The sequence below is a fragment of the Pseudonocardia nantongensis genome, assembly GCF_046546495.1.
In the GTDB taxonomy this organism is placed as follows: Bacteria; Actinomycetota; Actinomycetes; order Mycobacteriales; family Pseudonocardiaceae; genus Pseudonocardia; species Pseudonocardia nantongensis.
Map to the genome: position 1 here is coordinate 169,686 of NZ_JBKGXT010000003.1, position 54,886 is coordinate 224,571.

Sequence of the window (54,886 nt, forward strand, 5' to 3'; positions counted from 1 at the left end):
CCAGCCCGGCGACTTCGCCTCGCCGGCCCAGTCCATGACCTGCCGGCGGACGTCGTCGGTGGCGCGGTAGGTCTCGAGCAGGTCGCGGACGTCGCGCAGCTTCGGCTCGACCTGTCCGGTCTCGATCCGGGACAGCTTGGACGGCGACACCTCCAGCTGCCTCGCCACCTGCGACAGCTGGAGATCGCGGCCGACGCGGAGCTGCTTGAGCACGTGGCCGAGCCGCCTGCGGATGACGACGGGGCCGTGCGCCACGGTCATGCCACCGACCTCCTCGCGTGCCGTCCCGTGGCGAGCCTACTCACGCCGGTCCCCGTGCAATTGCACAACGACATCGCATTCCTCCGCGACGCCCGCGGCGGGCCGGCCGACTCCGTGCCGACTGCCCGCTGCGCGAGCAGGCCGGCTGCTCGCCGAGTGAGCAGGGCCGACTGGCCGCCGCGCGAGCGGTCAGCCGGTCCAGGAGAACAGCGGGTCGCCCGGCGCGACGGCGCCGTCCGCCCCCCGCACCGTGCTGCCCGGTTCGGCCTCCATCAGCACGACCGGCGTGATCGGCGACAGCCCGCGGGAGCGGACCCGGTCGGAGTCCATCGCGGCGACCGGGTCACCGGCGGCGACCTCGTCGCCCTCGGACACCCGCACGGTGAACACGTCGTCGAGCCCGACGGTGTCGATGCCCAGGTGCACGAGCACCCCCGCGCCGTCGGCCGTGACCACCACGAACGCGTGCGGGTGCAGTTTCGCCAGCCTCCCCGCGACCGGCGCAACGACGTCGACGACGCCCGCGCCCGGCTCGATCGCGAGCCCGGCGCCGAGCATCTGCTCGGCGAACACCGCGTCCGGCACCTCGGTCAGCGGCAGCACCCGCCCGGCCAGCGGGGCGGTGACGCGCACGGTCACAGCAGGTCCCCGATGTCGTCGGCGAGCATGTCCGCCTCCGGACCGACGACGACCTGCACCACCGTCCCGGACAGCACCACGCCGTGCGCCAGCTTCTTCAGTGCGGCCTCGTCGACCCGCGCCGGATCGCGGACCTCGGTCCGCAACCGGGTGATGCAGCCCTCGATGTCGGCGACGTTCGCCGCCCCGCCGAGCCCGGCGAGGATCGCCGCGGCCTTGTCGTCCGCCATCGTTACTCCTCCGTACGGCTGATTCGTTGACACCGTTCGGTGCACTGCGAAAGGTTTCAATGCCCCAGCGCCGCACCGAACGTGAGGTTAGCCATGACCGCCTCGACCGCCGAGCCCCGGCGAGGACTCGCCGGGCTGCAACGCCTCGGCCGCAGCCTGATGCTCCCCATCGCTGCGCTACCGGCGGCGGGTCTGCTCAACCGTCTCGGACAGGACGACCTGCTGGGCCGGTTCGAGGCGCTCTCCGGGGTCGCGACGGTGATCGGCGCGGCCGGGGGAGCCCTGTTCGACAACCTCGGGCTGATCTTCGCGGTCGGCATCGCGATCGGCTGGGCGAAGCGGGCGGACGGCTCGACCGCGCTGGCCGCGGTCGTCGGGTACCTGGTGCTGCAGGGCGTGTTCGAGGCGATGAGCCCACTGGTGCTGCCCGGGCGGGTCGACTCCGACGGCGCCCAGGAACTGATCGACTACGGGGTGCTCGGCGGAATCCTGGTCGGCCTGATCGCCGCCGTGCTGTGGCAGCGTTACCACCGGATCAAGCTCCCGACCTACCTGGCGTTCTTCGGTGGACGGCGGTTCGTGCCGATCCTCACCGCGGTCGTCGTGATGGTGCTCGCCGCGGTGCTCGGCGTCATCTACCCGCTGTTCGACGCCGGGCTCACCGGTCTCGGCCAGGCGATCACCGCGAACGCCGTGATCGGCGGCGGGATCTACGGCTTCGCCAACCGGATGCTGATCCCGCTCGGCCTGCACCACATCCTGAACTCGGTCGTCTGGTTCGTGATCGGCGACTTCGACGGCGCCCGCGGCGACCTCGACCGGTTCTTCGCCGGCGACCCGGAGGCCGGGATCTTCATGACCGGGTTCTTCCCGATCATGATGTTCGCGCTGCCCGCCGCGGCGCTGGCGATCTGGCACGAGGCGCACCCGACGCAGCGCAAGGTCACCGGCGGGATCATGCTGTCGGTGGCGCTGACCGCGTTCGTCACCGGGATCACCGAGCCGCTGGAGTTCGCGTTCCTGTTCGTCGCGTGGCCGCTGTACGTGATCCACGCGGTCCTCACCGGGACCTCGCACATGCTGGTCAACGCTCTGGGGATCCGGGACGGCTTCAGCTTCAGCGCGGGTGCCATCGACTACTTGATCAACTTCGGCCAGGCGACGCGGCCGCTGTGGTTGATCCCGATCGGGCTGGGCTACGCCGTCGTCTACTACCTGCTGTTCCGGTTCGTGATCCGGCGCTGGAACCTGCGCACGCCGGGCCGGGAGGAACCGGAGGCCGGCGACGCCGTGCCGGCCGGGGGGACGGCGGTCGACCCGGGCGCCACCGACGCCGGTGGGGCCGGTACCGGCGGCCCGGAGCCCGGGGGTGGACCGGGACCCGGGTCGGGCTCGGCGGGGCGGGAGGACCGGTCGTGAGCGCCGCGGAGCGCACCGCGGTCGTCGCGTCCGAGGTGGGGCTGCACGCCCGCCCGGCCGCCGTCTTCGCCCGCGCGGCCAAGGCGACCGGGATGCCGGTGACCATCGCCCTCGACGGTGGCGACCCGGTCGACGCGGCCAGCGTGCTGTCCGTGCTGACCCTCGGCGTCGAATCGGGGCAGCGGGTCGTGCTGCGCGCCGAGGGCGACGGCGCCGAGGCCGCCCTGGACCGGCTGGCGTCGTTGCTCGAATCGGCCGAGTAGCGGCCGGCCGGGCGTCAGCCGGCGGCGCGGACGGCGCCGGTGAGGGCGTCCGGGGTGGGCTGGTCGATCTGCTGCCCGTTCACCTTCACCGTCGGCGTCCCGGACAGCCCGTCCTTCGACGCCTGGCTGGTCAGCTCCCCGGCCCAGCCGGCGTAGCGCTGGTCGGCGACGCACGACGCGAAGTCCGGCCCGCCCCCTGCCTGCTGACCGAGCTCGGCCAGCCGGTCGTTCGTCAGCCCGGGCGACCCCTCGGCCGGCTGGTTGTCGTAGAGCAGCTTCGCGAACTGCGGGAACATCCCGTCGGCGGCGGCACAGCCGGAGGCGGCCGAGGCCCGGGTCGAGTACCGGTCCGGCGAGGTCCGGTCCAGGATCGCGACCGGGTGGTAGACCACCCGCGCCTGCCCGGAGTCGCGCAGCTGGTCGACGGTCTGCCCGGAGAGCTGCTCGAACTGGCGGCAGGCCGGGCACTGGAAGTCCAGGTAGACGTCGATGGTGGCCTCGGCGTCCGCGGATCCCACCGCTACGCCCTCGGCCGAGGCGTTCGGCGGAATGACGACGTCGGCGGGCCGGGTCTTCGCGTACACGCCGGCGCCGACCAGTACCGCGAACACCGCCACGACGACGACGCCGATCACCGTCGCCTGGGACGGGCCCTGCCGGGCGGTGAGCGGGTTCTTCCTGCCGGTGCCCATCGGCCGTCCTTCCTGTCGATCCTTCCATCCCTGTTGTACGCCGCAACGAAGGTGGCTCCGCGAGCGGCCCGCCGCCGGCCGGTTCCGCAAGTCACGGAGACCGGGTTCGAAATCTCCGACGACGTGTAGAACCATTGTCGGTGTGAGTACCGGTACCGAGCGGGCCGCCGCAGCGGATGCGGACGTCCGCACCGTCGAACTGCGGGTCGAGGGCATGACCTGCGCCGCCTGCGTCGGCCGGGTGGAGCGCAAGCTCGGCAAGCTGGACGGGGTCCGGGCCGCGGTCAACCTGGCTACCGAGCGGGCACTCGTCGAGTACCCGGCGGGCACCGAGGTGTCCACGCTGGTCGAGACGGTGCAGAAGGCCGGCTACGACGCCGGGGAAGTCCGGCCCGACGCCGCCGACACCGGCGACCGGGCGACCGAGGACGACACCGCGCTGCGCCGGCTGCGGACGCGGATGGCGGTCGCGCTGATCCTGTTCATCCCGCTCGCCGACCTGTCGCTGGCGATGTCGCTGGTGCCCTCGCTGCGCTTCCCGTTCTGGCAGTGGGTGGTCGTCGCGCTGGCCCTGCCGGTGGTGGTGTGGGCGGCCTGGCCGTTCCACCGCACGGCGTTCGTGAACCTGCGGCACGGCACCACCTCGATGGACACGCTGGTCTCGCTCGGGGTGATCGCGGCGTCCGCGTGGTCGTTGGGCGGGCTGGCATTCGTCGACGACGCCCGTGCGCTGACCGGGTGGGACGCGGTGCTGCACCCGACCGGCCCGCTGTACCTGGAGGTCGCGGCCGGTGTGACGACGTTCGTGCTGGCCGGGCGGTACTTCGAGGCCCGCGCCCGGCGCACCGCGGGTCGGGTGATGCGCTCGCTGGCGGCGCTGGAGACCGACGAGGTCACCGTTCTCGTCGGCGACACGGGAAGCGACACGGGAAGTGACACGGGAAGGGACACGGAGAGGACCGTCCCGGTCGGACGCCTGCGGGTCGGTGACCGGTTCCTGGTCCGGCCGGGCGAGCGGATCGCGGCCGACGGCGTCGTCGAGACCGGGCGCGCGGCAGTGGACACCAGCGCGATGACCGGCGAGCCGGTGCCGGTCGAGGTCGGCCCGGACGACCGGGTCACCGGCGGCACGATCGCCTCCGGCGGACGCCTGGTGGTGGTCGCGGAGCAGGTCGGCGCGGACACCCGGCTGGCCCGGATGATCGCCGCCGTCGAGCGGGCGCAGACCGGCAAGTCCGCGACCCAGCGTTTGGCGGACCGGGTGTCGGCGGTGTTCGTGCCGATCGTGCTGGGCTGCGCGCTGCTGACCCTGCTCGGCTGGCTGCTCGCCGGCGCCGGCTGGACAGGGGCGATCGCGCCCGCGATCGCCGTCGTGATCATCGCCTGCCCGTGCGCGCTGGGCCTGGCGACGCCGACCGCGCTGATGGTGGCCACCGGTCGCGGCGCCGAGCTGGGCATCTTCGTGAAGGGCTACCGGGCGCTGGAGACCACCCGCGCCGTGGACACCGTGGTGCTGGACAAGACCGGGACGCTGACGACCGGGACGATGACCGTCGCCGACGTCGCGGTCACCGCCGGGACCGACCGGGACCTGCTGCTGGCCCGTGCGGCCGCCGTCGAGGCCGGGTCCGAGCACGCGATCGCCGCCGCGGTCCGCGCGCACGCCTCCGCCGCCGGGCTCGCGGTGCCGGAGGTGGACGACTTCGTCGCGCTGCCCGGGCTGGGCGCCCGCGGGGTGGTGGGCGGGACGACCGTCACCGTCGGCCGGCCGCCGGACGACCCGGGGGAGCTGGGCGAGCGGATCGCGGCGTGGGAGGCCGGCGGGCACACGGTCGTCGTGGTGCACACCGGTGACGATCTCGCCGCCGCGATCGCGCTGACCGACCCGGTGAAGGAGTCCGCGCCGGTCGCGGTCGCCGAGCTGGTCGCCGCGGGCCTGCGACCGGTGCTGCTGACCGGCGACCGCCCGGCGGCCGCGCACGCCGTCGCCGCGACCTGCGGGATCACCGAGGTCGTCGCCGGGACGCTGCCGGACGGCAAGGTCGACCACGTCCGGGCGCTGCAGGAGCAGGGGCGCACGGTGGCGATGGTCGGGGACGGCGTGAACGACGCCGCCGCGCTCGCCACCGCGGACCTCGGCGTCGCGGTCGGGTCGGGGACCGATGTCGCGCTGGAGGCCGCCGACGTCGTCCTGGTCCGGGACGACCTGCGGGTGCTCCCGGCGACCGTCGAGCTGGCCCGGGCGACGATGAGCACCATCCGCGGCAACCTGTGGTGGGCGTTCGGTTACAACGTCGCGGCGATCCCGGTCGCGATGGCCGGGCTGCTCAACCCGCTGCTGGCCGGCGCCGCGATGGCGCTCTCGTCGTTCCTGGTGGTGACCAACAGCCTGCGCCTGCGCAAGGCCGCGAGCTGGGCCGACGCGACCCTCGGCCCGGTCCGCGCGACCCCGTCCGAGGACGAGCACGCGGCCGCCTGACGGAGCCGCGGACCGTGTCCGTGCTCAGCCGCCCTGGCGGAGCTTGGCCAGCATCTCGTTGTAGGCGCGCAGGTCGGCGTCGTCGTCCCGCTCGGCCTTCCGGTCCGTGCGGGCGGCCTCCCGGGAGTCGTCCCGGGACCACTGCACGACCAGCACGATCACCACCAGCAGCATCGGCAGCTCACCGGTGGCCCAGGCGATCCCGCCACCGACCTTCTGGTCGTCGAGCAGGTCCACCCAGGGCAGGCCGACCTGGCGGTAGAAGTTCTCCCCGAGCACGGTCGACGAGCTCATCACCGCGATCCCGAAGAACGCGTGGAACGGCATCGTCGCCATCAGCACCGCGAGCCGGCCCAGGTGCGGCAGCTTGTGCGGGGCCGTGTCCACCCCGATCAGCGGCCAGAAGAACAGGTACCCGACCAGCACGAAGTGCAGGTTCATCAGCTGGTGCGACCAGTGGAACCGCAGGGCACCGTCGAACAGCGGGGTGAAGTACAGGACGTAGAACGAGCCGACGAACAGCACCGCGGCCACGGCGGGGTGGGTCAGCGCCTTCGCCACCGGCGAGTGCACCGCGGCCAGCAGCCACTCCCGCGGGCCGGGCGGGTTGCCGCGACCGGCGGGGCGCAGCACCCGCAGCGCCAGCGTCACGACGCCGCCCAGCGCGAACAGGATCGGCGTGAGCATGTTCAGTGTCATGTGACTGATCATGTGAACGCTGAACATCGAGGGGGAGTAGAAGCCCAGGCCGGACGACGTCGCCAGCAGCAGCGCCGCGCAGGCCAGGAGCCAGGCGATCGTCCGCCCGACCGGCCAGGACACGCCGCGGGCGGCGAGCCGCCGCACGCCGAGCAGGTACAGCCCGGCGAGCACCAGCGCGCCGGTGCCGAACAGCAGGTTCCATCGCCACTCGGTGAGCATCGTGATGGCGGAGAACGGGCGTTCCACGTCCCAGCCGATCAGGGTCTCCTGCGCGGAGTCGTCGGCGGCCAGGAACCGTGGCGGGACCAGCCGGAACGACGCGACGCCGAGCGCCCCGACCACGCCGCCGATCAGCGTCAGGACGGCGGCGAGCCACCCGCCGCGGGCGCCGTCGGGGTCGTCGCGCAGGGTCCGCGCGAGCAGGGCGGTCCCCGCGGTGAGCACGGCCAGCAGCACGGCCGCGGTCGTCGCCGTGCGCACGTAGGGCGATCCGGCGGCCGGCCCGGCCGTCACCACCAGCTGGAACAGCAGGTCCCCGAACAGGTACAGCGCCCCGGCGCCGAGCAGCAGCCGCAGCCCGCGCCGCCCGACCGTCCCGGCCACCGGCCCGCCGTGCGCCCGGTGGGCGGCGAGCGCGGCCGCGGTCCCGAGCCACACCACCCCGGCGACGGCGCGGAGCGCGTTCGCATCACCGCCCCAGTCGTGCCCGGCGCCGGTCGCGGCCGGATGCACCGCGGCCGGGAGCGCCGCGGCGGCCGCCGCGAGCAGGCCCAGCGCGGCCGCGGCCCGCCAGCTGAGGAAGAACGCCGCACCGGCCGCGACCAGCAGGAGCAGCACCCCGGCCAGCACCCAGCCGAGCGGCTCCTCCAGCGTCGCGGCGGCGCCCAGCCAGCCGAACGGTCCGGCCGAGACCAGGTCACCGGGATCGGTACCGGTCATGTCCGCGACCGACAACCAGCCGGCGAGGATCCCGGCCACACCGGCGACGGTCGCGGCGAGCGTCCCGCGACGCAACGCCCGGTAACCGTGCACCCCGACGGTGCCGGAGGTCTGGGGCGCGGCCACGAACCCGGCGAACAGCAGCGACCCCGCGGCCAGCGCGGTGCCGGCCACCGCGACCGTCTTCACCGCGACCGCCGTCGCGATCAGGCCGGCGGACGGCGCCGGCAGCCCGCTCTGCTGCCAGAACCCGGTGTCGCCCGCCGTCGCCGCGACCGCGACGCCGGCCCAGGCGAGCACCGCGAGCAGGGTCAGCGCGGTCGTCAGCGGGCGCCGGTCGCGGCCCCGCCCTCCGGCCGGCGCGCCGCCGTCCGGACCGGCCGGGGACCTACCGGCCGCGGCAGCCGGTACGGCCGGCTCCGTGCTCGCGCTCACCGAGGTTCCTCCGCAGGTAGTGCCGGGCGGGCCGCCGGTGGACGGCGGTCCCGTGCTCTCCCCACGATGGTCCCCGATCCGGGCCGGTGCGCGCCGCCCCGGGTAGCGGGCGCCACGTCCGGGACGGCCGGTCAGCTGCCGGTGAGGTTCTCCCACCAGCGGCTGACCGTGTTCCAGAAGCCCTGCGCGTCCTGCCCGATCTGGCCCGGGTCGGGCAGGTTGGACGGCAGCGAGGGCAGCTCGGTCGGCAGGTTCGACGGGAGCTCGGTCGGGATGTCCGAGGGCAGCCCGGGGATCCCGGTCGGGATCTGGAAGCCGCCGCTCTCGCTGGTCGGGGCCTCGGAGCTGGTCGTCTGCTCCGACGTCGGCGACTCGGACGACTCCGACGTCGCCGGGGCCGACGACGAGGACTCGGTGCCCGGCGGCGCCTGGGTCGACGAGTCGTCGTTGCCGAGCAGCAGGTAACCGATCAGCAGTACCAGCAGCGCGACGACGAACGCCCCGACCGCGATCCACTTGCCGGTGCCCGACGAGCCCTGGCCGCCGCGCTCGGGCTCCGGTTCCGGTTCCGCGGCGACCGGGGCCGGTGCGGGCGCCTGTCGGCCCAGCATCTCGGCGACCCGGCGGGCGTCCGGCCGGCGGGAGGGGTCGGTCGCCGTCGCCTCGGAGATCGTCGAGCGCAGCGGTTCGGGGACGTCGGCCGGGACCACCGGCGCGCGGTGCACCCGCTCCGCGGCGCCCTGCAGTCCCTCGCCCTGGTACTCCTGACGCCCGGTCCAGGCCTCCAGCAGCACCAGGCCCAGCGCGTAGACGTCGGTGGGCGGGCCCGATCCGGTCCCGCGGACCTGCTCGGGAGACAGGTAGGCGGGGGTGCCGATGATCTCGCCGGCGGCGGTGTGCCCGTCCGCCCCGAGCAGCGAGGCGATGCCGAAGTCGGCGAGCCGGGCACGGCCCTCGGCGTCGATCAGGATGTTCGACGGCTTCACGTCCCGGTGCGTGACGCCCTGGCCGTGCACGTAGGACAGGGTCTGGGCGATCTCGTTCCCGATCCGCCGGATGTCGTCGGGCGGCAGGTCCTCGACCGCGATGACGTCCTTCAGGGACGGGCCGTCGACCAGCTCCATCACCAGGTACGCGCGGTCCGGCTCGACGGCGAAGTCGTGCACCGCCACCAGCCCGGGGTGGCGCAGGTTCGCCATGACCTGCGCCTCCTGCTCGAAGCGCTGGTCGGCGGTCGGGTCGTTGCCCGGGCCGAAGATCTTCACCGCGACCGGGCGGTTCAGCCGGGTGTCGGTGGCGCGGTGCACGTCCGCCATCCCGCCCTGGCCGAGGAGGCCCTCGAGCCGGTACCGGCCGCCGAGCAGCTCGGGCTCGGTGACCGGTGCCGGCATCATCCGGGTCGCGTCCGGGCGCGGCGCGCGGGCGCCGTACGCGGCGGGCGGCGGAGGTCCGACCCGCCGGGTCGGGCCGTTCCCGGGGCCCATCCGCCGGGTCCCGTCCGGCGGCGGGGGCCCGACGCGCCGGGTGGCGTCCGGGTTCTGCGGCGGCGGGCCGGGCGGTTGCGGACCGGGCTGTTGCGGTGGCGGCATCCGGCGGGTGCCGTCCGGCGGTCCGCCACCGCGCCGGTGGTTGCCGGTCTGCCACCCGCCAGGCGTCCCCCGGCGGGTGCGGTCCGGATCGTCACCGCGCTGCACTGGCCCTCCCGGTGTCCGGCGTCGCAGGCCGGGCCGCCCGGCCGGCGGCCCGGAATCGACGTGACGGTACCGGCCCGCACCCGGCGGGGAACCGGTCGGCGCGCGGACCCGGCACCCCGATCCGGGTGATCACCGGTCATGGAGTGCGACGTTCGCGAGACGGACGCTGCGCTCCACCACCGGTGATCAGGCGGTGGCGATCGGCTCCGGAGGTGGACCCGCACCGGCTTCCGGTGATCAGCGCAGGGCGGGTGTGCGCAGGTCGGCGGCCGGGAACGGCGGCCGGTCGTCGAGCCGCACCGAGAGCCTGCCGGCGGCCCGCCAGGCGCGCGCGGTCAGGTCCCGGTCGGCGTCGGTGACCAGGTTGCCCATCACCCGCAGCGCGACCGTCATCAGTGCCCGGGACCGCATGCCGACCGGCCCGGCCAGTGGCAGCAGCCGCGGGACCGTGATCAGCCCGGCCAGCCGGCGGGCGATCGAGAACGCCAGGCCGTAGTGCCCGCGCAGGGTGGCCGGCCACGCCGTCGCCAGGTCGGACTCGGACGACAGCAGCTCGGCGACCAACCGTCCGGTCTCCAGGCCGTAGTCGATGCCCTCGCCGTTGAGCGGGTTCACGCAGCCCGCGGCGTCGCCGATCAGCGCCCAGTTCGGGCCGGCGACGCCGGACACCGCCCCGCCCATCGGCAGCAGCGCCGAGCGGACCAGCTCGACCTTCCCGTCGAGGGCCCAGTCCCGCCGGCGGGCGTTCGCGTAGTGCTCGATCAGCCCGCGCAGCTTGAGGTTCGCCGGCCGCTTGTCGGTGGCCAGCGTCCCGACGCCGATGTTGACCCGCCCGTCGTTGAGCGGGAACAGCCAGCCGTACCCGGCCAGCACCTCGTCGGACTCGCCGCGCAGCTCCAGGTGCGAGCTGATCCACGGGTCGGCGCTGCGCCCGGAGGTGATGTAACCGCGGGCCGCGACGCCGTAGGCGGTCTCCTGGTGCCACTCCCGGCCCAGCACCCGGCCGAGCGTGGAGCGCGCCCCGTCGGCGACGACGAGTCGCCGGCACCGCACGGACCGTCCGTCGGCGAAGGTCACCGCGTCGACCCGGCCGCCGGACCACGTCACGTCGACGGCCTTGGCCCCGACCAGCCCGACCGCACCGGAGTCCAGCGCGACCTCGCGGATCCGGGCGTCCAGCTCGGTCCGCGGGATCGCCGAGCCGTGCGCGGGCAGTGACCCGCCCGGCCACGGCAGCTCCAGCACCTGCCCGAATCCGTGCGCGCGCAGGCCACGGTTGGTCCCGTGCCCGTCCACCCACTCGCCGAGCCCGAGCCGGTTCAGCTCGGCGATCGCCCGCGGAGTCAGCCCGTCCCCGCACGCCTTGTCCCGGGGGAACTCGGCGGAGTCGGCCAGCACCACGTCCAGGCCGTGCCGGGCCGCCCACGCCGCGGCTGCCGCCCCGGCCGGTCCCGCGCCGACGACCAGCACGTCGGTGCGCTCCGGCGCGGAACCGGCGGCGTCCGCGTCAGGGGTGGCCGGCGATGAGGCGGAGGTGGTCATGCCGCCAGTGTCGCAACCGGGTGCCGTACCCCGCCGCCCCGCGTGCCACCGGTCACGGCCGGTGCCGGCGGGCACGTCCGCCGCGCCGGGGCGTCCCGGTCGTTACGGTGTCGCCATGGCCGCACCGCACCGGGATGACGTCGCGCGGGTCGACGCCGTCCGGTTCTGGTGCGACGCAGGCCCCGTGATCCGCCGTGCGCAGGACGACGTGCTCGCGGGGCTCGACCGATGAACCCGGTCCGCCCCGAGCTGCCGGCCGAACGTGCCGCGACGGTGCAGCGGCACCTCGCCCGGGTCGGTCGCCGGCTGCCGGACGATCCCGCACGGTGTCGTCGATCCGGACCTGGCCGAGCGGCTCGCCCGCGCGGCGGCCTTCCGCAACCTGCTCGTGCACGCCTACGGCGACCTCGACCTGCGTCGGGTGCACGCGATCGCGTCCGAGGGGCCGGCCGACCTGCGCGCGTTCCTCGCCGCGCTGCGGGACGCCTGAACCCGTCCGCGCCTGCTCAGCGCACGAGGTGCCAGAGGATCACGTCGTGCGCGTGCTTCGCCTTGTCGTCGCCGCGGAAGCTCACCTCGTAGGTCTGCGTCCCGACGGTGACGGCGATCTGGCTGGAGCTCGCGAACCGTCCCAGCATGTTGCGGTCCGAGACGAACGAGACCGCGCCGACGCGGGAGTACGGGATCGACGTGAGCGCCGTCCTCTTCCCGACGAACGAGTTGTCCTGCAGCACCACCCGCAGGTTCGTCAGGCCGAGGAACCCGGTGCCGGCGCCGATGGCGTCGTAGACGGCGATGATCTGCTCGCCCTGCAGCAGCCCGGACGCGATCTTGTCCAGCTGGTCGCGCTTGTCGAAGACCGGTTCGCTCATGACGAACATCCTCTACGAGGACGGCCCGGCTCGCGCCCGCCGGGATCCGAGCACCGAGTACCGGGCACGGTGCAACGGTCGGCGATCGATAGCGTGACCGGGTGCGCACCGCCGTCGAGACCGCGCCCCGGTCGGCACCCCGCGACCGGTGGCGGCCCGCGGTGCCGGACGTGCTCGTCGTCGCGGCGGCGGTGGTGTTCGCGGTCGCGATGTGGCGCTGGGGCCGCTGGCTGATCGACGAGCGGGGCTACGACCTGTTCGTCTTCTTCCCCCCGCTGCTGGCCGGCTTCGAGCCGCACACCGGTCCGGGCACCGTCCCGGCGATCGTGGTCGCGGCGCTGGTCGTGGTATTCGGCCCGCCGCTGGCGACCCGGTTGCGCCGCCGGGTGCTGTTCCCGCTGACCTGGGCGGCGTCCTTCGCGTGGATCACCTCGCTGGCCCTGGTCGACGGCTGGCAGCGCGGCATCGCGGACCGGCTGGCCACCGACCAGGAGTACCTCCACGACGTCGGCAGGGTGGACGGCATCGGGCAGATGCTGTCGATCTTCTCCGAGCACATCCTGACCGCCGGCCAGCAACCCGGACAGCAGTGGTGGTGGGCGACCCACGTGGCCGCGCACCCGCCCGGCGCGTTCGCGGTCTTCATCGGGCTGGACCGGATCGGGCTGTCCGGGGGCGGCTGGGCCGGGATGGTGGTGATCGCCGTCGGTGCCTCGGCGGCGGTCGCCACCGCGGTCACGCTGTGGGCGCTCGGCGCCGAGCGCTGGGCGCGGGCGGCGCTCCCGTTCGCGGTGCTGTTCCCCGGCGCGGTCTGGATGGGCGTCGCCGCGGACGGGCTGTTCGCGGCCGTCCTGGCCTGGGGTGTCGCGCTGCTCGCGCTCGCCGCTACCGCGACGACGAGCGCGCGTGCCTGGCTGCTCGGCGTCGCGGCCGGGCTGGTGCTGGTGCTCTCGCTGTACCTGAACTACGGCCTGGTGCTGGCCGGGCTGCTGCCGCTGGTGGTGCTCGTGCTGACCCGCCGAACCGCGGTCGTCGTACCCGCGCTGCTCGGCGGCGGCGGCGGCGTCGTCGCGGCGTTCACCCTGGCCGGGTTCTGGTGGTACGAGGGCTACGAGAAGCTCCGCCTGATCTACGCGGCCTCCATCGCCTCGGAGCGGCCGTACTGGTACTTCGTGTTCGCCAACCTCGCCGCCGTGGGCTACGTCCTCGGCCCGGCGGTGCTGGCCGGCCTGCGGCGGCTCGGGACCCGGCCACGGTCGGCGGCCGCACCACTGGCGTTGCTGGTCGCCGCCGGGGTCGCGGCGATGCTGGTGGCGAACCTGTCCGGGATGAGCAAGGGCGAGGTCGAGCGGATCTGGCTGCCGTTCGCGATCTGGGTGGTGCAGGCGACGGCGCTGCTGCCCCGGTCACAGGTGCGGGTCTGGCTGGCGGCGCAGGCGGTGCTGGCGCTGGGCGTCAACCATCTCCTCTCGATGCCCTGGTGACCCGGTCCGGGCCCCGCCGGTGCCGGCCCGCGGGGTCCCGCGGGCGGGAGCGCCGCGCGGCGATCGTCCGGACCAGCCACACCAGTGCGGACACCCCGAACAGGGCGACGGTCAGCCACACCCAGCGCTCCCGGTAGGGCTCCTGGTCGAGTCCGGACGCGGCCAGCGTCGTCGCCCCGCCCTGCCGGATGATCCCGGGCAGGAACATCAGCAGCGCGAGCCCGGAGCCGAGCACCGGGATGCGCAGGTGGTTCACCAGCGGCACCCGGGTCGTGGGCAGCGCCCGCAGCGCCAGCGTGAGCAGCCGGTCGCCACCGGCGTAGAGCGGGAAGAGCACCAGGTCGTGCAGCAGCAACGCGCCGAGGAACCACACCGCCATCCAGGGCAGCGACGGGTCGGTGCCGACGATCGTGGTCACCGCGTACCAGGCCAGGGCGAAGCAGCCGGCGACCAGGGCCAGCCGCACCAGCCACCCGGCGACCTGGGTCCCGCTAACCACGGGAGAACCCGATCGTCGCCACCCACTTGGTGTTGTGCACCCCGGGCAGCGCCGGGACGATCACACGGGCCGGGAACCCGTGGTCGCGGGACAGCTCGGCGCCGTTCACCCGCAGCGCGAGCAGCGCGTCGTCCGCCAGTACCTGCCCGGCGTGCAGCGTGGCCTGTGCGAACGGACCCACCTCGAACGACCGCACGGTGGCGGACCCGACGGCGGCGGGGTCCAGCCCCGCGGCCCGCGCGAGGTCGCGCAGCCGCACCCCGGTCCAGGTCTGGGACGTCGACCAGCCCTCCACGCAGGCGATCGGCAGCGTCGCGGTGTGTTGCGGCAGCGCGGCCAGCGCGGCTCGCTCCAGCCGGACGGGTGTGCCGCCGCCGGTCAGCTCCAGCGACCAGCCGTCCCCGACGACGTCCGGCGCGATCCCGGACGCCGCGAACGTCCGGTTGACCGGAAAGTCGTTCGGCCCGCCCCGCTCCGCCGGGGCCGGGTCGGTGGTGCGGCCGCGCGGCAGCAGCAGCGCGGTCGGCCGCAGCCGGTCCGAGAACTGCCCGACGACGAGCGCACCGACGAACAGCATCCCGCCGCCGGCCAGCGCGAGCGCGCCGCGCCGCGACATCGTCGGCGGGTCCGGGTCTGGCGCGACCAGGCCGCCGTCGTCGGGCGGCTCGGACCGGGTGTCCGCGAGCGGGGTCCGCAGCTCGGCGCGCAACGACCGGGATCGCAGCGAGCGGACCATCGTCGGCAGCTTGAGCAGCACGTGCAGCACGAACGCGGCGATGAACACCCACGCACCGGTGTAGTGGGCGGTGTAGAAGGAGAAGCCGAAGACGTAGTCGTACTGGATGTTCAGCAGCCCGGTGACGATCTCGAACAGCACCGATCCGACCAGCAGGACCAGCGAGAGCCGCTCCAGCAGCCGTACCGGGTCCGGGGAGGGGCCGGTGAAGAGCTTCGGGATCACCGACCACAGCTTGGCCAGCACCAGCGGCACCAGCACCATCCCGAGGCCGACGTGCAGACCCTCGGTCAGCCGGAACAGCCAGGCCGGGTCGGTCGGCCACGGGAACAGCGGCAGGTGCAGCCCGCCGACGTCCTCGCGGGCCGGGATCGACTGCCCCTCGCCGTAGGCCACCCAGTCCAGTAACCCGGTGACGATCACGATCGGCATCCCGACCAGCAGCGGGAGCGCGAACATCGAGGTCAGCCACGGCCCCCGGATGGGGCTTCGCCAGCGCAGGGCCGTCGTGTGCACCGGGTTCCTGCGCGGCACGACCCGCCGGCTCATGGCCCGGTCAGCTCCAGGAACACCCGGCTGCCGGGGTGCACGTCGGTGACGCGCAGCCCGGCCCGGGCCGCCGCCCGGATGGCGGCCCGGGACCCGGACACCGCCCACGGCAGCGGCTCGCCGTGCTCGTCGATCCCGTCACCGGTGCACACGACGGCCGTGCCGCGCCAGTCGTAGCGTGGCCGCGGGTCCACCTCCACCAGCACCGTCCCGCCCGGGACGAGCAGCCGGGCGGCACGGTTGAGCAGCGCGGCGGGGTCGCCGCCGATGCCGAGGTTGCCGTCCGCGAGCAGCACGTGCGTCCAGCCGGACTCGCCGGGCAGCGGGCCGAACAGGTCGGCGCGCACCATCGACACCCCGCGGCGCCGGCAGTGCCGGGCGGAGACGGCCGACCCGTCGACGCCCAGCGCCGGCACACCGCGCTCGGCCAGCGCGACGAGCAGCCGGCCGGGGCCGCAGCCCAGGTCCAGGGTCGGGCCGGTGCAGTGCCGCAGCAGCCAGTCGTCGCAGCCGGCGGCGGGCTCGGTCCAGCGCCCGACGTCGAGCGGGACCTCGGTGCCGTCGCTGCACCGCAGCCGGGACGGTATCCCGGCCAGCGGGCGGTCGAAGCCGAGCAGGGCGGTCACGGGCCCACCACCGGACAGCGGATCCCGAGCACGTCCGGCATCCCGGCGACGACGGCGGGGAAACGCCCGCCGTCCATCCGTACGGCCACCTCGACGGCGTCCTCCGCGGTGTCCACATCGGTCAGGGTCTCGACCAGTGCGACGGTCAGCCCGGCGTCGCGCAACGCGGCCACGGTCCGCTCGCCGGTGTCGTCGGCGGACATCCGGACTCCGGTGAGGAGGGTCGCGGCCGCCGGGTCGTTCAGTCCGAGCACCCACCAGCCGCCGTCGGTGGCGGGGCCGAGCACGGCGTCCACCCCGGGGGCGGCCAGCCGGGCGGCGCAGCGGGCGAGCAGCCCGGCGGAGACCTGCGGGGTGTCCATGCCGACCTGCAGGGTCGGGCGGCCCGGGTGCAGCGCGGCGGCATCCGCGTGCGCCGCGCCGATCCGCTCGGCCAGCCCGTCCCCGCGCTGCTCGACGACGCCGACCCGGTCCAACCGGTCGGTCAGCTCGTCCGCGCCGACGGCGTCCACACGCGACCCGGTGATCGCGACGACCGTGTCGCCCGGCACCCCGGCCGCGGCGTCCAGGGTGTCCAGCAGCGCCGCCGCGGCCAGCGTCGCGGCCTGCTCGGCGGTCGCGGGCGGGCAGAGCCGGGTCTTGACCCGGCCCGGTACCGGGGCCTTGGCCAGCACGACCGTGGTCACCGGGGCCGTCATCGCAGCAGCCGGATCATGTCGCGGGCGGCCCGGACGGTGCCCTTCACCGACCCGGAGACCTTGCTCCGGCCACCGGCCCGGCGGGAGTAGATGACCGGGATCTCGTGGATCCGCCACCCGGCCCGCCCGGCCCGCAGCAGGAGCTCCAGCGGGTAGCCGAACGCCCGGTCGGCGATCTCCAGGTCGAGCAGCGCCTGCCGGCGGGCGACCCGGATCGGGGCGATGTCGTGCACCCCGACGCCGCGGCCGCGCAGCATCCCGGAGACCACCGCGTTCGCCGCGCGGGCGTGCCAGGGCCAGACGCCCGCGGTCTCCGGCACCCGCCGGCCGACCGCGATGTCCGCCCGGCCGGACGCCACGACCTCGGCCATCCCGGGCAGCACGTCCGGGTCCAGCGACCCGTCGCCGTCGAGGAAGGCGACGAGCTCACCGGTCGCTGCCACCAGCCCGGCGTGTACGGCGGCGCCGTACCCGCGCCGGGGCTCGGACACCACCCGGGCGCCGTGGATGCGCGCGACGTCGGCGGTGTCGTCCGTCGACCCGTTGTCGACGACGATCACCGGCCAGCCCTCCGGCATCCGTTTCAGGACCAGGGGGAGCGCCTCCGCCTCATCGAGGCAGGGCAACACGATCTCCGGATGCACGTCGCGCTCTCGATCCTTCCGCTCGGCTTCCACCACTGGTCGGAAGGATGTTCGCCCCACCGGCCCGATCGGTTCGGGCCGGGCCTAGGGATTCACCCCGGCGGGTGACCGCAGCGGGTCCGTGGCGAACGCGGTGACGCCGTCGGCGAACCGGGTCGCGGCCCGGAACCCGAGGCGGGAGGCCGCGTACGCCGGGTCCGCGACGACGTGCCGGACGTCGCCGGGGCGCGCCCCGCCGACCACCTGCGGGGCCGGACCGTCCATCGCCCTGGCGAGCTCCGCGGCCAGGTCCCAGATCGTGTGCGGCTCCCCGGAGCAGACGTTCGCGGCACCGAACCCGGTCGGCTCCGGCTCCGCGACGAGCGCGGCCGCGTTCGCCGCGGCCACGTCGCTGACGTGCACGAAGTCCCGGCGCTGCTGCCCGTCCTCCATCACCCGTGGCGCCGTGCCGCCTTCCAGCGCCGATCGGAAGATCGACGCGACCCCGGCGTACGGGGTGTCGCGCGGCATCCGCGGGCCGTAGACGTTGTGGTAGCGCAGCGACCAGACGGTGCCGCCGGTCTGCCGGGCCCAGGCGCTCGCCAGGTGCTCCTGGGCCAGCTTGGTCGCGGCGTAGGTGCTGCGCGGGTCCACCGGGGCGGACTCCGGCACCAGCCCGGACACCAGATCCTTGCCGCAGTCCGGGCAGCGCGGCTCGTAGCGGCCGGCGTCGACGTCGACGAACGCCCGCGGCCCGGGCCGGACGACGCCGTGGTCCGGGCAGTCGTATCTGCCCTCGCCGTAGACGACCATCGAGCCGGCCAGCACCAGCCGGTGCACCTTCGCGGCGTGCATCTCGGACAGCAGCACCGCGGTGCCGAGGTCGTTGTGCGCGGCGAACTCCGGGGCGTCGGAGGGATCGACGCCGTGCCCGACCATCGCCGCCTGGTGACAGACGGCGTCCACCCCGGACAGCAGCGTCCGGAGCAGGCCGGCGTCCCGGACGTCGCCGTGCACCAGCTCGTGTCCTGGGTCGGGCAGGCTGTCGGGCGTGGCGTCCGGGCCGTGCGCCTGCGGGAGCAGGGCGTCGAGCAGCAGGACGTCGTGACCGTCGGCGGCGAACCGGTCGGCCACGTGGGACCCGATGAAGCCGGCGCCGCCGGTGACGAGAACGCGCATGACCCGCAGGCTATGGGTGACCGGGCTCCGGCGCGCTCCGGGCGTCGGTGGCCCACCGCTCGGCGGCGGCCAGCGCCAGCCCGAACAGGCCGGCCCGGGCCTCGCGCGCCGTCGTCCAGCCGCGGTGGTCCCACTCCGGCGCGGCGAGCGAGTCCGCGGCCAGGAACAGCTGGGCGTAGCGGACGCCGATCCGCCGGCCGACCGCGAGCAGTGCCGCCGCCTCCATGTCGACGACCGCGCACCCCTCGGCGCGCCGCCGCGCCACCCGGTCCGGCGTCTCCCGGTAGATCGCGTCGGTGGTCCAGCTGCGCGCCACGACGTTCGGGAGCCCGGCCCGGTCCAGGACACCCGTGAGCACCGCGACGCCGTCCGGGTCGGCGTCCACGGTCCGGGTGGGCGGCAGGTAGTGCAGCGAGGTGCCCTCGTCGCGCAGCGCGTCGCCGAGCACGACCGCGTGCCCGAGGGTCAGCTCGTGGATCAGCGCGCCGGCCCCGCCGACCCCGACGACCGTCCGCACGCCCATCGCGGCCAGGTTCTCCAGGAACATCGCCGCGAGCGGCGCCCCGACGCCGGGGTGCAGGACCGCGACCGGGTGCCCGTCCGGCCCGTGGGTCCGCCAGATCGGGGTCCGGCCGAGCTCGGTCCGCAGCACCGCGACCGCCCGCGCGTCCCCGGCACCGAGGGCGTCGACGACCTCCGGGAACCAGCAGAGCACCGCGGCGTCGGGCATGTCCGCCGGCCGCCGCACGACGGCCCCGGCCCGGATGACGCCGTCGCCGGCGAGGTCGTCCTCGAGCAGCGGCACGGCGGGGGGATCGGCGGTGTCCATCGGCGCCGATCCTGCCGCACACCCGAGTGGTCGCCGGCCGTGGAGCGCATCGACCGCGTGGCGAACGGTGCGCCCCCCGATCGATGATCACCCGGGAGGCGCCGGGGCCGGGACCGGCGGCAGTACCCTGGACCGGCGAGCGCCCCCTGCCGGAGGGGCCGACCGGGACGGTGGACCAGCATGGCCGGAGACTTCCGTGGCCCGCCGCCGCGTGGCGGGCCACCGCAGCGCCGCGGCCCGGGCCGCGGCAGCCCTGGCTGGGGCAACCAGCCCCCCGGGCGCCCGGGGCCACCGCCCGGGCAGGGCGGGCGCCCGATGCCACCGCCGCCCCCGCCGCAGCAGCCCCCACCGTCCCCGCCGCAGCAGCGCCCGGCGTCCCCGCCGCCGGGCCGTGGTGGCCCGCTGCGCAGGCCCCCGCCCGGTCGCGCGGGCGGCAACCCGCCGCCGCGCAACGCGGTCCCACCGGGCGGCTCGGTGATGCCGCGGCCGGCGTCGTCCGGCCGCGGGGGAGGGGGCGGTGCACCCGGCGGACCGGCGCACCCGGCGTCGCAGGCCCCGCGGGACGGCCGGGTCACCAAGGGCCCGACGCTGCCGGACTGGAGCCGGGTGCGCGGCTCGATGCGCGGCCGCTGGAAGGCCGTGCTGGTGGTGCTGCTGGTCGCGATCGTCGGGTTCGGTGTCTACCTGGACCAGAACATGACCCGGGTGGAGGCGCTGCCGGCCGACAGCGAGGTCACCTCGGACGGCACGAACTACCTGATCGTCGGCTCCGACAGCCGGGAGGGCATGTCCGCCGAGGACGAGGATCGCCTGGCCACCGGGGACGCCGCCGGCGGGCGCACCGACACGATCATGCTGCTGCACACCGGCAGCTCCGGCAGCGTGCTGATCTCGATCCCGCGCGACTCCACCGTCCCGATCCCGGGCAACGGCACCAACAAGATCAATGCCGCGTTCTCGCTGGGCGGGCCGCAGCTGCTCACCGAGACCGTCGAGAGCGCCACCGACCTGAAGATCGACCACTACGTCGAGGTCGGCTTCGGCGGGTTCGTCGGCGCCGTGGACGCGGTCGGCGGGGTGGACATGTGCGTGCCGCAGGCGATCGAGGACCCGAAGGCGGGCCTGAACATCCAGGAGGGCTGCCAGGAGCTCGACGGCGGCACCGCACTCGGCTACGTCCGCACCCGCGCCACCGCCGGGTCGGACTTCGACCGGGTGCAGCGCCAGCGCGAGTTCCTGTCCGCGCTGCTGGGCAAGGCCACCAGCCCGCTGACGCTGATCAACCCGTTCCGGATGGTCCCGCTGGCCTCCGCGGTCACCGACACGATCACCGTCGACGACTCCGACCACATCTGGAACCTGGCGTTCCTGGCCTGGGGGATGAAGGGCGTCTCGAGCGGCGACGGGGTCACGACCACGGTGCCGGTCGGTGGCGGTGGCAGCGGGTCGACGCTGCGCTGGGACAAGACCCGCTCGCAGGCGCTGTTCGGTGCGCTGAAGGAGGACGAGGCGCCACCGGAGTCGAGCTTCGGGCCCTGAACCGGCGAACGCATTACGATCTTGCTCGATGACGGGCACCCCCCGACGGCGGAGGATCTGATGGCCGAGCAGGCGTACGCCACGGTGGCGGTCACCGGCGCCACCGGGGCCCTGGGCAGCCGGGTCGCGCGCCGGCTCGCCGAGCAGGGCGTGCCCCAGCTCCTCGTCGCGCGCGACCCCGATCGCCTGCCCGAGCTGCCCGCCGCCCAGCGGCGCGGGCCCGCCGCCTACGACGACGCGCAGGCGATGCGCGCCGCGGTGGAGGGCGCCTCGACCCTCGTCCTGGTGTCGGGCCGGCCCACGGGGCGGCGACTCGAGGAACACGCCACCGCGGTCGAGGCGGCGACGGCGGTGGGCGTGGACCGGGTCGTGTACGTGTCCCTGCTCGGCGCGGCCCCCGACGCCACCTACCGCAATGCTCGCGACCACTGGCTGACCGAGCAGTTCCTCGCCGGAGCGGGGGTGCGGCACACCGTGGTGCGGGCGGGCATCTACGCGTCCACGCCGGCCGCCCTGGCCGACGACGCGCTGACGGTGCGCGGTCCCGGCGGGACCGGACGGGCCGCGTTCGTCACCCACGAGGACATCGCGGCGGTGCTGACGGCGGTCCTGCTCGACGAGGGACCGGCCTCCGAGCACGACGGGGCGGTCCTCGAGGTCACCGGGCCCGAGGCGCTGACCCTGGAAGAGGCGGTCGCGCAGATCGCGGAGTCGACCGGCCGGCCGTACCGCTACGTGCCCGAGACCCTCGAGGAGGCATTCGTCCGGCGGTGGCGGATGGGGCTTCCCGGGGAGCAGATCGAGGCTTGGATCTCCTGGTACCTGGCCATCGCCGGCGGCGGGCTGTCCGCGGTCACCGACGTCGTGCCGCGGTTGACCGGCGCGCCCGCGGCTCGGGTGGTGGAGGCGGACTGGTGGCCGGCGCCGGGCCGCGCGAGCTGACCACCGCCGGGGCGATCAGGCCGTCTTCCTCGTCGAGCGCCGCCGGGTGCCGGACTTGGTGTCGCCGCCCTCGGTGCCGGCCGCCGCGGTCTCCTTCCCCTCGGTGCCCTTCCGGGAACGGGACCGGGTCGCCCCGCCGGACGAGGACGCCGGCTTTCGCGACGAGCGCGAACCCGACCCCGATCCCGACGACTCCGAGGACTCGGCGGACTTGGAGGACTCGGCAGACTCGGAGGACTCGGCGGACTTGGAGGACTCGGCGGACGTGGAGGACCGGGCGGACTTCGACGACGCCGACGACTTCCGGGACTTCGCACCGGACGACCCTGCACCGGGCGAACCCGTACCCGAGGACTTCGACCGCGCGGACCCGGAGGACCCGCCGGACTCCTGTCCGGACCCGCGCGCCGCGTCCACGCTGGCCTGCAGCGCGGAGAGCAGGTCACCCATCGAGTCGGTGCCCTCGTCCTTCTGGGCCGCGGGAGCCGGGCGGGCACCGCCGTCGGTCTGCTTGGTCTCGATCAGCTCGACCATGGCCTCGCGGTAGTCGTCGGTGAACTCGGCCGGGTCGAAGTCCGCGCCCATGCTCTCCACCAGCGAGGACGCCATCTTCAGCTCCTGCGGCTTGAGGTCGACGTCGTTGTCGAGCACGTCGAACTCCGGCTCGCGGACCTCGTCCGGCCAGATCATCGTCTGCAGGACGATCGCCCTGCCGCGTACCCGCAGCAGCGCCAGGGTCTCCCGCTGGCGCAGCGCCACCTTGACCACGGCCATCCGGTCGGTCTCGGCCAGCGCCTCGCGCAGCAGCGCGTAGGGCTTGGCGGCCTTGGTCTCCGGTTCCAGGTAGTAGCTCTTGTCGAACAGCAGCGGGTCGATCTGGTCGGCCGGCACGAACTCGACGACGTCGATCTCGTGGCTGGTGGAGACCGGCAGCGAGGCCAGGTCGTTCTCGTCCAGCGTGATCAGCTCGCCGTCCGGGGTGTCGTAGCCCTTGACGATGTCGGCGTACTGGACCTCCTCGCCGCACACCTCGCAGGTCCGCTTGTAGCGGATCCGGCCGCCGTCGGCGCCGTGCACCTGGTGGAACCGCACGTCGTGGTTGGACGTCGCGGAGTAGACCTTGATCGGCACACTGACCAGGCCGAACGACACGGCCCCGCTCCAGATGGCCCGCATGAGACGTCCCCCTCGTCGCGGCCCGACCGCGCTCTCGCCTGGCGCGCCGACCGTTCGGTGACAGCATGACGGTGTGTTGCCCATGCTCGCCACCCCCGGACCGCTGCCGACCGGCGACGGCTGGTCGTTCGAGGTCAAGTGGGACGGCATGCGCGTGCTGGCGTCGGTCACCGAGGGCGCCGAGCCGGCACTCCGGTTGCGTACCCGTTCCGGCCGCGACGTCACGGCCAACTTCCCGGAACTGGCCGGGCTGACCGAGCTGGCCCCGGACGTCGTCCTGGACGGCGAGGTGGTGCTGCTCGACGGCGGCGTCCCCAGCTTCGCGGCGCTGGCACACCGCATGCAGGGGGTGGTCGGCTCCGCGGTGGCCGAGCGCCGCCCGGTCACCTTCATGGTGTTCGACGTGCTCCGGCTCTACGGCGTGGAGCTGCTGGACCGGCCGCTGACCGAGCGCCGGGCCACCCTGGAACGGCTGGACCTCGCCGGCGTCGCGCACGTCGAGCCGTCCCCGCTCTACCCGGACGGCGCCGCGCTGCTCGAGGTGACCGCGCAGCGCGGGCTGGAGGGTGTCGTCGCGAAGCGGGGGGCCTCGCCGTACCGGCCGGGCCGGCGCAGCCCGGACTGGGTCAAGGTCGCCCACCGGCACTCGCAGAGCTGCCTGGTCGGCGGGTGGCGGCCGGAGAAGGGAGCCGGCGGCCGGATCGGCGCACTGCTGCTCGGCATCCCCGGCACGGACGGCCTGGAGTTCGCCGGGCGGGTCGGGTCCGGGCTGGCCGGGTCGGCGGTCCAGCAGGTCCTCACCGGACGGCTCGGGCCGCTGGAGGCCCCGGCGTCACCGTTCGCGGAGCCGCTGCCCCGGGTGGACGCGAGCGGGGCTCGCTGGTGCGAGCCGACCGTCGTCGTGGAGGTCGCGCACCTGGGCCGGACCGCCGCCGGGCGGCTTCGCCAGCCGGTCTTCCGCGGGGTCCGCGACGACGTCGATCCGGCCGAGGTGCAGCGCGAACCCGGCTGATGACACGATCGGTTCCCGGCTGCGCCGACGGCGTCGCGGTGAGTGGGACGACACGGCCCGCGGCCGGCCGGGTCGTGCGGCCTCGACCTGGGGACGGTGTGCGCATGGCCGTGATGCTCAGCTGGCGGTCCGGCGATCCCGCCGGTGGTGACGGGCTGGAGTCCGCCCGGATCACCTGGTCCGGCGGCGGCTTCCGCGCGGTCGGCCGGATGATCCGCAGCACCCCGGCTGGCGTGCTGACCGCGTCCTACCGGGTCGTCGTGGCCGGTGACGGGGCACTGTCCCGGCTGGCGGTCGACGTGGCGACGGCCGACGGCGAGCAGCAGCTCACGATCAGCCGCGATGCCGGCGGCGGCTGGCTGCTCGACGACGGTTCCGGCGGCACCCGCGGCGGGTTCGCCGGCGCCCGCGACCTCGACCTGGCCTACAGCCCGCTGTTCACCGCGCTGCCGGTGCGCCGGCTCGGGCTGCACCGCGAGCCGGCCGAGCACGTGCTCCCGATGGTGACGGTGGACCTGCCGACGCTGCGGGTGGCCGCCACCGAGCGGACCTACCGCACGGTGCGGCCGGGCGCCGGCGCGGAGCCCGCCGTGATCGGCGTCGCGGCCGGTGCGTCGACGGCCGAGTTCACCGCCGACGCCGACGGCTTCCCGGTCGACCAGCCGGGCGTCGCCACCCGGGTCGACCTGGCGACGGGCTGAGCGCCGGTCAGTCCTTCGGGGGCTCGACGACGTCGCCGCGCCGCCCGAGCTCGCGCAGCTCGGCGAGCACCGTGTCCGGATCGCCGTCCAGGGTGACCGGCAGCTCCAGCGGCTCCCGGGTCGAGGCCCAGCGCATCCGGGCCTCGTGCCCGCTCCGGACGGTGGCGGCCAGCCCGCCGGTCGAGGCCAGCGCGCCGCGCATCGCGCCGAGCCGGCCCAGCGCGTCGTCGACGGCGGCCAGCAGCGCGGACCGGTTGCCCTCGCACATCGCCAGGGTCAGCTCGGGGCGGGTGCCGGCGACGCGGGTGCCGTCGGCGAAAGACCCGGCCGAGAGCGCCAGCGCCAGGTCGTCGCCCTGCTCACCGGCGCCGACGGCGGCGAGCACCGCAGCGAACAGGTGCGGCAGGTGCGAGATCCGGGCGACCGCGATGTCGTGCTCGTCGGCCGCCGCCGGCACCACCCGGGAGCCGCAGCCCCAGGCGAGCCCGGCGACGTCGCGCCACACGTCGAGGTCCAGGCCGTCGTCGGCGGCGACCACCCAGGCCGCACCGTCGAACAGGTCCGGCGTCCCCGCCGCCCAGCCGGACTCCGCGGTCCCGGCCATCGGGTGCCCGCCGACGTAGCGGGTCCGCGGGGCGTGCTCGGCGACCGCGTCGGCGACCGCCCCCTTCACGCTGACCGCGTCGGTGAGCCGGCAGGTGGGGGCGACGGCGTCGATCCGGCGCAGCACCGGCTCCAGCGCCGTCAACGGGACGGCGACGACGACCAGCGCGTCCGCCTCGGCGGCCCGGGTCAGCGCGGCGTCGGTGTCGGTGGTGACGTCGAACCCGTCGGCGACGGCGGCCGCCGCGGTCGCGTCCGAGGCCGCCGTGCCCCAGACCTCCCGCCCGGCACGGGCCGCGGCCCGCAGGAGCGATCCGCCGATCAGTCCGGTCCCCAGCACGCACACCGCTCGCATGGGCCGAAGGGTAGAGCCCGCGCGTGCCCGTGCTCGGCGCACCTCCGGTGAGCGCCGGCAGCTGCGAGCCATAATTGTTAACAATTTCGGCGTATATCTTGTGTGGTTGCTGTCCGCGGTCGTAGCGTCCGCGCCGCAGCGCCGCGGATCAGGGATCGGCGGCGGCCGACCAGGAGGAGGACCATGCGACCGGCGACCGCTCGCAGCGCGGAGACCAGCACCGTCACGCCCGGATGGCTGGCGCCGCATCCCGAGCCGTCGGTCCCGCGCCTGGCCCTGCCGGCCGGCGCGGTCGACGCGCACTGCCACGTCTTCGGGCCGGCCGAGCGGTTCCCGTTCGCCCCGGAGCGCCGCTACACCCCGTGCGACGCCGGCCGGGAGCAGCTCACCGCGCTGCACCGGCGGCTGGGGATCGACCGCTCGGTGATCGTCCAGGCGACCTGCCACGGCGCCGACAACAGCGCGCTGGTCGATGCCCTGCACGCCTCCGGCAACCGGTCCCGCGGGATCGCGACGGTCCGCACGGACGTCACCGACGCCGAGCTGACCCGGCTGCACGAGGCCGGTGTCCGCGGCGTGCGGTTCAACTTCGTGAAGCGGCTGGTGGACAGCGCACCGCGGGACGAGATGACCGCGATCGCGCACCGGATCGCGCCGCTGGGCTGGCACGTCGTCGGCTACTTCGAGGCCGCCGACCTGCCCGATCTCGAGGACTTCCTGGCCGGCCTGCCGGCCCCGCTGGTGATCGACCACATGGGACGCCCGGACGTCCGGCTCCCGGTGGACGGGCCGGACTTCGCCCGGTTCCTCTCGTTCGTCGACCGCAACCGGGCCTGGGTCAAGATCAGCTGCCCGGAACGGCTCAGCGTCACCGGCCCCGCGGCGCGCGACGGCGAGCGAGCGGCCTACACCGACGTCGTCCCGTTCGCCCGCCGCGTGGTGGACGAGTTCGGCGACCGCGTGCTGTGGGGGACCGACTGGCCGCACCCGAACCTGACCGACCACATGCCCGACGACGGGTTGCTGGTCGACCACCTCGGGCACGTCGCACCGACCGAGGCGCAGCGCCGGCGGGTGCTCGTGGACAACCCGGCCCGCCTGTACTGGCCGGACGAGACCGGCTGACCCCCGGGCCCCTTCCGACCGCACTCCGTTCGACTCACTCCTTTCGACGACGAAGGGCGTTCCGTCATGCAGACGAACGCGGCGAACCGGCTCGACCGGCTCCCGATCTCCCGATTCCACAAGGTCACGCTCGTGGCCGTGGCGTTCGCGTACTTCTTCGAGTTCGCCGACATCAACAGCTTCGCCACGACCGCGCCCCGGCTGGTCTCGCTGTGGGGCGTGACCATCGACCAGGTCGCCTACGTGACCTCGCTGTCGTTCTTCGGCATGTTCGTCGGCTCGATCATCGCCGGCTGGCTGGCCGACCGGGTGGGGCGTCGGCGTGCCCTGATCGGGACGACGGTCTACTTCTCGATCTTCTCGATGGCCTCGGCCTTCACCTGGGACATCGTCTCGCTCGGGGTCTGCCGGGTGCTCACCTCGGCCGGGCTCTCGGCGATGACGGTCGTCGCGGTGATCTACGTCAGCGAGATCTTCCCGGCCGCCGTGCGCGGCCGGTACCAGGCCTACGCGATCGTGATCGGCATCTGCGGCACCCCGGTGACCAACCTGATCGCCAGCGCGGTCGTCCCGCTCACCGACTGGTCCTGGCGGCTGGTCTTCGTGTGGGGCGCGCTCGGGATCGCGTTCCTGTTCTTCGCCCGCGGGCTCGTGGAGTCGCCGCGCTGGTACGAGGGCCGCGGCGAGCCCGAGCGGGCGGAGACGGCGCTGCGCGCGATCGAGCAGCGGGTCGAGGCCGAGCACGGCTCGCTGCCCGAGCCCGTCCCGCCGGCCCCGGGCACCGGTGTGACGGTGAGCCGCGCGCCGCTGAGTGCGCTGCTGCAGCGTCGCTACCTGATGCCGACGCTGGTGCTCACGGTGCTCTGGGTGACCCAGACGATCGGGTTCTTCGGCTACTCGAGCTGGGCCCCGACGCTGCTCGCGAACGAGGGCTTCAGCGTCGAGAACTCGATCTTCTACATCGCGCTGACCACGATCGGGGCCCCGCTCGGGTCGCTACTGGCGGCGGTGGTCACCGACCGCTTCGAGCGCAAGTGGCTGCTGGTGATCTTCGGGTTGGTGATCGCGGCCTGCGGCCTGCTGTACGGCCTGACGTTCAACCCGATCCTGATCGTGGTGTTCGGCTTCCTGGTCAACCTGGTCGAGCGCGGCTACACCGCACTGGCCTACGCCTACTCGCCGGAGCTGTTCGACATCCGGGGCCGTTCGCTGGGCACCGGGGTCGCCTACGGCATCGGCCGGCTGTCCAACGCGGCCGGCCCGCTGGTGATCGCCGCGCTCTACAACGGCTCGGGCTACCAGAGCGTGTTCCTGTTCATCGCCGGCGTCTGGGCCGTCGGCGCCGTGGTGCTGGCCCTGTTCGGCCCGCGGACGCGTCCGCGCCGGTCGGCCGCCACGAGCCCGGCGTCGGCCGGAACCTGACCCGCAGGCCCGACCCGCCCGACGACGACCCGGACGCGACCACCCGGCCGGCCCGTGCCGGCCCACCCGAGGAGAGAGGCCCCGATGACAGGACCGACCCCGACCCCCACGACGAAGGTCGTCGTGACCGACCCGCCGCGCGCCGAGCCCGCCGACGTCGAGACGCTCGCCGCGTACGGCGTCGCCACGGTGCACGAGGCGCTGGGCCGGACCGGCTACCTGGGGCCCGGGTTGCGGCCGATCCAGGACGGCGTGCGAACCGGCGGCACCGCGGTCACCGTGCAGTGCTGGCCGGGGGACAACCTCATGATCCACGCCGCGGTCGAGCAGTGCCGGCCCGGCGACCTGCTGGTCGTCACCACCGTCTCGCCGTGCAGCGACGGCCTGTTCGGCGAGCTGTTCGCGACCGCGCTGGCCCACCGGGGTGTCCGCGGGCTGGTCACCACGACCGGCGTGCGCGACGTCGCGGACCTGCGGGCGATGGGCTTCGGGGTGTGGTCGGCGGCGGTGAGCGCGCAGGGCAGCGTGAAGGCCACCGCCGGCGCGGTGAACGTGCCGGTCGTCCTCGGCGGCCAGATCGTGCACCCGGGCGACGCGATCCTCGCCGACGACGACGGCGTGGTCTGCGTCCCGCGCGGACGGGTTGCCGAGGCGCTGGAGGCGTCGGAGGCCCGGCTGGCGAAGGAGGAGGCCACCCGCCGGGCGTTCCAGGCGGGTGAGCTCGGACTGGACCGCTATGGGCTGCGCACCGTCCTCGACGACCTCGGGGTGCGGTACGTGTCCGCGTCGGGAGACCCGTCGTGACCGGCGGCGTCCGGTGCCTGCTGATGCGCGGGGGGACGTCGAAGGGGGCGTTCTTCCTGGCCGAGGACCTGCCCGCGGACCCGGCCGAGCGCGACGACCTGCTGCTGCGGCTGATGGGCAGCCCCGACCCGCGTCAGATCGACGGCCTCGGGGGCGCGGTGCCGGTCACCAGCAAGGTGGCCGTGGTGTCCGGATCGACCGACCCCGGCTACGACGTGGACTACCTGTTCCTGCAGGTCGGGATCGAGGAGGCGACCGTGTCCGACCGGCAGACCTGCGGGAACCTGCTCGCCGGCGTCGGGCAGTTCGCGGTGCAGCGGGGTCTGGTCGAGCCCGGCCCGCAGGAGACCGCGGTGCGGGTCCGGATGCTCAACACCGGGGCGGGCGCGGTCTCCCGGTTCGCCACCCCCGGTGGGCGGGTCGAGTACGGCGGGGACACCGCGATCGCCGGCGTTCCCGGGACGGCGGCGCCGGTGGCACTGGACTTCGTCGGCACCGAGGGCTCGGTGTGCGGCGCCCTGCTCCCCACCGGCCGGGTGGTCGACGAGATCGCGGGCCTGCGGGTGACCTGCATCGACAACGGCATGCCGGTCGTGGTGGTGCGGGCCGACGACCTCGGCCTGGCCGGGACCGAGCCGGTCGCCGACCTCGCCGCGGACACCGCGCTGACCGCACGGATCGACGCGCTGCGCACCGAGGCCGGTGCCCGGATGGGGCTGGGGGACGTCTGCGGCTCGTCGGTCCCGAAGACCACGCCGGTGTCCGCACCCCGGGCCGGCGGGGCGATCGCGACCCGCACGTTCATCCCGGTCCGCCCGCACCCGTCGATCGGTGTCCTGGGCGCCGTCGGCGTGGTGACCGCGACCCTGCTCGACGGCGCCGTCGGGCACGAGCTGTGCGTACCGCCGGCGGCGGGACACCCGTTCGCGGTGGAACACCCGAGCGGTTCGCTGGAGGTCGACGTCGTGCTCTCCGGCGGGACGGCGGGGCCGCAGGTCGACCGCTCGACGGTGATCCGCACGGCGCGCCCGCTGTTCGACGGCCGGGCGTTCCCCCGTGCGCACTGACTCCCGTGCGCACTGACCCCCGTGCGCGCTGACACCGGTGTGCATGCCGGAGCACCCCGCGTCGTGCCGGGCGCCGGCGGGCCGCGGCTATCGTGGGATCGATACTGTCACCGATCCTGTCGCGGAGGTTGTCGACAATGACGTCAGCTGCCGAGCGGGGACCGGAGCGGCCGGTCGCCGTCGTCGACGCCCTGCGTGCGGCGATCTCCGAGGGCGAGTTCGCGCCCAACCAGCGGTTGGTCGAGGCAGACCTGTCCGAGCAGTTCGGGGCCAGCCGGGCCGCCGTGCGGGCAGCCCTGCTGGAGCTGACCAGCGAGGGCCTCGTCGAGCGGATGCAGAACCGCGGGGCCCGGGTGCGGGCGATCTCGCTGGACGAGGCCGTCGAGATCACCGAGGTCCGGATGGTCCTCGAGGGGCTACTGGCCGCCAAGGCTGCCACCCGGCTCTCCGACGACGACCGCACCCGGCTGCGCGGGATCGGCGCGGCGATGGAGCATGCGGTGTCGGCCGGGGACCTGCTGGGCTACTCCGAGCGCAATCGTGAGCTGCACGCCCTGGTCCGGGAGGCAGGGGAGCAGCGCACCGCGGGCCGGATCCTGGAGCGGCTGCGCGGGCAGAACGTGCGCCACCAGTTCCGGCTCGCGATGCACCCGGGGCGGCCGTCGGTGTCGTTGCCCCAGCACCTGGCCATCATCGACGCGCTGTGCGCGGGGGACCCGGACCGGGCGGAGGAGGCCATGCGCGCCCACCTGCGCAGCGTGGTCGAGACCCTGCCCGAGGTCGGATCCGCGCCGACCCGCGTCGTGGAGCCTCAACGCTGGTAGCGGCGTCCCCGGCGCGCGTTGTGGAGCCTCAACGCTGGTAGCGGCGTCCCCGGCGCGCGTTGTGGAGCCTCAACGCTGGTGGTGGCGTCTCTGACACGCGTTGTGGTGCCATCCTGCGGGGTGGCGTGTCAGCGCGCGAGCCGCTCCCGCAGCCGCGGATAGACCCGCAGCGCGGTGCCGGAGAAGACCTGCGCGCGCTCGGCGTCGGTGAGGTCGGCGGCGTCGACGTAACGCTTGGTGTCGTCGAAGTGGTGCCCGGTGGTCGGGTCGATCCCGCGTACCGCGCCGACCATCTCGGAGCCGAACAGCACGTTGCCGGCGTCGATCACATCCAGCAGCAGGTCGATGCCGGGCTGGTGGTAGACGCAGGTGTCGAAGAAGACGTTGCGCATCAGGTGCTCGGACAGCGGTGGCCGGCCGAGCATGTCGGCCAGCCCGCGGTAGCGCCCCCAGTGGTAGGGGACCGCGCCCCCGCCGTGCGGGATGATCAGCCGCAGCTCCGGGAAGGTGCCGAACAGGTCGCCCTGCAGCAGCTGCATGAACGCGGTGGTGTCGGCATTGAGGTAGTGCGCGCCGGTGGCGTGGAAGACCGGTGTGCAGCTGGCCGAGACGTGCACCATCGCGGGCACGTCCAGCTCGCACATCGCCTCGTAGAGCGGGTACCAGTACGGGTCGGTCAGCGGCGGTGACGTCCACCGCCCGCCGCTCGGGTCGGGGTTGAGGTTGAGCCCGACGAACCCGGCGTCCACCGTGCGGCGCAGCTCGGCGATCGCCGCGTCCAGCGGCTCACCGTCGACCTGCGGGAGCTGGCAGACGCCCGCGAACGAGTCCGGGAACAGCGCCACCACCCGGGCTATCAGGTCGTTGCAGGCCCGCGCCCAGTCGGTGCTCATCCGCAGGTCGCCCTGGTGGTGGGCCATGGCCGAGGCGCGCGGGGAGAAGATCGTCAGGTCGGCGCCGCGCTCGCGGAGCAGCCGGAGCTGGTTGGTCTCGATGCTCTCCCGGATCTCCTCGTCGCCGATCACCGGGTAGGCCGGTGCCGGTGTCCCGTCGAGGAAGGCCTGCAGCTGGTCGGTCCGCCACGCGGTGTGCGCCTGCGGCGCGGTGGTGTAGTGCCCGTGGCAGTCGATGATCAAGACTTGCCCTCCCGTTGACGAGCGACCGGGGCGTCGGATCGCGACAGGACGTTAGCAAAATTGTTAACAGTTTTGTAGCCGTAGCACCGACCGGGCGAGGCCTGTGAGAGCGCGCTATGGCTCCACGACGCGCCGGTGGGGGCCTCGAGAGCGTGCTATGGCTCCACGACGTGGCTCTCGGGCTTCGGGGCGAGGGTTGTTTCGAGGACGCCGGCCAAAGCCAGCAGCACGTCCTCGTCGACGGTGACCCCCACCAGCTGGATCCCCGCGGGCAGGCCCGGGACCGGGACCGGCAGCGCCACCACCGGCCGGTCGGTGAGGTTGAACGGCGAGGTCAGCTCCAGCATCGACGGCCGCACCCCGACGCCGTCCACCTCGTCGGTGCCGATCGGCGTCGCGCGGAGCCGTGTGGTGGCGCACAGCAGCACGTCGGCACGGGCGCCCACGTGGTCCAGCAGCGACGCGGCGAGCCGGTCACGGGTGCGGCGGGCGTCGACGTAGCGGTGGGCCGGAGCCTCGGCATGCGGAGCGAGCCGGTCGAGGGTGGCCGGCTGGTACTCCTCGCGCCGGGTCGCGTACCACTCCCGGTGGGTCGCGTAGGCCTCCGCGCCGGTGATCACGGGGTAGGTCGCGGCCAGCTCGGCGATCCCCGGCGTGTCCACCTCGTCCACCGGCAGGCCGAGTCCGGCCAGGGCGTCGGCGGCGGTCCGGACGGCGCCGGTGAGTACCGGGTCGTGCGGGCGCCACCAGCCGTCGGTCGCCAGCCCGATCCGCGGTGCGGCGGCGACCGGCTCCGGCCCGTCGAGTGCGGCCCGGGCGAGCGCGAGCGAGGCGGCGTCCGCGGCGAGCAGGCCGACCGTGTCGAACGACTCGGCCAGCGGGAACACGCCGGTCCCGGGCAGCGCGCCCCGGCGCGGTTTGAGCCCGGCGACGCCGCAGAGCGCGGCCGGGGTGCGCACGCTGGCCCCGGTGTCGGTCCCCACCGCCAGCGCCAGGTGCCCCGCCGCGACGGCCGCGGCCGACCCGGACGACGACCCGCCGGTCACCCGGGTGAGGTCGTGCGGGTTGCGGGCCGGCCCGGTCGCGGCAGTGTCGCCGACCGGGCCGTAGGCGAACTCGTGCGTGTGCAGCTTCCCGACGATCACAGCGCCGGCCGCCCGCAGCAGCGCGACCACCGGGGCGTCGGCGGCGACCGGCGGGGCGTCGTCGAGGATCCGGGACCCGCAGCGGGTCGGGAGCCCCTCGACGTCGATCAGGTCCTTGATCCCCACGGCGACGCCGTGCAGCGGCCCGGCCCGCTCCCCGCGGGCCGACAGCGCGGTGAGCTCGGCGGCCCGGGCGCGGGCGCGGTCCGCGTCGAGGGTGACCACGCAGTTCGTCCGATCGCCGGCCAGCCGATCCAGGACGTCGTCGACGTGCTCGGTGGGGGAGAGCTCCCCGGAGGTCAGGGCGCGCAGCAGATCGGGGAGGGTGATCACGGGCCCAGCGTGCCGCCGCCCCGGTCCTCGCGTCGAGAACCGGGCGGCGGTGCTGCGGAGAGCGCGTCAGTGCCGCCCGGCGCGGGCCAGCTCGCGCGCCTCCTCCACGTCGGACGCCGAGGGCTGGGATCCGCGGAGCGGCTTGCCGTTGGTCTCCGGCAGGAACCAGAGCGTCACGACGCCGACGACGCCCGCCGCGATCATGTAGTAGCCCGGCCACATCAGGTCGCCGGTGGCGAGCACGAGGGCGCTCATGACCAGCGAGACCGTCCCGGCGAACGCCGAGACGAAGAGGTTGAACGCGATCGACAGGCCGCCGTAGCGGATCTCGGTCGGGAACACCGCCGGCAGCGTCGACGGGCTGGTCGAGGAGAAGCAGATCAGCAGCCCGCCCATCAGCACCAGGCCCAGCAGCACCGTCGGGACCGAGCCGGTCTGCAGCAGCAGGATCATCGGCAGCCCCAGGACGATCAGGCCGCCCGCCCCGGTCCACATGATCGGCTTGCGGCCGACCCGGTCGGACAGCCGCCCGAGCAGCGGGATGACGAACACCGCCACCCACAGCACGGCGATCTGCAACCAGGCCGAGGTGGTGGAGTCGATCGCCGTCCCGCCGTTGGCGGCGACGTCGTCCTCCAGGTAGGTCGGCATGTAGCTGGTGAGCATGTAGTTCGTGACGTTCCAGGCGACGACCACGCCACCGACCATCACGAACGTCGGCAGGTACTTGGTGAAGATCAGCCGGAATCCGTTCTTCACCTCGGTGCCCTCGCGGGCCTCCGACTCCGACAGCAGGGTCTGGAATGCCGGGGTCTCCTCCAGCCGCACCCGCAGGTACACCCCGACGATGCCCAGCGGCAGCGCGACGAAGAACGGGATCCGCCAGCCCCAGCTCGACATGAAGTCCTCGCTGAAGACCAGCGGCAGCACCGAGGCGACCGTGGCGCCGAACGCGTAGCCGACGAACGTCCCGAGCTCCAGGAAGCTGCCGAAGTAGCCGCGCCGGCGGTCCGGGCTGTACTCGGCGATGAAGGTCATCGCGCCGGCGTACTCGCCACCGGTGGAGAAGCCCTGCACCACGCGGGCGCAGACCAGCAGGATCGGTGCCGCGATGCCGATCGTGGCGTAGGACGGGATGAGTCCCATCAGGAACGTCCCGAACGCCATCATGATCACCGTCAGCGACAGGACCTTGGTCCGGCCGATGCGGTCACCGAGCGGACCGAAGAACAGGCCGCCCAGCGGCCGTACGAAGAAGGCGACCGCGAACGTCGCGAACACCGCGACCTTCGCCAAAGGGCCGGGTGGGAAGAACTGCGCCTCGATGGTCGTGGCCAGATAGCCGTACACACCGAAGTCGAACCATTCGGTGATGTTGCCGACCGCCGCCGCCGCGACCGCCCGCCGCATGGTGGCCGGCTCGGTCACGGTCACCCCCTCGGGCGGCCCACCTGCTGCGTCGTCCACGTCGAACCCCCTGCCGATACCGCTCGACCGAACCTTTCGCGACGAAACTGCCGGTCCGTGACGATGTGTCCGTTTTCTTTCGATGGTGTCGGGGAAACGTTAGTCAACGGTTCTCGGAACCGCTCTTCGGGCGAGCCGGCGGCTGTGATGCGAATCATTCCGGGAGGTCTCCGTGCGGGGAGGGCAAACACCGCCGCGAGTGGGATCGTCGCTGGTGGGCGCAGACAGCGTCGAGGACCGCAAGCGCCGCACTCCGCCCGGGTCATCCGGACCCGGTCACCGGTTCGGCGCGTGCCCTTGGTGAGGAGGAAGCCGTCATGGCGACCGTTTTCATGTCGATCATCGCGAGCACGGGAGTGGGCCTGGCGGTGACCACCGCCCTGGCTGCCTACGCACAGCGAAACTGGAAGGGCTACGGCCGCACGGCCCCCGCGGAGGGCTCCGCGGCCTGATCCCACGATCGAGCCCGAGGACGGCGGGCCCGGCCACGTGCCGGGCCCGCCGTCGTCGTGTGGCCGGGTCAGCCGGTCGCGGCCAGCGCCAGCCCGGCGTACGTCGCGACCCCGGCCGGGAACGCGGCCTCGTCGAAGACCACCCGGTTCGAGTGGTTCGGCGGCGCGGTCGCCGGATCCACGTACGGCGGCCGGGCGCCCAGGAACGCGAGCGCGCCCGGCACGTTCTGCAGCACGTAGGAGAAGTCCTCGGAGCCCATCAGCGGCGTCGGCATCGGGACGCAGGCACGGGCGCCGAGGACCCGCTGCCCGACCCGGCGCAGCGCGTCGGACGCGGCGTCGTCGTTCACCGTGACCGGGTAGCCGGGCTCGATCGTCACCTCGGCGGTGCAGTCGTGGGCCAGCGCGACGTGCCGGCAGAGCCGGGTGATGTCGTCGTGCAGCCGGGACCGCACCGGCTCGGAGAGCGTCCGTAGCGTGCCGGTCAGCTCGGCGGTCTCCGGGATGACGTTGTCGGTGGTGCCGGCCTCGATCCGGGCCACCGTCAGCACCGCGGGGTCGTGTGGCCCGACGCGCCGGGTGAGCACCGTCTGCAGCCCGCCCACCATCGCCGCCGCGGCCGGGACCGGGTCGCAGGCGTCCTGCGGCGCCGAGGCGTGCCCGCCGCGACCGGTGACCGTCACCCGCAGCAGGTCGGCCGCGGCCATGATCGGGCCGGGCCGGTGGTGCAGCCCGCCGCTCGGCACGGTCGACGAGACGTGCAGCGCGTAGGCCAGCTCCGGCTCGCCCGCGGGCCCGCTGAGCAGCCCCTCCTCGAGCATGTACCGGGCGCCGTGGAAGCCCTCCTCGCCCGGCTGGAACATCAGCAGCACCCGCCCGGCCAGCCGCTCCCGGTACCCGGCCAGCAGCCGGGCCGCCGAGGCGAGCATCGCCGTGTGCGCGTCGTGCCCGCAGGCGTGCATCGCCCCCGCGACGCCGGAGGCGAACTCCAGCCCGGTGTCCTCGGGCAGCGGCAGCGCGTCCATGTCCCCGCGCAGCAGTACCGTCGGGCCGGGACGCGCACCCTCGAGCACGGCCACCACCGAGCTGCAGGTCGTGCCCCGGTGCACGGTCAGCGGCAGGTCCGCCAGCGCGCGCAGCACCGCGTCGCGGGTGCGCGGCAGCTCCAGCCCGAGTTCCGGATGCCGGTGCAGCTCGCGACGCAGTGCGACCGTGCGGGGCTGCAGGGTCCGGGCTGCCGCCAGCAGGTCGCCGGGCAGCCCGGCGACGGACGCGGGAGTGATCGGCATGGACCGATCGTCGCCCACCGGCACCCGCCGGGCGACCAGCGGTGCCGATACTCGCTCCGCACGCTGCGCTCGGTGCCGATACTCGCTCCGCACGCTGCACTCGCCGACGTGTGACCATGCATACCTGGTTGTGGCGTGGCCCACAGCAGCTGGGGGACGTACCGTGGTCCTCGTGCCAACCCAGAGCGTCGAGGCCGCCCCGGACACCCGGGAGGCCGCCCTGCCCGGATTCGCGGTCGCCGCGATCCGGGAGGAGGGCAAGTGGCGCTGCGTCGCGCTCGACCCGGTCACCCTGGTCGACCTCGACGCAGCGATCACCGCGCTGCGCTCGCAACGCTCCACCGGGGCGATCCTGGGCCTGCTCGACGTCGACGACGAGTTCTTCGTCCTGCTCCGCCCGTCCCCGGGCGGCGTCCGGCTGATGATCTCCGACGCCGGCGCGGCGCTGGACTACGACGTCGCCGCCGACGTGCTGGACCTGCTGCGGGTCGAGCTCCCGCCGGACGAGGACGTGCTCGACGAACCGTGGCCGGAGGGCGACCTCGGCATCCTGTCCGACCTCGGGCTGCCCTCCGACGAGCTGGAGGTCCTGGTCGGCGACCTGGAGCTGTGGCCGGACGAGCAGCTCGACACGATCGCCGGCCGCTGCGGCTTCGCCGGTCAGCTGGACGAGGTCGTCAACTCCTGAGCCCGGCGTGACCCGACCCTCCGCCGTCGACGAGGCCGCACTCGGCCGCGCGCTGACCGTCGCGCGCGAGGCGGCCGCCACCGGTGACGTCCCGATCGGCGCCGTCCTGCTCGCCGCGGACGGCACCGAACTGGCGGCCGCGTGCAACGCCCGCGAGGCGCTCGGCGACCCCACCGCGCACGCCGAGGTGCTGGCGCTGCGGGCGGCCGCGGCCGTCGTGGGGTCCTGGCGGCTGGACGGCAGCACGCTGGCCGTCACCGTCGAGCCGTGCACGATGTGCGCCGGTGCGATCGGCCTGGCCCGGGTGTCCCGGGTGGTGTTCGGGGCCTGGGAGCCGAAGACCGGCGCCGCCGGATCGCTCTGGGACGTGCTGCGGGATCGGCGCCTGGCGCACCGCCCGGAGGTCGTCGGGGGAGTCCGGGCGAGCGAGGCCGCCGGGCTCCTGCAGGGGTTCTTCGCCGGGCACCGGGCCGGACCCCCGGCGCCCGGAAGTGCGGAAGCCGTCTAGTAGCCTTCCCGGCGGTAGCGTGTCCGAGCGGCCAAAGGAGCGCGCCTCGAAAGCGCGTGAGGTTCACGCCTCCGTGGGTTCGAATCCCACCGCTACCGCCACACCGGACGCCGGGCTCCCGACAGGGGCCCGGCGTCCGTCGTCTCCGGGGTGGATCCCCGCCGCAGCCCCGATCGGCACGGGTTTCCGTCGTGCACACGGGATCGGGCCCCGTGTGCACGACGGAAACCCGTGCGATCTCCGGGGCAGGCCGACCGTCGCGGACTGGCGCCGTCCGACCGGGGGGCGACCCGCGACGCGAGCCGGATCCACCCGCGGTCCGATGTGCCGGGCGCCGTCGTCGAGCAGGCTGGCTCCAGTACCTCGGAAGGAGCTCGGAGATGACCACCATGACCACCGGCCACCAGCCCGCGGCCCGGTCCACCGGCACCGACCCGGACGCCTACCCGGTCCTGACCGTCCTGATGCTGATGCTCGGCGGCTTCGTGCTGCCGGTCCTCGGCTGGCTGGCCGGCGTCGTGATGCTGTGGACCGGCCGGGCCTGGACGACCGGCGAGAAGTGGCTCGGCACGCTGGTGTGGCCCGCCGTCGTCGTCGTGCCGATGGTGCCGCTGACCGTCGGCTACCTGATGTCGGGGGGTGGTGGCATCGGCCCGCTCGGCGTGGCGGCGGTCGTCCTCGGCGTGATCGGGGTGCTCGTCGTGCTGCCGTGGACCTTCGTGCGGCTCCTGCGGGCCGGGCGCCGGTGAGATCGGGGCCTGCTCGGGACCGAGCACTACGGACGACGCGGACTTCCGGTTCGACCTTCTTGCCTGAATGACCCGAACGGGTGGTCTCGTCGAAAGCGAGGCAACTCAGGTCATGCGGAAGCAGGACCGGCGTGTTTTCCGCATCTGCGGGTGAGGTCTGCCTCAGTCGCAACTTGTTGACCTGCAAATCATCGTAATCCGCGGCGGGGGTGCCGCGGAGAACTGTCGACGTCCTCCGAAGCTACCGGTGCGTATCCGTCGAACCAGGCGCGTCGTTGCCCGCGCAGACAGCCGCCGTGCTCCGGACCCGCTCCCCCTTGCGGTCCGGTGGCGGCCGTGCATCGCGCAGCACTCGGATTGGACAACGATGCCCGCTCACCGCGCCCCCGCCCCCGAGCGCCCGGACGGCGACAAGCCCGGCTTCGGACGCAGCAACGTCAGCCGTCGCCGCTTCCTCGGCTACCTGGTCGCCGCCCCGACTCTGGTCGTCGCGGCCGAGGTCGGACGCCAGGCCCTGTTCGACGGTGCGCCGGTCGCGAACGCCGCGGCGACGCCGTCGCCGCCGCTTCCGGCCGAGGTCTACGACCTGCTCGACGTCATCCGCGACGCCGCCCGGCCGACCGCGAACCTGATCCGGATCGAGGTCAACCGGGACGGCACCGTCTCGTTCGCGCTGCCGCGCTCGGAGAACGGCCAGGGGATCATCACCTCGACGCAGATGATCATCGCCGAGGAGATGAACCTGGATCCGGACCAGGTCGTCGTCACGCTGGCCGACGCCCGGCCGGAGCTGGTGTTCAACCAGCTCACCGGCGGGTCGAGCACCACGTTCTCCACCTACACCCCGATCCGGGTCGCCGCCGCGCTGGCCCAGGGCCGGCTGCTCGACGCAGCCGCGGCCGAGCTGGGCCAGGACAAGGCCGTGCTCACCAGCCGGACCGGTCTGATCACCGGCATGAACGGCGAGGAGCTGCCCTTCGGCGAGCTCACCGAGGCGGCCGCGAGCCCGGTGGACGAGGCCGTCGACGTGGTCCTCAAGCCGCGCGAGGAGTTCACCGTCATCGGCAAGTCGAGGACCAAGTCCGATGCGCGGGCGATGGTCACCGGCAAGAAGAAGTTCCTCACCGACCTGGACATCCCGGACGCGCTGCCGACCGTGATCTGCCGCGGGCCGAACCTCAACTCCGCCCCGCAGGGCGTCAACAACATCGACGAGGTCCGGAACATGCCGGGCGTCACCGACGTCGAGCAGGTCCCGACCGGGGTCGCCGTCCGGGCGAAGACCTACGGCCAGGCCGTCGACGCCGTCAACGCGCTGGACGTCGACTGGGACGGCGGCACGGTCGAGGGCGAGAACGACGAGTCGGTGCTGGAGAAGCTGCGCGAGGGTGAGCTGCCGCTGGCCGTCCCGCAGGTGACCGGCGAGACCGTCGAGGGCGACTTCACCTTCTACTTCCGCAGCAACTCCGCGCTGGAGACCAACAGCGCGATCGCCGACGTCCGGGACGGTGAGGCGGAGATCTGGGGCCCGGCGAAGAACCCGATCGCCGCGCAGGCCGAGATCGCGAAGAAGCTCGGCATCGCGCAGAACGCGGTCACCTTCCACGTCACCGAGGGCGGTGGCTCGTTCGGCCGCAAGCTCTTCTTCGACGCCGCCGAGGAGTCCGCCCAGGTCTCGCAGGCGATGGGCAAGCCGGTCAAGCTGATGTGGACCCGCTCGGACGACTCGCGCCAGGGCCGGGTGCACCCGATGGCCACCTGCCGGGTCCGCGCCCAGGTCTCCGGCGACACGGTGTCGAGCTTCGAGATCCGGCACACCAGCGTCGCCTCCGAGCTCAACCCGGGTCTCGGCGAGGCGATCACCGCCGCGGCGACCAAGGCCCCGCTGGGAAACCTGACGATCTCGCAGAGCATCTACGTCACCACCCAGACGAACCCGTACAACGTCGGCGTGGCGACCTCACTGCTCAACGAGGTCGACATGCGGTTCAACACCTGCTCGATGCGCAACATCTACTCGCCGGACACGGCGACCGCGCGCGAGCTGATGATCGACAAGGTCGCCGCGCAGCTGGGCAAGGACCCCTACGAGTTCCGCTCGGAGTTCGTGAAGCTCGACCGCTTCAAGAAGGTGGTCGACCGGGCCGCCGAGGAGGCGGACTGGGGCAAGTCGATGCCCGAGGGCATGGCCCAGGGCATCGCGATCCACCAGGAGTACAAGGGCATCGCCTGCGCCGTCGTCGAGCTGGACTGCCGGCCGGAGACGGTGAACCGGGAGATCCGCTCGGCCCGCACCGGGCCGCGCGTGACCAAGGTGACCTACGTCGTCGACGTCGGCCTCATCATCAACCCGCGCGGTCTCGAGGCGCAGATGATGGGCGGGATCAACGACGGCATCGCGATGACGCTGACCTCGAGCCTGCACCTCGACGACGGGCACTTCATCGAGGCCAGCTGGGACAACTACTTCTACACCCGGCAGTGGAACACCCCGCCCGAGATGAACATCGTCCTCATCGAGGACTCGGAGGCCCCGGAGCCCGGCGGTGCCGGCGAGTTCGGTGTGGCGGCGACCTGCGGCGCGATCGCCTGCGCGTACGCCCGGGCCACCGGTGAGGTGCCGGAGTACTTCCCGATCCTGCACAAGGACCCGCTGCCCTTCGAGCCGTACCCGGTCGTCCCGCCGATCCCGCCGTCGCCCACCAACGGCCTCGAGCTCGCGCGCTGATCAGGAGGAGATCACTGATGCCTACCCAGACCTTCACGCTCAACGGCGAGACCGTCACCGTCGACGTCGAGGACGACGTCCGCCTGCTCTGGGTCATCCGGGACCTGCTCAAGGTCACGGGCCCGAAGTACGGCTGCGGGATCAACGTGTGCAAGGCGTGCACCAGCCACATCAACGGCAAGGCGTTCAACCCGTGTTCGGTGCCGGTCGGCGCGATCCAGGACTCCGACGAGGTGACGACGATCGAGGGCCTGGCCGACGGGGACACCCTGCACCCGATGCAGGAGGCGTGGATCGACAACGACGTCGCGCAGTGCGGGTACTGCCAGCCGGGTCAGATCATGGCCGCGGTCGCACTGGTGCGTCGGGCCCAGGAGGAGGGCTTCGACATCGACGACGAGGCGCTGGACGAGATCCGCAACATCTGCCGGTGCGGGACCTACAACCGGATCCGCGAGGCGATCAAGGCCGGCGCCGACAACATGTGAGGCGCTCCGCGCCCGTGAGTGGTTGTCCGCGGCCCCGACCGCGACAACCACTCACGGGGCCATGGGCTCACCGACGTGCGGCAGGACGCCGCACGGGACACCGCTCCCGATGTGAAGGACTATTCGATGAGGAACCGGATGCGCCGGTCGCTGATCGCCCTCGGCGCCATGGGCGCCGTGGCGTTCCCGCTGGCCGGCATGGCCGCCGCCGCCGAGGACGGCGAGCACGGCTACCCCAGTACCCAGAGCCCGACCCAGGCCGTCGACGCGGTCGGCGCGACGGGCGATACCGCCGCGTACGGGGCCGTCGACGCGGCGGACCGCTACTCCCCGAGCAACCGCCCGGACGGGGTCAACGGAACCGACAGCGAGCTCCCGCAGGCCGACCCGCGCTTCGTCGAGGGCCCCCTCGGCGGGCTGCTGGTCAACGGTCCCTTCGAGTAAGGGGCTCCCCGGGCGACGGGGCCGGCACCGGACGATCCGGGGCCGGCCCCGTCGTCGTTCCCGGCCCCGTGGTTGTTTCCCGGGGCCGTCAGCTGACGAGCTTCAGCCCGGCGACACCCGCGACGATCGCGAGCAGGCACAGCATCCGGGCCGTGGTGGCCGGCTCGCCCAGCGCGACCATGCCGTAGGCGGCGGTGCCGACCGCGCCGATACCGACCCACACCGCGTAGGCCGTCCCGACGGGCAGCTCGCGCAGCGCCAGGCCGAGGCCGCCCATGCTCAGTGCCAGGGCCACCAGGAAGAGGGCGGACGGGCCGAGCCGGCTGAACCCGCGGCTCTGGGACAGGGCCGCAGCCCACACCGACTCCAACAGACCCGAGACGACCAGGTAGATCCACGCCACGACGCACCTCCGGATGCGGTCACCGGTCCCGCCTGCGGCAGGCGGGGCGTCGTCTTGGCGTTCCGGGTACGGCGCGTCTCGTCCGGGGGGCCGCCGCTCTCGGCGGTCCGCCGCCAGTATGGCGCAGACGGCGGCGCCGGGCCCCGTGATGGTGACCGATACCGCCGGCGCCGGGCTCAGCCGCGGCGCCCGGACACCAGGTGGGCGAAGACGACCGTGTTGTCCCGGTAGCTACCCGCCGCGGCGTCGAACGAACCCCCGCAGGTGATCAGGCGCAGCTCGGCCCGATTCGCAGCGCCGTACACGGTGCGTGACGGGAACGCGTCCTTGGAAAAGGACTCGACGGCGTCCACCAGAAAGGTCGCGGTGATTCCGTCGTCCCGTTCCACGACGATTTCCTGGCCGGCCCGCATGCGTCCCAGTTCGTAGAAGACCGACGGGCCGTCGGTGGCCGAGTCGACGTGCCCGAGGATCACCGACGGGCCCCGGAAGCCGGGGGCGGCGGAGCCGCGGTACCAGGCGGCCTGGTCGTAGCGCGGTCCCGGTGCCGGGACCTCGAGGGTGCCGTCCGGCGCGAGCCCGACCTGGTTGACCACGGACTCCACCCCGATGGAGGGGATCGAGATCGACACCGGTGGCGAGGGCGGCAGGACCGCACCGTCCGGCCGGGCGCCGTCCCGGACGGTGCCGACGACGCCCGGGACCGGTGCGCCGGCGGCCACCGGCGCCGGCGGACCGGTACCGGAACCGGGACCGGCCAGCACGACCAGCGCGCCGCCCGCGACCGCGAGCGCGGCCGCGACCAGCAGTGCGATCGTGCGCCGTGGGGTCCGTGCGGGCATCGGGCCGGCTCCGTTCCGAGGAGGGGAGTGCCCCGGCCACCGTGCGGTGGCCGGGGCATCGGGGGAGGGCTCAGCCCTGCGAGCCGGACCGGCGGCGGACCGCGACGGCGATCGTCGCGGAGCCGATCAGGAGCACTCCGCCGGCCACGAGCAGGCCGGCGTCGGTGCCGGAGGTGGCGCCACCGCCGGTCTCCACGCCGCCCTGCGGCATCGGCATGTCGCCGCTGGTGGTGTTCACGACGATCGTCGCGACGCCGATGACCGTGCCGCCTGCCAGGGCGTCGGTGCTGAACGCGCCGTTCAGTGCCTCGGCCGCGCCGGCGTTCAGGGTGACGGTGGTGCCGGTCAGCGTCGCGGTCCCGGCCGCTTCGTCCATCGTGATCGGCTTCAGGGTCGAGCCGTTCAGGTCGAACAGGGTGGTCGACTCGGCGACCGTCTCGCCGCCCGCGCGGACCCGGCCGGTGAGGACCGCGGGGTCGCCCGGGTCGATGACGAAGTTGTCCAGCGTGACCTCGGTGTCGCCCTTGGTCAGGGTCAGGCCGCTGCCCTGGTGCTCGATGCTGCCCTGGACGTAGGGGAGCACCTCCTCGGGCTTGTAGACGGAGACGTTCCCGCCGGTGATCGGGAACGAGGCGGCCCCGTCGGCGATCGAGGCGTCACCGAACGGCGCCGGAGTCACGCCGAGGGACTCCAGGGCGCCGGTGAACCCGCTGTCGAGCTTCACCGAGGTGGACTCGCCGGTCAGGTTCGAGATCATCGCGATCGGGGGCGGGGTCTCCTGGGCGGCGGCGACGCCGGCGCCCAGCGCGCCCGCGGCCACGGTGACGAGGCCGATCGTGGTCATGGCGGCTACCCGTCGAACGGAACGCAACATCGGGATCTCCTCGATCGTCGGGCCGGCGGGCGATTCCCGGCGACCGTGCACTCATTCCTTCGAGCGGTCGTGCGGAATCGGTTCGAAGAACGACGAGAGTAAATCCGGGAACGGGCCAACCGTTACGGTGCGTGATCGAAATGGGAGTCTCAGGTAGCGCCCGTGCGCGGTGCGTACATGATGACGGCGACCCCGGCGAGGCAGAGCAGCGCGCCCGTGACGTCGTAGCGGTCCGGGCGGAAGCCGTCGAGGACCATGCCCCAGGCCAGCGAGCCGGCGACGAAGACGCCGCCGTAGGCGGCCAGGATCCGGCCGAAGTTCGCGTCCGGCTGCAGCGTCGCGACGAACCCGTAGAGCCCGAGCGCGAGCACGCCGGCCCCGATCCAGATCCAGCCGCGGTGCTCGCGCACTCCCTGCCAGACCAGCCACGCGCCGCCGATCTCGCAGAGCGCGGCCACGACGAACAGCACGATCGAGCGCAGCACCGTCATGCCGCCCATCGTCCCCCGGACGAGGCCCCGCGTACCCGCCCGCCGCGACTCTCGTTGATCACTGCGATCGACGGAGGAGGATCGATGCGCAACGTGGCGCGTTCGGCGGCACTGGCCGCGGTGGTGGCCCTCGGGATCGGACTGCCGGTGGCGACGGCGTCGGCCGCCGAGGCGGGTCCGGAGCTACAGGTCGCCGAGCAGGAGCGGGCGCAGAGCCTGAGCTGCCGGGGAGATCTGGCCGGGGCGGAGAGGTCCCCGGTCCTGCTGATCCCGGGCACCACGCTGACGCCGGAGGAGTTCTCCTGGAACTACATCCCGGCCTTCACCGCCGAGAACCGGCCGTTCTGCACGGTCGAGCTCCCGCAGAACGCCGGTGGCGACATCCAGATCGCCGCCGAGTACGTCGTCTCCGCGGTCCGCACGATGTCCGACGAGGCCGACCGGCCGATCGACGTCGTCGGGCACAGCCAGGGCGGCATGATCACCCGCTGGGGCCTGAAGTACTGGCCCGACCTGCGGGACCGGGTCGACGACGTGATCGGGCTGGCGCCGTCGAACCACGGCACGGTCGTCGCGAACGGGGTGTGCACGGCCGGTGGCTGCTCGCCGGCGATCCAGCAGCAGAAGATCGACTCGGAGTTCCTGGCCGCGTTGAACGCCGGCCGCGAGACCTATGACGAGGTGGATTACACCGTCGCGAGCACCGACTTCGACGAGGTCGTCGTGCCCAACGTGACGCTCCCGCCCGGGCTACCGCCGGAAGGGCTGCCGGACGCCGCGCCGCCGGCGAGCTCGGCGCTGCGCGACGGCGGGGACAACGTCGCGAACATCTCGCTGCAGTCGGTCTGCCCCGCCCGTCCGGCCGACCACCTGACGATCGGGACCAGCGACGCTGTGGCCTACGACCTGGTGATCGACGCGTTGGACCACGAGGGACCGGCCGACCCGGCGCGGGTCGACCGTGCGGTGTGCCTGCAGCCGTTCCAGCCGGGCGTCGACCCCGTCACGTTCCCGACCGACTTCGCGCAGCTGGCGACGACGGCCGCGGAGCAGCTGACCGTGGGCCCGCGGGTGCTTCGGGAGCCTGCGCTGCAGGACTACGCGCGCGAGTCCTGACCGCCGGCGTCAGCGGGGCCGGACCGGTTGGCGCAGGATCGTCCGCAGGCGCGCCGGTTCGACCCGGCGCAGGTCGCTGAGATAGATCTCGTGGTGCTTGCCGGTCAGCTCGAGGCCGTGATCCGGGGCCACCTCCTCGTGCATCCGGCGCAGCAGCGGGCCCTCGTCGTCGAAGGGTCCGACGTGCAGTGCCTGCACGCACAAGCCCTCCGAGAGGGTCCCGGGCCGCAGGTCGTCGAGCCGGGCCGGGCCCTGCTTCGCCCCGGCCCGCGCGACGGCGTCGGCGACCATGCCGTCGGTGATCCAGTCGGGGAGCATCGTCATCAGCGTCCAGTCCCACCGGGACTTGTCCCGGTCGACGGTGAAGGTCGCCATGTCGTCGGACCACCACAGGCCCTCCAGCGGCATCACGACGTAGTCCCGGCCGAGTTCGCGGCGACTCGCGAACTTCACGGCGTAGGCGACCGGGAAGAGCGTCGACACCGCGTCGGCGAACGCCCGGGTGTTGGGATCGCCGTGACCGTCGATCATCAGGTACCGCAGGTCCGGAACCTCGACGATCCGGGGCGTGTACCGGCGGGCCCGGTAACAGTCGAGCTCGCGCTTCAGGTCGATCTTCGTGTGCACGGCGCTCCCCGGTCCGGCCGCCGTCGTGGCGACTCCGGCATTCTGCTTCGTGGCCCGGCGGTTGACCACGGATGGCGCCGGTGGAGTGTCGTGGGGGCGGCGCCGTGCTGCCACGATGAGGACGTGGCGCGGATCGGGCCATGTCGCGTTGACGATGGACGACCTGCGGGTCGTCGCCCGCTACGCGGTGCAGAGGGCCGAGGCGGTCCTGCCGCTCTTCGAGGAACGGCATCCGGAGGACCGGCGTCCACGCGCCGCGATCGACGCCGCGTGGATCTTCGTCGACGGCACCGAACGATCGAGGCTGCAACGCGTCACCGTGCTGGACGCGCACCGTGCCGCGAAGGGGGCGTCCACCGGGGCCGCGACGGACGCGGCACACGCCGCGGGCGATGCCGCAGCTCGGGCAGCTCATGAAGACGCTGGACACCGCGCTGCGCTCGTCCTGAGCCGGGACGCCGGGAACCGTCGTCATGGTCAACGGACACCGGGGCCTGTTGGGCCGAGATCGGACGGCCCTGCTGTTCCTCGGCCTGCGGTCGTTCCTAGCCTCGGGGCGTGGCCTACCGCCCCACGATGTCCGAGCGCCGGGTGCAGGACCTGAAGCGCTGGCACGAGCGTGCCTACGGGGAGCTGGCTGCGGCCGGCGAGCGCCGGGTGTCCTATCTCGGGCTGGACCTCCTCGTGCCTGCGACGGTGTTCGCTCCGACCCCGACCTCGGATCTGCTCGGGCGGGCCGTCCTGGCAGAGGCCGGTCCGAGCGATCGCGTCCTGGACATGGGCACGGGATCCGGTGTGAATGCGATCCTCGCCGCTCGCCAGGGCGCCGAGGTCGTCGGCGTCGATCTCAATCCGGCCGCGGTCGATGCGGCCCGGCAAAACGCGGACCGCAATGACGTGCACGCCCGGTTCGAGGTCAGCGACATCTACTCCGCTGTCGACGGGACGTTCGACCTCATGATCATTGATCCGCCCTTTCGCTGGTTCGCGCCTCGCGACATCACCGAGGCGGCGGCGACGGACGAGGGATACCGGGGCGTCGCTCGGTTCTTCGACGGTGTGGATCGACGGCTTCGTCCGGGCGGGCGCATCCTGATGTTCTTCGGGACCTCGGGTGACCAGGACCATGTCCTGGGCCTGGCCGATCGGTCCGGCCTACGATCTCGGGTCGTTGCCTCGCGGGGCCTGACGCAGGACGGCGTGAGCGTCACGTACTCGACGTTTCGGCTGGAGCGCGCCGCATCCGGATCCGAAAATCTGCCGCAGCCCCGGGGCACGGCCGGGTAGCCGGACCCGGCGGCGCCGCGACGGGCGAGGCGAACCCGGGAAGACGACCGCCGGGCCACCTGCGACGGGGTGTGCCCGGCGATTGCTGCGCCGGAGCCTCCTCCGAGCAACGGAAGGCAGCCAACGGCAACGCCGACCAACCTCATCCGCCTCTGGAGTCAGGGTGCCGAGACGTACCCGGTTGTCGTCGCACGGGGCCACCCACGACGTCGTCGTCGCGACAGTGTCCCGTTAGGTCAGCAGTCGTGTCGGTAGCGATGTCTCCCTCGCGGTGCCGTCGGGTTCTCGCTCGACGCAGTAGGCACCTGCATCTGCACACTCGATGAGGGCCTCGTGCAGATCGGTTCCGCGGTAGTGGAGCCCGGCTCCGTCGTCGGTGGCGTAGCCGGGAGGAGGAATGCCGTCAGCGATCAGGTCGTGAAAGAGGGGGCGGCGTGCAGCCTCACTGTTGTGGTTGCCAGCTGAGGACCCGGGTCGACGGCGACACGCTCAGCGACTTCGAACAACGGGGCAGCGGGTGAATCCTCGGCGTCCCGCGCGCGATCACGGACCTGATGGGCCGTCCACCGCGGCGATGGCGCCCGCTACCAGCACATCACCGGGGTCATGCGCAGCGATGTCGCCCAGCGCGTGGGCGGCCTGATCTGGGGCCGGCAGGACGAGAAGTGAGACTGGAAATGAGACTGAACGCCGAACGCCGGGCCACCCACGATGGGATGCACCCGACGTTCTGCCTGTTCAGGCTGGCGGAGGATGCGGGATTCGAACCCGCGAGGGCGTGAACCCAACACGCTTTCCAAGCGTGCGCCCTAGGCCACTAGGCGAATCCTCCGCGAAGAAGACTACCTGCCGGTGTGCATGGCCGGGCACCGCCCCCGTCCGGTCCGGGGGCCCGGAACGTGGCACACTGTCCGTGGACCCCGTGCGGCGTCCATCCTGTGAACTCCCCCAGGGCCGGAAGGCAGCAAGGGTCAACAGGCTCTGGCGGGTGCGCGGGGTCCCCTTTACGTTTCGGGCCCGTCCGCCCACCCTTCCGTGGCTGTCGGGGTGTCTCGGTAGCCTCGCCCCGTGGCTCTGGCTCTGTACCGCAAGTACCGCCCGGCCAAGTTGACCGACGTCGTGGGGCAGGAGCACGTCACCGAGCCCCTGGCGACGGCGCTGACCGCGGGCCGGATCAACCACGCCTACCTGTTCTCCGGGCCGCGGGGCTGCGGGAAGACGTCCTCGGCCCGGATCCTGGCCCGCTCGCTGAACTGCGTGCAGGGGCCGACGCCGGACCCGTGCGGCGAGTGCGGCTCCTGCGTGGCTCTGGCCCCCGAGGGGCCGGGGAACATCGACGTCATCGAGCTCGACGCGGCGTCGCACGGTGGCGTCGAGGATGCCCGCGAGCTGCGCGACCGCGCCTTCTACGCGCCTGCGGAGTCGCGTTACCGCGTCTTCGTCGTCGACGAGGCGCACATGGTGACCACCCAGGGCTTCAACGCGCTGCTCAAGATCGTCGAGGAGCCGCCGGAGCACCTGGTCTTCGTGTTCGCGACGACCGAGCCGGACAAGGTGCTGCCGACCATCCGGTCCCGCACGCACCACTACCCGTTCCGGCTGATCCCACCGGGGACGATGCGCTCGTTGCTGGAGCGGGTCTGCGCCGACGAGGGCGTCACCGTCGCGCCGCCGGTGTTCCCGCTGGTCATCCGGGCCGGTGGCGGCTCCGCCCGGGACACCCTCTCGGTGCTGGACCAGCTGCTGGCCGGGGCGGGGCCGGAGGGCATCACCTACGACCGGTCGGTCGCGCTGCTGGGCGTCACCGACGCGGCCCTGATCGACGACGCGGTGGACGCGCTGGCCGCGGCCGACGGCGCGGCCGTCTACGCCGCCGTCGACCGGCTCGTCGAGGCCGGACACGACCCGCGCCGGTTCGCCTCCGACCTGCTGCAACGCTTCCGCGACCTGGTGCTGGTCCAGGCGGTCCCGGACGCGGCCGAGCAGGGCCTGGTCGACGGCGCGGACGACGAGCTGTCCCGGATGGCCGACCAGGCCGCCCGGCTGGGTCCCGCGACGCTGACCCGCTACGGCGAGATCCTGCACCAGGGCCTGATCGACATGCGGGGTGCGACGGCGCCGCGGCTGGTGCTGGAGCTGCTGTGCGCGCGGATGCTGCTGCCGGCGGCGACGCTCTCCGACGGCGGGCTGCTCGAGCGGGTCGAGCGGGTCGAGCGGCGGAACGCGATCGCCGCCGAGCCCACGGGGGGCGCCGGCGAGGGTGCGGGCCGCCGGTTCGTGCGACCCAGCGAGCGCGACCAGGGCCCCGAGGCCGGGGCCCGCGAGGCGGACGGCGCGGGACCGCGTTCCCCGGCGACCGGTGCCGCCACGCAGCAGGAGTCCGGCGGGCGAGCCGGGTCGGACGGCCCGGCGCCCGGTTCCGGTGGGGGCGCGGCGCCCCGCTCGTCGGCCGGTGCGGCGCAGGACGCCGCCCCGAGCGGCGCCGCCCAGCCAGGTCAGGGCGGCACGCCGGGCTCCGGGCCGGAGGCGGCCCCGGCGGAGCGCGCTCGCGGCTCGGGCGGGGCCGGAACCGCTGAGCCCGTCCCGGCCCCCGACGGCGAGACGGCGGACGGCCGGACCGACGCACCCGACGGTGCCCCAGCCGCTGCCGAACCGGCGGCCGACGATTCGGCCGCCCCGACGGGTGCCGGGCCGGCACCCGGTGCGGTCGGCACGGATGCGTCCCCGGTGACGCCCGACGCCGGGGCCGGTGCGGACGTCTCCTCGGCAGGCCCCGACGGCTCCCGGGCCGGTACGGATACCCCTGCGTCGGGCCCCGGCGGCGGCGCGGCCGCGGACGCCCCTGCTCCGGCGGCCACCGGCGGCCCGGCCGGTACCGACGCGCCGCCGGCGACCGCGAGCACCGGTGCGGGCGCCCCGCCGGCGGAACCCCGCCCCACCGACGGCGGGCAGGCCGAGCCGGTCGGGCAGGCCGAGCCGGTCGGGGCGGCCCCGGCGCCGCCCCGGGACGGTGCGCCCGCGGACGCGGCACCGCCGGCGTCCGCGCAGCCCGCACCGGCAGCGTCCTCGCTGGACGCCACCGCGGTCCGCCGGGTGTGGCCCGAGATCCTCGCCGCGGTCCGGCAGCGCAGCCGCAGCACCGAGGCGTTGCTGGTCAACGCCACCGTCCGGGCCGTCGACGGGGACACCCTGGTCCTCACGATCGCTGCACCGCCGCTGGCCCGGCGGCTGTCCGAGCAGCGCAACACCGACGTCATCGCCGAGGCGTTGCACGCCGTGCTCGGTGTGCAATGGCACGTCCGCTGCGACCAGGGCGACGCCGGCGCGGCGCGCGCCCGACCGGCGCCGGAGCGTGCACCGAAGCCGGCGCCGCAGCGGCCGTCGGAGCGCCGCGCCGCGCCGCGGCCGCAGCCGGAGGGGCGTGACCGCGGGTCGTCCGGCGGCGACAGCGGAGTCCCGCTGCCGCCCGAGCCGCCACCCGATGACGCCCCACCCGATCCGGCGGAGGGCGACCCCGGCGGGCGCGGGTCCGGCAGGCCCGGTCCGGCGGGCAGCGGTGGCGGGAAGGCGCGCAGCGAGGCCGACGACGAGGAGGCCATGCTCGCCGAGGCGGCCGCGGAGTCGGCGGCCCCGGGCGAGCGGCGGGACCCGGAAGCGGCCGCGATCGACCTGCTGAGCTCGCAGCTCGGCGCCCGCGCGATGGACCGGTAGCGTCCGCCCGGTTCAGCGCCGGAGGTAGCCGAGCACCCCGTCGGCGACGGCGTCCGCGTACCGGTCCCGGCCCGCCGGCGTCGAGACCAGCCGCGCCTCCGCCGCGTTGCGCACGTTCGCGGCCTCCACCAGGGCAGTCGGCACCCGGGACAGGTTCAGCCCGGCGAGGTCGTCGCGCCCGTCCAGGCCGTCCCGGCCGATGTAGTCCGCCGGGGCGAACCGGGCGTCGCGCAGGGCGTCCCGCAGGGCCGTCGCGAGTTCCGGTGACGCCTCCCCTCCGGGGACCGCCGGATCGGCGTACGCGACGTGGAACCCGCGTGCGGACGGGGCCGTGCCGTCGGCGTGCAGGGAGACCGCGACCGCCGCACCGGCCCGGGCTGCGGCGGCGCCGCGGGCATTCACGCAGGGCCCGACGCCGGCGTCGTCGGGCCGGGTGAGGACCACCTGCACCCCCGCCGCCTCCAGCCGGGCCCGCACCCGCTGGGCGAGATCCCAGGTGAAGGCGTGCTCGGCGTAACCGTCGTCGGTCGAGGTGCCGGTGGTGTTGCACGGTTTTGTGCCCCCGCGCCCGTCCGGAACGGGACGGTTGATCTCCCGCGGATGGTCCGCGTTGCCGCCGTTGTGCCCGGGATCCAGCAGCACCACCGGCGGCTCCGGCGCGGCCTGCGTGGAAGCCACCGGTGCGGTGGTCCCCGGCGTGGTGGCGGTCGTGGAGTCCCTGGCCGATGGGGCGGCGGGGGTGGCACCGGCACAGGCCGTGCAGAGCGCGGCGGCGGCGAGCGCGGCGGCGACGGGCCGGATCGGGGCGGACACGGTCGGAGAGCCTGACATGGCTACCCTGGCGGGGGAGACGACCGCACAGGCCGTGTCGGGGATCGTCCCCGGACGCGGTACCGCGGCCGAGCACGACCGAGAGCGAGGGACACGCGGTGGAACCCGGTCAGCAGCCCGACATGCAGATGATCCTCCAGCAGGCGCAGAAGATGCAGCAGCAGCTGCAGCAGGCCCAGGCCGAGCTGGCCACCGCCGAGGTCACCGGGCAGGCCGGGAACGGTCTGGTCGAGGTCACCGTGACCGCCGGCCTGGAGCCGCGCTCGGTGAAGATCGACCCGAAGGTGGTCGACCCGGAGGACGTCGAGACCCTGCAGGATCTGGTCGCGGGTGCCCTCGGCGACGCGGTCGGCAAGGCCCAGGAGCTGCAGCAGCAGAAGATGGGTCCGCTGGCCGGCGGCCTCGACATGGGTGGCATGGGCGGCATGGGCCTTCCGGGCGCCTGAGGTGTTCGAGGGCCCGGTTCAGGACCTGATCGACGAGCTGGGCCGGCTGCCCGGCGTCGGTCCGAAGAGCGCCCAGCGGATCGCGTTCCACCTGCTGGCCGCGGATCCCGCGGACATCGCCCGGCTGCAGGAGGTCCTGCAGAAGGTCAAGCAGGGCGTCGCGTTCTGCGAGGTGTGCGGGAACGTCTCGGCGGAGACCCGGTGCCGCTACTGCGCCGACGCCCGCCGCGACCCGACCCTGCTGTGCGTGGTCGAGGAGCCGAAGGACGTCCTGGCCGTCGAGCGCACCCGCGAGTTCAAGGGGCGCTACCACGTGCTCGGCGGGGCACTGGACCCGCTGGCCGGGGTCGGCCCGGACACGCTGCGGATCCGGGAGCTGCTCGCCCGCCTCGGCGGGACCGGCCCGGCCGCCGACGAGACGGCGATCTCCGAGGTCATCATCGCCACCGACCCGAACACCGAGGGCGAGGCCACCGCGACCTATCTGGTCCGGCTGCTGCGTGACTTCCCCGGGCTGTCCGTGACGCGGCTGGCCTCCGGGCTGCCGATGGGTGGCGACCTGGAGTTCGCCGACGAGATGACGCTCGGGCGGGCGCTCGCCGGGCGCCGCGCCCTGTAGCGCACCGCGGAACTCCGGAACCGGAACCGAGCCTCAGTCGGAGTCGCCGTCTCCTTCGGCAAGCCTCAGTCGGAGTTGCCGTCTCCTTCGGCAAGCCTCAGTCGGAGTTGCCGTCTCCTTCGGCAAGCCTCAGTCGGAGTTGCCGTCTCCTTCGGCAAGCCTCAGTCGGTGTCCTCGTCGCCCCAGGCGTCGACGTGGAACCGGTCCCCGTGCAGCTGACGCTGCCGGCGCTCCCACGACCGTCGACGCTCGTCGGCGATCCGGCGCCACGCCCCGCGCTGGGCGGAGTCGGTCACGCCGATGACCACGGCGGTGAGGATCATGACGACCAGCCCGGCCAGGGCCAGCATCACCAGGACGGTCATGGCGACCACCGCCCCGTGCGTACGCGCAGGAACTTCCCGGTGCGGTACCCCCCGTGCTGTGCAGTGCGGATCATCTCGAATCTCCCTTCCGTGTGCCGTCGTCCCGATGGCGACCGGACCGCGGGCGGTGTGTCACCCGTCACCTCCGGCAACTCCAGGGTGGCGCAGACCGGACCTGCGTGCAATTGCAAAATCGATGAAATTTGCACAGATGGTGGGATTGCATCGGGCACGGGATTGCACTGCACTGGACCGGTCCTCGCAGGCGAGGCCGGGGATCGGGAGCGAACGGGGAGGTCGGGCGGGGTGGAGCAGGAACCCACCGGTGCACGCCGGCGGCTCGGGGCCGAGCTGCGCAGGCTGCGCGGCAACGCCGGGCTCAAGCTGGAGGACGTCGCTCGCGAGCTGGCCTGCTCGACGTCGAAGATCAGCCGGCTGGAGAACGGCAAGGGCGTGCCGCGGTCGGCCGACGTCGAGGCACTGCTCGGGGTCTTCGGCGTCGTCGCCGAGGTCGAGACCGACATGCTCCGCCGGTTGGTGACCCAGAGCCGGACCCGCGGCTGGTGGGAACCCTTCACCGAGGGGCTGCGCACCGAGCGTTACGTGCTGCCCGCGCCCGGCCGCTACACCGCGGTCGAGACCGACGCCACCGGCATCGACGCGTTCGACCTCGCCGTGCTGCACGGGCTGCTGCAGACGCCCGACTACGCGCAGGCCGTGCTGCGCAGCCGGCTGCCGGGACACGCGGCCTGGGAGATCGACCAGCTCGTGCACCTGCGGCGGCGACGGCACGAGGCGCTCACCGCCGACCCGCCGCTGCGGCTGCACTCCGTGGTCGACGAGGGGGTGCTGGCCAGGGCGACCGGCGGGCCCGCGGTGATGGCGGA

56 protein-coding genes, 2 tRNA genes, 1 other RNA gene and 1 riboswitch (2 of these 60 only partly in view) are annotated in these 54,886 nt (G+C 74.0%); of the genes, 30 read left to right on the forward strand and 29 right to left on the reverse strand.

The genetic code is table 11. The annotated features are described in order from the left end of the window. The 3 genes from ACLFMI_RS04555 to ACLFMI_RS04565 form a co-directional block, all read right to left on the reverse strand. Window positions 1-261, reverse strand: the 5' end (the start) of a protein-coding gene (locus ACLFMI_RS04555; RefSeq protein WP_410946455.1) for a helix-turn-helix domain-containing protein. It extends 600 nt beyond the left edge of the window; 261 of the gene's 861 nt are visible here — the first part of the coding sequence; the start codon lies at window positions 259-261; its stop codon lies beyond the left edge, outside the window. Between the two features lie 189 nt (window positions 262-450). Beyond that, on the reverse strand, window positions 451-900 hold the full coding sequence (locus ACLFMI_RS04560; protein ID WP_410946456.1) for a PTS sugar transporter subunit IIA: 450 nt from the start codon (window positions 898-900) through the stop codon (window positions 451-453). Next, window positions 897-1,130 (reverse strand): glucose PTS transporter subunit EIIB, encoded by a 234-nt coding sequence (locus tag ACLFMI_RS04565; RefSeq protein WP_410946457.1) that lies wholly within the window; start codon window positions 1,128-1,130, stop codon window positions 897-899. The genes ACLFMI_RS04560 and ACLFMI_RS04565 overlap by 4 nt, the downstream gene beginning before the upstream one ends. Window positions 1,131-1,223: 93 nt before the next feature. Here ACLFMI_RS04565 and ACLFMI_RS04570 point away from each other — a divergent pair, with 93 nt between their 5' ends. Together ACLFMI_RS04570 and ACLFMI_RS04575 are read left to right on the forward strand one after the other, a co-directional pair. Continuing rightward, on the forward strand, window positions 1,224-2,549 hold the full coding sequence (locus ACLFMI_RS04570; protein ID WP_410946458.1) for a PTS transporter subunit EIIC: 1,326 nt from the start codon (window positions 1,224-1,226) through the stop codon (window positions 2,547-2,549). Further along, on the forward strand, window positions 2,546-2,812 hold the full coding sequence (locus ACLFMI_RS04575) for an HPr family phosphocarrier protein (protein WP_410946459.1): 267 nt from the start codon (window positions 2,546-2,548) through the stop codon (window positions 2,810-2,812). The genes ACLFMI_RS04570 and ACLFMI_RS04575 overlap by 4 nt, the downstream gene beginning before the upstream one ends. Window positions 2,813-2,826: 14 nt before the next feature. Here the strand turns inward: ACLFMI_RS04575 and ACLFMI_RS04580 are convergent, their stop codons facing one another. Beyond that, on the reverse strand, window positions 2,827-3,504 hold the full coding sequence (locus tag ACLFMI_RS04580; RefSeq protein WP_410946460.1) for a DsbA family protein: 678 nt from the start codon (window positions 3,502-3,504) through the stop codon (window positions 2,827-2,829). 142 nt (window positions 3,505-3,646) lie between these two features. Between ACLFMI_RS04580 and ACLFMI_RS04585 the strand changes: the two genes are divergently transcribed. Further along, the gene (locus tag ACLFMI_RS04585) at window positions 3,647-5,983 is read left to right on the forward strand and encodes a heavy metal translocating P-type ATPase (protein WP_410946461.1); all 2,337 of its coding nucleotides are present in this window, start codon (window positions 3,647-3,649) and stop codon (window positions 5,981-5,983) included. A 24-nt stretch (window positions 5,984-6,007) separates the two neighbouring features. Here the strand turns inward: ACLFMI_RS04585 and ACLFMI_RS04590 are convergent, their stop codons facing one another. The 3 genes from ACLFMI_RS04590 to ACLFMI_RS04600 form a co-directional block, all read right to left on the reverse strand. Then, a complete protein-coding gene (locus ACLFMI_RS04590) occupies window positions 6,008-8,059 on the reverse strand; it encodes a cytochrome c oxidase assembly protein (RefSeq protein WP_410946462.1) in 2,052 nt (683 codons plus the stop codon). 131 nt (window positions 8,060-8,190) lie between these two features. Further along, the gene (locus ACLFMI_RS04595) at window positions 8,191-9,753 is read right to left on the reverse strand and encodes a serine/threonine-protein kinase (protein WP_410946463.1); all 1,563 of its coding nucleotides are present in this window, start codon (window positions 9,751-9,753) and stop codon (window positions 8,191-8,193) included. Between the two features lie 237 nt (window positions 9,754-9,990). Next, window positions 9,991-11,295 (reverse strand): geranylgeranyl reductase family protein, encoded by a 1,305-nt coding sequence (locus ACLFMI_RS04600; protein ID WP_410946464.1) that lies wholly within the window; start codon window positions 11,293-11,295, stop codon window positions 9,991-9,993. 262 nt (window positions 11,296-11,557) lie between these two features. On the opposite strand from ACLFMI_RS04600, the gene ACLFMI_RS04605 reads away from it, so the two are divergent. Then, complete coding sequence (locus ACLFMI_RS04605; protein ID WP_410946465.1) at window positions 11,558-11,785, forward strand: HepT-like ribonuclease domain-containing protein; 228 nt, start codon at window positions 11,558-11,560, stop codon at window positions 11,783-11,785. 16 nt (window positions 11,786-11,801) lie between these two features. Here ACLFMI_RS04605 and ACLFMI_RS04610 read toward each other — a convergent pair whose 3' ends face one another. Further along, complete coding sequence (locus tag ACLFMI_RS04610) at window positions 11,802-12,167, reverse strand: PH domain-containing protein (RefSeq protein WP_410946466.1); 366 nt, start codon at window positions 12,165-12,167, stop codon at window positions 11,802-11,804. Window positions 12,168-12,268: 101 nt separating this feature from the next. Between ACLFMI_RS04610 and ACLFMI_RS04615 the strand changes: the two genes are divergently transcribed. Then, entirely contained in the window at window positions 12,269-13,651 is a 1,383-nt protein-coding gene (locus tag ACLFMI_RS04615; RefSeq protein ID WP_410946467.1) for a hypothetical protein, read from the forward strand. Here the strand turns inward: ACLFMI_RS04615 and ACLFMI_RS04620 are convergent. The 7 genes from ACLFMI_RS04620 to ACLFMI_RS04650 all read right to left on the reverse strand — a co-directional run bounded on the left by ACLFMI_RS04620 (window position 13,623) and on the right by ACLFMI_RS04650 (window position 19,390). Further along, entirely contained in the window at window positions 13,623-14,150 is a 528-nt protein-coding gene (locus ACLFMI_RS04620; protein WP_410946468.1) for a hypothetical protein, read from the reverse strand. The genes ACLFMI_RS04615 and ACLFMI_RS04620 overlap by 29 nt on opposite strands. Continuing rightward, complete coding sequence (locus ACLFMI_RS04625) at window positions 14,143-15,435, reverse strand: molybdopterin-dependent oxidoreductase (protein ID WP_410946469.1); 1,293 nt, start codon at window positions 15,433-15,435, stop codon at window positions 14,143-14,145. Before ACLFMI_RS04625 ends, ACLFMI_RS04620 begins: the two co-directional genes overlap by 8 nt. After that, on the reverse strand, window positions 15,432-16,061 hold the full coding sequence (locus tag ACLFMI_RS04630) for a class I SAM-dependent DNA methyltransferase (RefSeq protein WP_410946470.1): 630 nt from the start codon (window positions 16,059-16,061) through the stop codon (window positions 15,432-15,434). The genes ACLFMI_RS04625 and ACLFMI_RS04630 overlap by 4 nt, the downstream gene beginning before the upstream one ends. After that, window positions 16,058-16,759, reverse strand: coding sequence for a TIGR04282 family arsenosugar biosynthesis glycosyltransferase (locus ACLFMI_RS04635; protein ID WP_410946471.1), 702 nt, complete (start codon window positions 16,757-16,759; stop codon window positions 16,058-16,060). The genes ACLFMI_RS04630 and ACLFMI_RS04635 overlap by 4 nt, the downstream gene beginning before the upstream one ends. After that, complete coding sequence (locus ACLFMI_RS04640; protein ID WP_410946472.1) at window positions 16,756-17,403, reverse strand: glycosyltransferase family 2 protein; 648 nt, start codon at window positions 17,401-17,403, stop codon at window positions 16,756-16,758. The genes ACLFMI_RS04635 and ACLFMI_RS04640 overlap by 4 nt, the downstream gene beginning before the upstream one ends. Window positions 17,404-17,487: 84 nt before the next feature. Further along, the gene (locus tag ACLFMI_RS04645) at window positions 17,488-18,561 is read right to left on the reverse strand and encodes an NAD-dependent epimerase/dehydratase family protein (protein ID WP_410946473.1); all 1,074 of its coding nucleotides are present in this window, start codon (window positions 18,559-18,561) and stop codon (window positions 17,488-17,490) included. Window positions 18,562-18,571: 10 nt separating this feature from the next. Beyond that, window positions 18,572-19,390 carry a nucleoside phosphorylase gene (locus ACLFMI_RS04650; protein ID WP_410946474.1) on the reverse strand — a complete coding sequence of 273 codons (819 nt, stop codon included), beginning with the start codon at window positions 19,388-19,390 and terminating at the stop codon, window positions 18,572-18,574. A 180-nt stretch (window positions 19,391-19,570) separates the two neighbouring features. Between ACLFMI_RS04650 and ACLFMI_RS04655 the strand changes: the two genes are divergently transcribed. Both ACLFMI_RS04655 and ACLFMI_RS04660 read left to right on the forward strand, forming a co-directional pair. Next, window positions 19,571-20,929, forward strand: a complete 1,359-nt coding sequence (locus tag ACLFMI_RS04655; RefSeq protein ID WP_410946475.1) for an LCP family protein — start codon at window positions 19,571-19,573, stop codon at window positions 20,927-20,929. Between the two features lie 60 nt (window positions 20,930-20,989). After that, window positions 20,990-21,871: an NAD(P)H-binding protein gene (locus ACLFMI_RS04660; RefSeq protein WP_410946476.1), complete on the forward strand. Its 882-nt coding sequence runs from the start codon at window positions 20,990-20,992 to the stop codon at window positions 21,869-21,871. Window positions 21,872-21,886: 15 nt separating this feature from the next. On the opposite strand, the gene ku is transcribed toward ACLFMI_RS04660, so the two are convergent. Beyond that, the gene (ku, locus tag ACLFMI_RS04665; RefSeq protein ID WP_410946477.1) at window positions 21,887-23,047 is read right to left on the reverse strand and encodes a non-homologous end joining protein Ku; all 1,161 of its coding nucleotides are present in this window, start codon (window positions 23,045-23,047) and stop codon (window positions 21,887-21,889) included. An 82-nt stretch (window positions 23,048-23,129) separates the two neighbouring features. On the opposite strand from ku, the gene ligD reads away from it, so the two are divergent. Further along, window positions 23,130-24,059, forward strand: coding sequence for a non-homologous end-joining DNA ligase (gene ligD / locus ACLFMI_RS04670; RefSeq protein WP_410946622.1), 930 nt, complete (start codon window positions 23,130-23,132; stop codon window positions 24,057-24,059). A gap of 104 nt (window positions 24,060-24,163) precedes the next feature. Beyond that, window positions 24,164-24,760 carry a putative glycolipid-binding domain-containing protein gene (locus ACLFMI_RS04675; RefSeq protein WP_410946478.1) on the forward strand — a complete coding sequence of 199 codons (597 nt, stop codon included), beginning with the start codon at window positions 24,164-24,166 and terminating at the stop codon, window positions 24,758-24,760. A 7-nt stretch (window positions 24,761-24,767) separates the two neighbouring features. Here ACLFMI_RS04675 and ACLFMI_RS04680 read toward each other — a convergent pair whose 3' ends face one another. Then, window positions 24,768-25,718, reverse strand: coding sequence for a prephenate dehydrogenase (locus tag ACLFMI_RS04680; protein ID WP_410946479.1), 951 nt, complete (start codon window positions 25,716-25,718; stop codon window positions 24,768-24,770). 183 nt (window positions 25,719-25,901) lie between these two features. On the opposite strand from ACLFMI_RS04680, the gene ACLFMI_RS04685 reads away from it, so the two are divergent. The 5 genes from ACLFMI_RS04685 to ACLFMI_RS04705 all read left to right on the forward strand — a co-directional run bounded on the left by ACLFMI_RS04685 (window position 25,902) and on the right by ACLFMI_RS04705 (window position 30,960). Beyond that, window positions 25,902-26,843, forward strand: a complete 942-nt coding sequence (locus tag ACLFMI_RS04685; RefSeq protein ID WP_410946480.1) for an amidohydrolase family protein — start codon at window positions 25,902-25,904, stop codon at window positions 26,841-26,843. Window positions 26,844-26,909: 66 nt separating this feature from the next. Continuing rightward, window positions 26,910-28,265, forward strand: a complete 1,356-nt coding sequence (locus ACLFMI_RS04690) for an MFS transporter (RefSeq protein WP_410946481.1) — start codon at window positions 26,910-26,912, stop codon at window positions 28,263-28,265. Between the two features lie 84 nt (window positions 28,266-28,349). After that, window positions 28,350-29,069: a 4-carboxy-4-hydroxy-2-oxoadipate aldolase/oxaloacetate decarboxylase gene (locus ACLFMI_RS04695; RefSeq protein WP_410946482.1), complete on the forward strand. Its 720-nt coding sequence runs from the start codon at window positions 28,350-28,352 to the stop codon at window positions 29,067-29,069. Then, entirely contained in the window at window positions 29,066-30,136 is a 1,071-nt protein-coding gene (locus ACLFMI_RS04700; RefSeq protein ID WP_410946483.1) for a 4-oxalomesaconate tautomerase, read from the forward strand. Before ACLFMI_RS04695 ends, ACLFMI_RS04700 begins: the two co-directional genes overlap by 4 nt. A gap of 137 nt (window positions 30,137-30,273) precedes the next feature. Beyond that, complete coding sequence (locus tag ACLFMI_RS04705; protein WP_410946484.1) at window positions 30,274-30,960, forward strand: GntR family transcriptional regulator; 687 nt, start codon at window positions 30,274-30,276, stop codon at window positions 30,958-30,960. Window positions 30,961-31,088: 128 nt separating this feature from the next. On the opposite strand, the gene ACLFMI_RS04710 is transcribed toward ACLFMI_RS04705, so the two are convergent. The 3 genes from ACLFMI_RS04710 to ACLFMI_RS04720 all read right to left on the reverse strand — a co-directional run bounded on the left by ACLFMI_RS04710 (window position 31,089) and on the right by ACLFMI_RS04720 (window position 34,984). Next, window positions 31,089-32,096: an amidohydrolase family protein gene (locus ACLFMI_RS04710; RefSeq protein WP_410946485.1), complete on the reverse strand. Its 1,008-nt coding sequence runs from the start codon at window positions 32,094-32,096 to the stop codon at window positions 31,089-31,091. A 155-nt stretch (window positions 32,097-32,251) separates the two neighbouring features. Further along, a complete protein-coding gene (locus ACLFMI_RS04715) occupies window positions 32,252-33,574 on the reverse strand; it encodes an amidase (RefSeq protein WP_410946486.1) in 1,323 nt (440 codons plus the stop codon). Window positions 33,575-33,640: 66 nt separating this feature from the next. Then, window positions 33,641-34,984 (reverse strand): MFS transporter, encoded by a 1,344-nt coding sequence (locus ACLFMI_RS04720; RefSeq protein ID WP_410946623.1) that lies wholly within the window; start codon window positions 34,982-34,984, stop codon window positions 33,641-33,643. Between the two features lie 374 nt (window positions 34,985-35,358). Here ACLFMI_RS04720 and ACLFMI_RS04725 point away from each other — a divergent pair, with 374 nt between their 5' ends. Continuing rightward, window positions 35,359-35,493 (forward strand): hypothetical protein, encoded by a 135-nt coding sequence (locus ACLFMI_RS04725; RefSeq protein WP_410946487.1) that lies wholly within the window; start codon window positions 35,359-35,361, stop codon window positions 35,491-35,493. A 68-nt stretch (window positions 35,494-35,561) separates the two neighbouring features. Here ACLFMI_RS04725 and ACLFMI_RS04730 read toward each other — a convergent pair whose 3' ends face one another. After that, window positions 35,562-36,782: a M20 metallopeptidase family protein gene (locus ACLFMI_RS04730; RefSeq protein ID WP_410946488.1), complete on the reverse strand. Its 1,221-nt coding sequence runs from the start codon at window positions 36,780-36,782 to the stop codon at window positions 35,562-35,564. Between the two features lie 172 nt (window positions 36,783-36,954). Here ACLFMI_RS04730 and ACLFMI_RS04735 point away from each other — a divergent pair, with 172 nt between their 5' ends. The 7 genes from ACLFMI_RS04735 to ACLFMI_RS04765 all read left to right on the forward strand — a co-directional run bounded on the left by ACLFMI_RS04735 (window position 36,955) and on the right by ACLFMI_RS04765 (window position 42,387). Further along, window positions 36,955-37,470: a tRNA adenosine deaminase-associated protein gene (locus ACLFMI_RS04735; protein ID WP_410946489.1), complete on the forward strand. Its 516-nt coding sequence runs from the start codon at window positions 36,955-36,957 to the stop codon at window positions 37,468-37,470. Between the two features lie 7 nt (window positions 37,471-37,477). Continuing rightward, window positions 37,478-37,978, forward strand: coding sequence for a nucleoside deaminase (locus ACLFMI_RS04740; protein ID WP_410946490.1), 501 nt, complete (start codon window positions 37,478-37,480; stop codon window positions 37,976-37,978). A 13-nt stretch (window positions 37,979-37,991) separates the two neighbouring features. Beyond that, a tRNA-Ser gene (locus ACLFMI_RS04745) sits at window positions 37,992-38,079 on the forward strand. A 279-nt stretch (window positions 38,080-38,358) separates the two neighbouring features. Then, on the forward strand, window positions 38,359-38,727 hold the full coding sequence (locus ACLFMI_RS04750) for a hypothetical protein (protein ID WP_410946491.1): 369 nt from the start codon (window positions 38,359-38,361) through the stop codon (window positions 38,725-38,727). Between the two features lie 367 nt (window positions 38,728-39,094). Next, entirely contained in the window at window positions 39,095-41,455 is a 2,361-nt protein-coding gene (locus tag ACLFMI_RS04755) for a molybdopterin cofactor-binding domain-containing protein (RefSeq protein WP_410946492.1), read from the forward strand. 17 nt (window positions 41,456-41,472) lie between these two features. Continuing rightward, window positions 41,473-41,943 carry a (2Fe-2S)-binding protein gene (locus ACLFMI_RS04760; RefSeq protein ID WP_410946493.1) on the forward strand — a complete coding sequence of 157 codons (471 nt, stop codon included), beginning with the start codon at window positions 41,473-41,475 and terminating at the stop codon, window positions 41,941-41,943. Between the two features lie 126 nt (window positions 41,944-42,069). Further along, window positions 42,070-42,387 carry a hypothetical protein gene (locus ACLFMI_RS04765; RefSeq protein ID WP_410946494.1) on the forward strand — a complete coding sequence of 106 codons (318 nt, stop codon included), beginning with the start codon at window positions 42,070-42,072 and terminating at the stop codon, window positions 42,385-42,387. Between the two features lie 88 nt (window positions 42,388-42,475). Here the strand turns inward: ACLFMI_RS04765 and ACLFMI_RS04770 are convergent, their stop codons facing one another. The 4 genes from ACLFMI_RS04770 to ACLFMI_RS04785 form a co-directional block, all read right to left on the reverse strand. Next, complete coding sequence (locus ACLFMI_RS04770) at window positions 42,476-42,790, reverse strand: DMT family transporter (RefSeq protein ID WP_410946495.1); 315 nt, start codon at window positions 42,788-42,790, stop codon at window positions 42,476-42,478. Between the two features lie 43 nt (window positions 42,791-42,833). Beyond that, window positions 42,834-42,890: riboswitch (guanidine-III (ykkC-III) riboswitch) on the reverse strand. Between the two features lie 76 nt (window positions 42,891-42,966). After that, on the reverse strand, window positions 42,967-43,632 hold the full coding sequence (locus ACLFMI_RS04775; protein WP_410946496.1) for a class F sortase: 666 nt from the start codon (window positions 43,630-43,632) through the stop codon (window positions 42,967-42,969). 70 nt (window positions 43,633-43,702) lie between these two features. Continuing rightward, window positions 43,703-44,476, reverse strand: coding sequence for a hypothetical protein (locus tag ACLFMI_RS04780; protein ID WP_410946497.1), 774 nt, complete (start codon window positions 44,474-44,476; stop codon window positions 43,703-43,705). Between the two features lie 179 nt (window positions 44,477-44,655). Next, window positions 44,656-44,997 carry a YnfA family protein gene (locus tag ACLFMI_RS04785; protein WP_410946498.1) on the reverse strand — a complete coding sequence of 114 codons (342 nt, stop codon included), beginning with the start codon at window positions 44,995-44,997 and terminating at the stop codon, window positions 44,656-44,658. Between the two features lie 84 nt (window positions 44,998-45,081). Between ACLFMI_RS04785 and ACLFMI_RS04790 the strand changes: the two genes are divergently transcribed. Next, a complete protein-coding gene (locus tag ACLFMI_RS04790) occupies window positions 45,082-46,113 on the forward strand; it encodes a lipase family alpha/beta hydrolase (protein ID WP_410946499.1) in 1,032 nt (343 codons plus the stop codon). A 9-nt stretch (window positions 46,114-46,122) separates the two neighbouring features. On the opposite strand, the gene ACLFMI_RS04795 is transcribed toward ACLFMI_RS04790, so the two are convergent. Beyond that, window positions 46,123-46,740 carry a GyrI-like domain-containing protein gene (locus ACLFMI_RS04795; protein WP_410946500.1) on the reverse strand — a complete coding sequence of 206 codons (618 nt, stop codon included), beginning with the start codon at window positions 46,738-46,740 and terminating at the stop codon, window positions 46,123-46,125. 154 nt (window positions 46,741-46,894) lie between these two features. On the opposite strand from ACLFMI_RS04795, the gene ACLFMI_RS04800 reads away from it, so the two are divergent. Next, window positions 46,895-47,344 carry a putative immunity protein gene (locus ACLFMI_RS04800; RefSeq protein ID WP_410946501.1) on the forward strand — a complete coding sequence of 150 codons (450 nt, stop codon included), beginning with the start codon at window positions 46,895-46,897 and terminating at the stop codon, window positions 47,342-47,344. After that, window positions 47,299-48,027, forward strand: coding sequence for a methyltransferase (locus ACLFMI_RS04805; protein WP_410946502.1), 729 nt, complete (start codon window positions 47,299-47,301; stop codon window positions 48,025-48,027). The genes ACLFMI_RS04800 and ACLFMI_RS04805 overlap by 46 nt, the downstream gene beginning before the upstream one ends. Before the next feature lie 744 nt (window positions 48,028-48,771). On the opposite strand, the gene ACLFMI_RS04810 is transcribed toward ACLFMI_RS04805, so the two are convergent. Next, window positions 48,772-48,859, reverse strand: a tRNA-Ser gene (locus ACLFMI_RS04810). Between the two features lie 80 nt (window positions 48,860-48,939). Here ACLFMI_RS04810 and ffs point away from each other — a divergent pair. Then, window positions 48,940-49,034: signal recognition particle sRNA small type (gene ffs, locus ACLFMI_RS04815), an RNA gene on the forward strand. 61 nt (window positions 49,035-49,095) lie between these two features. Continuing rightward, window positions 49,096-51,738, forward strand: a complete 2,643-nt coding sequence (locus tag ACLFMI_RS04820; RefSeq protein WP_410946503.1) for a DNA polymerase III subunit gamma and tau — start codon at window positions 49,096-49,098, stop codon at window positions 51,736-51,738. A 12-nt stretch (window positions 51,739-51,750) separates the two neighbouring features. Here the strand turns inward: ACLFMI_RS04820 and ACLFMI_RS04825 are convergent, their stop codons facing one another. Then, the gene (locus ACLFMI_RS04825) at window positions 51,751-52,551 is read right to left on the reverse strand and encodes an N-acetylmuramoyl-L-alanine amidase (RefSeq protein WP_410946504.1); all 801 of its coding nucleotides are present in this window, start codon (window positions 52,549-52,551) and stop codon (window positions 51,751-51,753) included. 140 nt (window positions 52,552-52,691) lie between these two features. Between ACLFMI_RS04825 and ACLFMI_RS04830 the strand changes: the two genes are divergently transcribed. Both ACLFMI_RS04830 and recR read left to right on the forward strand, forming a co-directional pair. After that, complete coding sequence (locus ACLFMI_RS04830; RefSeq protein ID WP_410946624.1) at window positions 52,692-53,015, forward strand: YbaB/EbfC family nucleoid-associated protein; 324 nt, start codon at window positions 52,692-52,694, stop codon at window positions 53,013-53,015. A 1-nt stretch (window position 53,016) separates the two neighbouring features. Next, on the forward strand, window positions 53,017-53,634 hold the full coding sequence (gene recR / locus ACLFMI_RS04835) for a recombination mediator RecR (protein ID WP_410946505.1): 618 nt from the start codon (window positions 53,017-53,019) through the stop codon (window positions 53,632-53,634). Between the two features lie 161 nt (window positions 53,635-53,795). Here recR and ACLFMI_RS04840 read toward each other — a convergent pair whose 3' ends face one another. Further along, complete coding sequence (locus ACLFMI_RS04840; RefSeq protein WP_410946506.1) at window positions 53,796-53,999, reverse strand: hypothetical protein; 204 nt, start codon at window positions 53,997-53,999, stop codon at window positions 53,796-53,798. A 306-nt stretch (window positions 54,000-54,305) separates the two neighbouring features. On the opposite strand from ACLFMI_RS04840, the gene ACLFMI_RS04845 reads away from it, so the two are divergent. After that, window positions 54,306-54,886 carry the 5' portion of a helix-turn-helix domain-containing protein gene (locus ACLFMI_RS04845; RefSeq protein ID WP_410946507.1) on the forward strand. The gene runs 337 nt beyond the window's last position, so only the first 581 of its 918 coding nucleotides appear in the window; the start codon lies at window positions 54,306-54,308; the stop codon falls past the right edge of the window.

Bases quoted from the DNA above. Each gene is read 5' to 3' on its own strand.
- ACLFMI_RS04565 (WP_410946457.1), bottom strand. From the start codon at position 1,130: ATGGCGGACGACAAGGCCGCGGCGATCCTCGCCGGGCTCGGCGGGGCG.
- ACLFMI_RS04570 (WP_410946458.1), top strand. From the start codon at position 1,224: ATGACCGCCTCGACCGCCGAGCCCCGGCGAGGACTCGCCGGGCTGCAA.
- ACLFMI_RS04580 (WP_410946460.1), bottom strand. From the start codon at position 3,504: ATGGGCACCGGCAGGAAGAACCCGCTCACCGCCCGGCAGGGCCCGTCC.
- ACLFMI_RS04600 (WP_410946464.1), bottom strand. From the start codon at position 11,295: ATGACCACCTCCGCCTCATCGCCGGCCACCCCTGACGCGGACGCCGCC.
- ACLFMI_RS04610 (WP_410946466.1), bottom strand. From the start codon at position 12,167: ATGAGCGAACCGGTCTTCGACAAGCGCGACCAGCTGGACAAGATCGCG.
- ACLFMI_RS04625 (WP_410946469.1), bottom strand. From the start codon at position 15,435: ATGAGCCGGCGGGTCGTGCCGCGCAGGAACCCGGTGCACACGACGGCC.
- ACLFMI_RS04635 (WP_410946471.1), bottom strand. From the start codon at position 16,759: ATGACGGCCCCGGTGACCACGGTCGTGCTGGCCAAGGCCCCGGTACCG.
- ACLFMI_RS04645 (WP_410946473.1), bottom strand. From the start codon at position 18,561: ATGCGCGTTCTCGTCACCGGCGGCGCCGGCTTCATCGGGTCCCACGTG.
- ACLFMI_RS04650 (WP_410946474.1), bottom strand. From the start codon at position 19,390: ATGGACACCGCCGATCCCCCCGCCGTGCCGCTGCTCGAGGACGACCTC.
- ACLFMI_RS04655 (WP_410946475.1), top strand. From the start codon at position 19,571: ATGGCCGGAGACTTCCGTGGCCCGCCGCCGCGTGGCGGGCCACCGCAG.
- ACLFMI_RS04660 (WP_410946476.1), top strand. From the start codon at position 20,990: ATGGCCGAGCAGGCGTACGCCACGGTGGCGGTCACCGGCGCCACCGGG.
- ku (WP_410946477.1), bottom strand. From the start codon at position 23,047: ATGCGGGCCATCTGGAGCGGGGCCGTGTCGTTCGGCCTGGTCAGTGTG.
- ligD (WP_410946622.1), top strand. From the start codon at position 23,130: ATGCTCGCCACCCCCGGACCGCTGCCGACCGGCGACGGCTGGTCGTTC.
- ACLFMI_RS04675 (WP_410946478.1), top strand. From the start codon at position 24,164: ATGGCCGTGATGCTCAGCTGGCGGTCCGGCGATCCCGCCGGTGGTGAC.
- ACLFMI_RS04680 (WP_410946479.1), bottom strand. From the start codon at position 25,718: ATGCGAGCGGTGTGCGTGCTGGGGACCGGACTGATCGGCGGATCGCTC.
- ACLFMI_RS04685 (WP_410946480.1), top strand. From the start codon at position 25,902: ATGCGACCGGCGACCGCTCGCAGCGCGGAGACCAGCACCGTCACGCCC.
- ACLFMI_RS04690 (WP_410946481.1), top strand. From the start codon at position 26,910: ATGCAGACGAACGCGGCGAACCGGCTCGACCGGCTCCCGATCTCCCGA.
- ACLFMI_RS04695 (WP_410946482.1), top strand. From the start codon at position 28,350: ATGACAGGACCGACCCCGACCCCCACGACGAAGGTCGTCGTGACCGAC.
- ACLFMI_RS04705 (WP_410946484.1), top strand. From the start codon at position 30,274: ATGACGTCAGCTGCCGAGCGGGGACCGGAGCGGCCGGTCGCCGTCGTC.
- ACLFMI_RS04720 (WP_410946623.1), bottom strand. From the start codon at position 34,984: ATGCGGCGGGCGGTCGCGGCGGCGGCGGTCGGCAACATCACCGAATGG.
- ACLFMI_RS04725 (WP_410946487.1), top strand. From the start codon at position 35,359: ATGGCGACCGTTTTCATGTCGATCATCGCGAGCACGGGAGTGGGCCTG.
- ACLFMI_RS04730 (WP_410946488.1), bottom strand. From the start codon at position 36,782: ATGCCGATCACTCCCGCGTCCGTCGCCGGGCTGCCCGGCGACCTGCTG.
- ACLFMI_RS04750 (WP_410946491.1), top strand. From the start codon at position 38,359: ATGACCACCATGACCACCGGCCACCAGCCCGCGGCCCGGTCCACCGGC.
- ACLFMI_RS04755 (WP_410946492.1), top strand. From the start codon at position 39,095: ATGCCCGCTCACCGCGCCCCCGCCCCCGAGCGCCCGGACGGCGACAAG.
- ACLFMI_RS04760 (WP_410946493.1), top strand. From the start codon at position 41,473: ATGCCTACCCAGACCTTCACGCTCAACGGCGAGACCGTCACCGTCGAC.
- ACLFMI_RS04765 (WP_410946494.1), top strand. From the start codon at position 42,070: ATGAGGAACCGGATGCGCCGGTCGCTGATCGCCCTCGGCGCCATGGGC.
- ACLFMI_RS04775 (WP_410946496.1), bottom strand. From the start codon at position 43,632: ATGCCCGCACGGACCCCACGGCGCACGATCGCACTGCTGGTCGCGGCC.
- ACLFMI_RS04780 (WP_410946497.1), bottom strand. From the start codon at position 44,476: ATGACCACGATCGGCCTCGTCACCGTGGCCGCGGGCGCGCTGGGCGCC.
- ACLFMI_RS04785 (WP_410946498.1), bottom strand. From the start codon at position 44,997: ATGACGGTGCTGCGCTCGATCGTGCTGTTCGTCGTGGCCGCGCTCTGC.
- ACLFMI_RS04790 (WP_410946499.1), top strand. From the start codon at position 45,082: ATGCGCAACGTGGCGCGTTCGGCGGCACTGGCCGCGGTGGTGGCCCTC.
- ACLFMI_RS04800 (WP_410946501.1), top strand. From the start codon at position 46,895: ATGGACGACCTGCGGGTCGTCGCCCGCTACGCGGTGCAGAGGGCCGAG.
- ACLFMI_RS04830 (WP_410946624.1), top strand. From the start codon at position 52,692: ATGCAGATGATCCTCCAGCAGGCGCAGAAGATGCAGCAGCAGCTGCAG.
- ACLFMI_RS04840 (WP_410946506.1), bottom strand. From the start codon at position 53,999: ATGACCGTCCTGGTGATGCTGGCCCTGGCCGGGCTGGTCGTCATGATC.